This window comes from Streptomyces sp. NPDC056452, assembly GCF_042796085.1.
In the GTDB taxonomy this organism is placed as follows: Bacteria; Actinomycetota; Actinomycetes; order Streptomycetales; family Streptomycetaceae; genus Streptomyces.
Genome location: NZ_JBHTRI010000012.1, coordinates 1 through 54,837, shown reverse-complemented (window position 1 = coordinate 54,837; position 54,837 = coordinate 1). Strand labels below are relative to the sequence as shown.

General features: G+C 69.7%; 53 protein-coding genes, 1 tRNA gene and 2 pseudogenes (1 of these 56 only partly in view). 25 read left to right on the top strand and 31 right to left on the bottom strand.

Annotated elements, in window-relative coordinates:
• The 4 genes from ACFQ6X_RS14320 to ACFQ6X_RS14305 form a co-directional block, all read right to left on the bottom strand.
• Positions 1-158, bottom strand: partial view of a carbonic anhydrase gene (locus ACFQ6X_RS14320; protein WP_383180993.1) — the 5' portion only. It extends 238 nt beyond the left edge of the window; the window shows 158 of its 396 coding nt (coding positions 1-158); it begins with the start codon at positions 156-158; the stop codon falls past the left edge of the window.
• 486 nt (positions 159-644) lie between these two features.
• The gene (locus ACFQ6X_RS14315; protein ID WP_383180990.1) at positions 645-1,142 is read right to left on the bottom strand and encodes a hypothetical protein; all 498 of its coding nucleotides are present in this window, start codon (positions 1,140-1,142) and stop codon (positions 645-647) included.
• 6 nt (positions 1,143-1,148) lie between these two features.
• A complete protein-coding gene (locus ACFQ6X_RS14310; RefSeq protein WP_383180988.1) occupies positions 1,149-1,865 on the bottom strand; it encodes a GNAT family N-acetyltransferase in 717 nt (238 codons plus the stop codon).
• A 326-nt stretch (positions 1,866-2,191) separates the two neighbouring features.
• On the bottom strand, positions 2,192-3,319 hold the full coding sequence (locus ACFQ6X_RS14305) for an NADH:flavin oxidoreductase (protein ID WP_383180985.1): 1,128 nt from the start codon (positions 3,317-3,319) through the stop codon (positions 2,192-2,194).
• A 115-nt stretch (positions 3,320-3,434) separates the two neighbouring features.
• Here ACFQ6X_RS14305 and ACFQ6X_RS14300 point away from each other — a divergent pair, with 115 nt between their 5' ends.
• Both ACFQ6X_RS14300 and ACFQ6X_RS14295 read left to right on the top strand, forming a co-directional pair.
• Complete coding sequence (locus ACFQ6X_RS14300; RefSeq protein WP_383180982.1) at positions 3,435-3,869, top strand: MarR family winged helix-turn-helix transcriptional regulator; 435 nt, start codon at positions 3,435-3,437, stop codon at positions 3,867-3,869.
• A 383-nt stretch (positions 3,870-4,252) separates the two neighbouring features.
• On the top strand, positions 4,253-5,389 hold the full coding sequence (locus ACFQ6X_RS14295) for a PQQ-dependent sugar dehydrogenase (protein ID WP_383180979.1): 1,137 nt from the start codon (positions 4,253-4,255) through the stop codon (positions 5,387-5,389).
• 85 nt (positions 5,390-5,474) lie between these two features.
• Here the strand turns inward: ACFQ6X_RS14295 and ACFQ6X_RS14290 are convergent, their stop codons facing one another.
• The 4 genes from ACFQ6X_RS14290 to ACFQ6X_RS14275 all read right to left on the bottom strand — a co-directional run bounded on the left by ACFQ6X_RS14290 (position 5,475) and on the right by ACFQ6X_RS14275 (position 9,098).
• Entirely contained in the window at positions 5,475-5,831 is a 357-nt protein-coding gene (locus ACFQ6X_RS14290; protein WP_383180976.1) for a DoxX family protein, read from the bottom strand.
• Between the two features lie 234 nt (positions 5,832-6,065).
• Entirely contained in the window at positions 6,066-7,739 is a 1,674-nt protein-coding gene (locus tag ACFQ6X_RS14285; protein ID WP_383180973.1) for an acyl-CoA dehydrogenase family protein, read from the bottom strand.
• Between the two features lie 37 nt (positions 7,740-7,776).
• The gene (locus tag ACFQ6X_RS14280; protein ID WP_383180970.1) at positions 7,777-8,442 is read right to left on the bottom strand and encodes a TetR/AcrR family transcriptional regulator; all 666 of its coding nucleotides are present in this window, start codon (positions 8,440-8,442) and stop codon (positions 7,777-7,779) included.
• 89 nt (positions 8,443-8,531) lie between these two features.
• Positions 8,532-9,098, bottom strand: coding sequence for a GNAT family N-acetyltransferase (locus tag ACFQ6X_RS14275; protein WP_383180967.1), 567 nt, complete (start codon positions 9,096-9,098; stop codon positions 8,532-8,534).
• Between the two features lie 93 nt (positions 9,099-9,191).
• Here ACFQ6X_RS14275 and ACFQ6X_RS14270 point away from each other — a divergent pair, with 93 nt between their 5' ends.
• The 4 genes from ACFQ6X_RS14270 to ACFQ6X_RS14255 all read left to right on the top strand — a co-directional run bounded on the left by ACFQ6X_RS14270 (position 9,192) and on the right by ACFQ6X_RS14255 (position 14,082).
• Entirely contained in the window at positions 9,192-9,464 is a 273-nt protein-coding gene (locus ACFQ6X_RS14270; protein ID WP_383181391.1) for a DUF6228 family protein, read from the top strand.
• An 80-nt stretch (positions 9,465-9,544) separates the two neighbouring features.
• The gene (gene thpR, locus ACFQ6X_RS14265) at positions 9,545-10,141 is read left to right on the top strand and encodes an RNA 2',3'-cyclic phosphodiesterase (RefSeq protein WP_383180964.1); all 597 of its coding nucleotides are present in this window, start codon (positions 9,545-9,547) and stop codon (positions 10,139-10,141) included.
• 282 nt (positions 10,142-10,423) lie between these two features.
• Positions 10,424-12,511, top strand: coding sequence for a DUF4139 domain-containing protein (locus ACFQ6X_RS14260; protein ID WP_383180961.1), 2,088 nt, complete (start codon positions 10,424-10,426; stop codon positions 12,509-12,511).
• 8 nt (positions 12,512-12,519) lie between these two features.
• Complete coding sequence (locus ACFQ6X_RS14255; protein WP_383180958.1) at positions 12,520-14,082, top strand: mucoidy inhibitor MuiA family protein; 1,563 nt, start codon at positions 12,520-12,522, stop codon at positions 14,080-14,082.
• A gap of 85 nt (positions 14,083-14,167) precedes the next feature.
• Here the strand turns inward: ACFQ6X_RS14255 and ACFQ6X_RS14250 are convergent, their stop codons facing one another.
• Positions 14,168-15,343 carry an epoxide hydrolase family protein gene (locus ACFQ6X_RS14250; RefSeq protein ID WP_383180955.1) on the bottom strand — a complete coding sequence of 392 codons (1,176 nt, stop codon included), beginning with the start codon at positions 15,341-15,343 and terminating at the stop codon, positions 14,168-14,170.
• A gap of 233 nt (positions 15,344-15,576) precedes the next feature.
• Between ACFQ6X_RS14250 and ACFQ6X_RS14245 the strand changes: the two genes are divergently transcribed.
• Positions 15,577-16,860, top strand: a complete 1,284-nt coding sequence (locus ACFQ6X_RS14245; RefSeq protein ID WP_383180952.1) for a low temperature requirement protein A — start codon at positions 15,577-15,579, stop codon at positions 16,858-16,860.
• A gap of 32 nt (positions 16,861-16,892) precedes the next feature.
• Here ACFQ6X_RS14245 and ACFQ6X_RS14240 read toward each other — a convergent pair whose 3' ends face one another.
• A complete protein-coding gene (locus ACFQ6X_RS14240; protein WP_383180948.1) occupies positions 16,893-17,639 on the bottom strand; it encodes a TetR/AcrR family transcriptional regulator in 747 nt (248 codons plus the stop codon).
• 90 nt (positions 17,640-17,729) lie between these two features.
• On the opposite strand from ACFQ6X_RS14240, the gene ACFQ6X_RS14235 reads away from it, so the two are divergent.
• From ACFQ6X_RS14235 to ACFQ6X_RS14220, 4 genes and pseudogenes are all read left to right on the top strand, one after another.
• Positions 17,730-18,602: an SDR family oxidoreductase gene (locus tag ACFQ6X_RS14235; RefSeq protein ID WP_383180945.1), complete on the top strand. Its 873-nt coding sequence runs from the start codon at positions 17,730-17,732 to the stop codon at positions 18,600-18,602.
• A gap of 160 nt (positions 18,603-18,762) precedes the next feature.
• Entirely contained in the window at positions 18,763-19,137 is a 375-nt protein-coding gene (locus ACFQ6X_RS14230; RefSeq protein WP_383180942.1) for a hypothetical protein, read from the top strand.
• An 87-nt stretch (positions 19,138-19,224) separates the two neighbouring features.
• Positions 19,225-19,368: pseudogene (locus ACFQ6X_RS14225) on the top strand (IS630 family transposase); the annotation flags it as partial.
• Between the two features lie 241 nt (positions 19,369-19,609).
• Positions 19,610-21,037, top strand: coding sequence for a serine hydrolase domain-containing protein (locus ACFQ6X_RS14220; protein ID WP_383180939.1), 1,428 nt, complete (start codon positions 19,610-19,612; stop codon positions 21,035-21,037).
• Between the two features lie 9 nt (positions 21,038-21,046).
• On the opposite strand, the pseudogene ACFQ6X_RS14215 reads toward ACFQ6X_RS14220, so the two are convergent.
• Together ACFQ6X_RS14215 and ACFQ6X_RS14210 are read right to left on the bottom strand one after the other, a co-directional pair.
• Positions 21,047-21,229: pseudogene (locus tag ACFQ6X_RS14215) on the bottom strand (IS630 family transposase); the annotation flags it as partial.
• Between the two features lie 292 nt (positions 21,230-21,521).
• Positions 21,522-22,460: a GlxA family transcriptional regulator gene (locus ACFQ6X_RS14210; RefSeq protein WP_383180936.1), complete on the bottom strand. Its 939-nt coding sequence runs from the start codon at positions 22,458-22,460 to the stop codon at positions 21,522-21,524.
• Positions 22,461-22,693: 233 nt separating this feature from the next.
• Between ACFQ6X_RS14210 and ACFQ6X_RS14205 the strand changes: the two genes are divergently transcribed.
• Together ACFQ6X_RS14205 and ACFQ6X_RS14200 are read left to right on the top strand one after the other, a co-directional pair.
• Entirely contained in the window at positions 22,694-23,383 is a 690-nt protein-coding gene (locus tag ACFQ6X_RS14205) for a DJ-1/PfpI family protein (protein ID WP_383180933.1), read from the top strand.
• 50 nt (positions 23,384-23,433) lie between these two features.
• Positions 23,434-23,745: a hypothetical protein gene (locus ACFQ6X_RS14200; RefSeq protein ID WP_383180930.1), complete on the top strand. Its 312-nt coding sequence runs from the start codon at positions 23,434-23,436 to the stop codon at positions 23,743-23,745.
• A 52-nt stretch (positions 23,746-23,797) separates the two neighbouring features.
• Here ACFQ6X_RS14200 and ACFQ6X_RS14195 read toward each other — a convergent pair whose 3' ends face one another.
• Positions 23,798-26,821 (bottom strand): family 16 glycoside hydrolase, encoded by a 3,024-nt coding sequence (locus tag ACFQ6X_RS14195; protein ID WP_383180927.1) that lies wholly within the window; start codon positions 26,819-26,821, stop codon positions 23,798-23,800.
• 283 nt (positions 26,822-27,104) lie between these two features.
• Here ACFQ6X_RS14195 and ACFQ6X_RS14190 point away from each other — a divergent pair, with 283 nt between their 5' ends.
• A complete protein-coding gene (locus tag ACFQ6X_RS14190) occupies positions 27,105-27,899 on the top strand; it encodes an integrase (RefSeq protein WP_383180924.1) in 795 nt (264 codons plus the stop codon).
• A gap of 116 nt (positions 27,900-28,015) precedes the next feature.
• Here ACFQ6X_RS14190 and ACFQ6X_RS14185 read toward each other — a convergent pair whose 3' ends face one another.
• The 3 genes from ACFQ6X_RS14185 to ACFQ6X_RS14175 form a co-directional block, all read right to left on the bottom strand.
• Positions 28,016-30,742: a M4 family metallopeptidase gene (locus ACFQ6X_RS14185; protein ID WP_383180921.1), complete on the bottom strand. Its 2,727-nt coding sequence runs from the start codon at positions 30,740-30,742 to the stop codon at positions 28,016-28,018.
• 162 nt (positions 30,743-30,904) lie between these two features.
• Positions 30,905-31,966: a helix-turn-helix transcriptional regulator gene (locus ACFQ6X_RS14180; protein WP_383180918.1), complete on the bottom strand. Its 1,062-nt coding sequence runs from the start codon at positions 31,964-31,966 to the stop codon at positions 30,905-30,907.
• A gap of 176 nt (positions 31,967-32,142) precedes the next feature.
• Positions 32,143-32,781 carry a TetR/AcrR family transcriptional regulator gene (locus tag ACFQ6X_RS14175; RefSeq protein WP_383180915.1) on the bottom strand — a complete coding sequence of 213 codons (639 nt, stop codon included), beginning with the start codon at positions 32,779-32,781 and terminating at the stop codon, positions 32,143-32,145.
• 138 nt (positions 32,782-32,919) lie between these two features.
• Between ACFQ6X_RS14175 and ACFQ6X_RS14170 the strand changes: the two genes are divergently transcribed.
• Positions 32,920-33,831 carry an alpha/beta fold hydrolase gene (locus ACFQ6X_RS14170; protein ID WP_383180912.1) on the top strand — a complete coding sequence of 304 codons (912 nt, stop codon included), beginning with the start codon at positions 32,920-32,922 and terminating at the stop codon, positions 33,829-33,831.
• Between the two features lie 66 nt (positions 33,832-33,897).
• On the opposite strand, the gene ACFQ6X_RS14165 is transcribed toward ACFQ6X_RS14170, so the two are convergent.
• The gene (locus ACFQ6X_RS14165) at positions 33,898-34,719 is read right to left on the bottom strand and encodes a MerR family transcriptional regulator (RefSeq protein ID WP_383180909.1); all 822 of its coding nucleotides are present in this window, start codon (positions 34,717-34,719) and stop codon (positions 33,898-33,900) included.
• Between the two features lie 126 nt (positions 34,720-34,845).
• Entirely contained in the window at positions 34,846-35,811 is a 966-nt protein-coding gene (locus ACFQ6X_RS14160; protein ID WP_383180906.1) for an SMP-30/gluconolactonase/LRE family protein, read from the bottom strand.
• A gap of 102 nt (positions 35,812-35,913) precedes the next feature.
• Here ACFQ6X_RS14160 and ACFQ6X_RS14155 point away from each other — a divergent pair, with 102 nt between their 5' ends.
• On the top strand, positions 35,914-36,357 hold the full coding sequence (locus ACFQ6X_RS14155) for an Lrp/AsnC family transcriptional regulator (RefSeq protein WP_383180903.1): 444 nt from the start codon (positions 35,914-35,916) through the stop codon (positions 36,355-36,357).
• A 414-nt stretch (positions 36,358-36,771) separates the two neighbouring features.
• Here ACFQ6X_RS14155 and ACFQ6X_RS14150 read toward each other — a convergent pair whose 3' ends face one another.
• Together ACFQ6X_RS14150 and ACFQ6X_RS14145 are read right to left on the bottom strand one after the other, a co-directional pair.
• On the bottom strand, positions 36,772-37,356 hold the full coding sequence (locus tag ACFQ6X_RS14150; RefSeq protein ID WP_329204289.1) for a TerD family protein: 585 nt from the start codon (positions 37,354-37,356) through the stop codon (positions 36,772-36,774).
• Positions 37,357-37,560: 204 nt separating this feature from the next.
• A complete protein-coding gene (locus tag ACFQ6X_RS14145; protein ID WP_383180899.1) occupies positions 37,561-37,944 on the bottom strand; it encodes a winged helix-turn-helix transcriptional regulator in 384 nt (127 codons plus the stop codon).
• 146 nt (positions 37,945-38,090) lie between these two features.
• Between ACFQ6X_RS14145 and ACFQ6X_RS14140 the strand changes: the two genes are divergently transcribed.
• Complete coding sequence (locus tag ACFQ6X_RS14140) at positions 38,091-38,498, top strand: RidA family protein (RefSeq protein ID WP_383180896.1); 408 nt, start codon at positions 38,091-38,093, stop codon at positions 38,496-38,498.
• Between the two features lie 67 nt (positions 38,499-38,565).
• Here the strand turns inward: ACFQ6X_RS14140 and ACFQ6X_RS14135 are convergent, their stop codons facing one another.
• Positions 38,566-39,078, bottom strand: a complete 513-nt coding sequence (locus ACFQ6X_RS14135; RefSeq protein WP_383181388.1) for a DUF4396 domain-containing protein — start codon at positions 39,076-39,078, stop codon at positions 38,566-38,568.
• Positions 39,079-39,234: 156 nt separating this feature from the next.
• On the bottom strand, positions 39,235-39,663 hold the full coding sequence (locus tag ACFQ6X_RS14130) for a pyridoxamine 5'-phosphate oxidase family protein (RefSeq protein WP_383180893.1): 429 nt from the start codon (positions 39,661-39,663) through the stop codon (positions 39,235-39,237).
• Between the two features lie 376 nt (positions 39,664-40,039).
• Between ACFQ6X_RS14130 and ACFQ6X_RS14125 the strand changes: the two genes are divergently transcribed.
• A complete protein-coding gene (locus ACFQ6X_RS14125) occupies positions 40,040-41,587 on the top strand; it encodes a PH domain-containing protein (protein ID WP_383180890.1) in 1,548 nt (515 codons plus the stop codon).
• A gap of 51 nt (positions 41,588-41,638) precedes the next feature.
• Here the strand turns inward: ACFQ6X_RS14125 and ACFQ6X_RS14120 are convergent, their stop codons facing one another.
• Both ACFQ6X_RS14120 and ACFQ6X_RS14115 read right to left on the bottom strand, forming a co-directional pair.
• Positions 41,639-42,457 carry a maleylpyruvate isomerase family mycothiol-dependent enzyme gene (locus ACFQ6X_RS14120; protein ID WP_383180887.1) on the bottom strand — a complete coding sequence of 273 codons (819 nt, stop codon included), beginning with the start codon at positions 42,455-42,457 and terminating at the stop codon, positions 41,639-41,641.
• A 194-nt stretch (positions 42,458-42,651) separates the two neighbouring features.
• Positions 42,652-42,999 carry a DoxX family protein gene (locus tag ACFQ6X_RS14115; RefSeq protein WP_383180884.1) on the bottom strand — a complete coding sequence of 116 codons (348 nt, stop codon included), beginning with the start codon at positions 42,997-42,999 and terminating at the stop codon, positions 42,652-42,654.
• A 99-nt stretch (positions 43,000-43,098) separates the two neighbouring features.
• Here ACFQ6X_RS14115 and ACFQ6X_RS14110 point away from each other — a divergent pair, with 99 nt between their 5' ends.
• The 4 genes from ACFQ6X_RS14110 (at position 43,099) to ACFQ6X_RS14095 (ending at position 46,742) form a co-directional block, all read left to right on the top strand.
• Positions 43,099-43,590, top strand: coding sequence for a MarR family winged helix-turn-helix transcriptional regulator (locus ACFQ6X_RS14110; protein ID WP_383180882.1), 492 nt, complete (start codon positions 43,099-43,101; stop codon positions 43,588-43,590).
• 161 nt (positions 43,591-43,751) lie between these two features.
• Positions 43,752-44,831, top strand: a complete 1,080-nt coding sequence (locus ACFQ6X_RS14105) for a tyrosine-protein phosphatase (RefSeq protein ID WP_383180879.1) — start codon at positions 43,752-43,754, stop codon at positions 44,829-44,831.
• Between the two features lie 207 nt (positions 44,832-45,038).
• Complete coding sequence (locus ACFQ6X_RS14100; protein WP_383180876.1) at positions 45,039-45,470, top strand: VOC family protein; 432 nt, start codon at positions 45,039-45,041, stop codon at positions 45,468-45,470.
• 69 nt (positions 45,471-45,539) lie between these two features.
• On the top strand, positions 45,540-46,742 hold the full coding sequence (locus ACFQ6X_RS14095) for a right-handed parallel beta-helix repeat-containing protein (RefSeq protein WP_383180873.1): 1,203 nt from the start codon (positions 45,540-45,542) through the stop codon (positions 46,740-46,742).
• Between the two features lie 31 nt (positions 46,743-46,773).
• Here ACFQ6X_RS14095 and ACFQ6X_RS14090 read toward each other — a convergent pair whose 3' ends face one another.
• The 3 genes from ACFQ6X_RS14090 to hemC all read right to left on the bottom strand — a co-directional run bounded on the left by ACFQ6X_RS14090 (position 46,774) and on the right by hemC (position 50,233).
• A complete protein-coding gene (locus ACFQ6X_RS14090; RefSeq protein ID WP_383180870.1) occupies positions 46,774-47,217 on the bottom strand; it encodes an SRPBCC family protein in 444 nt (147 codons plus the stop codon).
• A 431-nt stretch (positions 47,218-47,648) separates the two neighbouring features.
• Positions 47,649-49,139: an FG-GAP repeat protein gene (locus ACFQ6X_RS14085; protein ID WP_383180867.1), complete on the bottom strand. Its 1,491-nt coding sequence runs from the start codon at positions 49,137-49,139 to the stop codon at positions 47,649-47,651.
• 158 nt (positions 49,140-49,297) lie between these two features.
• Entirely contained in the window at positions 49,298-50,233 is a 936-nt protein-coding gene (gene hemC / locus ACFQ6X_RS14080; protein ID WP_383180864.1) for a hydroxymethylbilane synthase, read from the bottom strand.
• Between the two features lie 426 nt (positions 50,234-50,659).
• Between hemC and ACFQ6X_RS14075 the strand changes: the two genes are divergently transcribed.
• A complete protein-coding gene (locus ACFQ6X_RS14075) occupies positions 50,660-51,472 on the top strand; it encodes an SAM-dependent methyltransferase (RefSeq protein WP_383180861.1) in 813 nt (270 codons plus the stop codon).
• Positions 51,473-51,511: 39 nt separating this feature from the next.
• Here ACFQ6X_RS14075 and ACFQ6X_RS14070 read toward each other — a convergent pair whose 3' ends face one another.
• Together ACFQ6X_RS14070 and ACFQ6X_RS14065 are read right to left on the bottom strand one after the other, a co-directional pair.
• Positions 51,512-52,423 carry a helix-turn-helix domain-containing protein gene (locus ACFQ6X_RS14070; RefSeq protein ID WP_383180858.1) on the bottom strand — a complete coding sequence of 304 codons (912 nt, stop codon included), beginning with the start codon at positions 52,421-52,423 and terminating at the stop codon, positions 51,512-51,514.
• An 88-nt stretch (positions 52,424-52,511) separates the two neighbouring features.
• The gene (locus tag ACFQ6X_RS14065; RefSeq protein ID WP_329204306.1) at positions 52,512-52,748 is read right to left on the bottom strand and encodes a DUF397 domain-containing protein; all 237 of its coding nucleotides are present in this window, start codon (positions 52,746-52,748) and stop codon (positions 52,512-52,514) included.
• 205 nt (positions 52,749-52,953) lie between these two features.
• Here ACFQ6X_RS14065 and ACFQ6X_RS14060 point away from each other — a divergent pair, with 205 nt between their 5' ends.
• Positions 52,954-53,511: an ATP-binding protein gene (locus ACFQ6X_RS14060; protein WP_383180855.1), complete on the top strand. Its 558-nt coding sequence runs from the start codon at positions 52,954-52,956 to the stop codon at positions 53,509-53,511.
• 62 nt (positions 53,512-53,573) lie between these two features.
• Here the strand turns inward: ACFQ6X_RS14060 and ACFQ6X_RS14055 are convergent, their stop codons facing one another.
• Together ACFQ6X_RS14055 and ACFQ6X_RS14050 are read right to left on the bottom strand one after the other, a co-directional pair.
• Positions 53,574-54,206, bottom strand: a complete 633-nt coding sequence (locus ACFQ6X_RS14055; RefSeq protein ID WP_383180852.1) for an SGNH/GDSL hydrolase family protein — start codon at positions 54,204-54,206, stop codon at positions 53,574-53,576.
• Between the two features lie 140 nt (positions 54,207-54,346).
• Positions 54,347-54,508 carry a hypothetical protein gene (locus ACFQ6X_RS14050; RefSeq protein ID WP_351174722.1) on the bottom strand — a complete coding sequence of 54 codons (162 nt, stop codon included), beginning with the start codon at positions 54,506-54,508 and terminating at the stop codon, positions 54,347-54,349.
• Between the two features lie 163 nt (positions 54,509-54,671).
• Between ACFQ6X_RS14050 and ACFQ6X_RS14045 the strand changes: the two genes are divergently transcribed.
• A tRNA-Trp gene (locus ACFQ6X_RS14045) sits at positions 54,672-54,744 on the top strand.
• The last annotated feature ends 93 nt before the right edge of the window (positions 54,745-54,837 follow it).

Genomic DNA, 54,837 nt, shown 5'->3' with positions numbered 1-54,837 from the left:
GGCAGCGGCTTGCTGTCACGGATGGATTCGTACGCTGCCTTGATGGCGCCGCAGCGCTGGTGGCCGAGGACCACGATGAGCGTGGTGCCACTGGTCATGGGTCCGTACTCGACGGAACCGGTGACCACAGGGCCGACCGCCTCTCCACCCGTGCGCATCACGTAGAGGTCACCCAGCCCGTGTCGAAGAGGAGCTCAGGCGGCACTCGGGAGTCGATGCACGAGAGGATCGCCCCGAAGGGTTCCTGCTCCTGGGCCAGGAGCTGACGCCGGTCCGGATCCCTGTCGGGGTGTCGGAGGTCCCCGCTCACCCAGCGCTCGTTGCCTTCCATCAGCCTCGCGAAGGCCGCGGTGGGTGTGGTCGGACGAGGACTTGGTGAAGCTCCGGCCGCCGCCGGGGCCGCCCTCGTGGAGGAGCACCCCGCGCGCGCCACGGTGGCGCCCGCAAGGTCGCCGCCCAGCAGCGCCCTACGATCCGGACGTCCTGCCCTCTTCATCGATTTCCCCTCGATGCCGCTCGGACATGGCCGGGTTCCTGGTGCCGCGCCCGGGATCCACCGGCCCATGATGTGAACTCTCTCCCGCACCTGCTGTCAGGTCGCCCGCGCCACGCTGAACATGTGCCGTGGTCGGCACGCAGGGAGGTCAGTCCTGTCCGGCGGCCCTTCTGCCGATGTGTTCCAGGAACTCTTGGATGCTTGCCGAGTCGGCCTCGAAGTCGTGGAACCAGGAAGCCGTGGTCGACCTCCACACCCGCCCACTCCCAGTCACCGCAAACGACCGGCCGCCGCCATCGCTGGCGAACACGAGAGAGGATGGCTCGTCGTCGATCCGGACGGATCCGTACTGCTGGAAGTGTGTTGCGACCATCGAGGCCGAGTGGATGAAGTATCCGTTGCCGACGTCCGGCAGGGAGACCTCACGGATCACCCAGTAGAGGGTGGTCAGGTCGGAGGGGATCGGTGTCATGTCCACCAGCGCATCCGTCGCCCTGTGGCTCTGCTCCGTTGCCGGAGCGACGACGTTCTCACCTGGCGGAAACCCGTGTGTCCGAAGAAACGACGACGTCAGAGTCCTGACCGCTGAATCAGTCCGCTGGCACCAGCCACGCACCCACTCCGCGTCGAGCCGCTCGCCGGACACCGGCACTCAGCCCTCGGTCCTGGTCTTGACGAGCGGCACGTCCCGCGTGAACTCCCGGAAACCGACGCCGTAGTACAGCCCCCGTGCCTGGGGATGCCCCGGGGCACCCAGACAGGCGGCCTTCACGCGCCTGGCCCCCGCCGCACGTGCCCAGGTGCACCCGTGCAGAAGCATGGCCCTTCCCAGCCCCAGACGCCTGTACTCCGGATGGGTCCCGACCGGTTCGAACTCAACTGTCTTGTTCGCTTCGTCGAGCCACATGATCGTCGAGGATGCCATCGTTCCGTCCGGCGCCTCCACCAGGAGGTGCAGGTCGCCGCGGTACGCCTCCGTCTGCCGGACGCCCTGGTAGCCCTCGGCCGTGTACGTCGAGGGAGCCCAGGCGTCGAGATGGGCCTGTACGGCGGCTTTCGGGCTGGCCTCGTCGGCGGTGGCGGCTTTCGGGCCGGCCTCGTCGGCGGTGGCGTCCTTCACCGACCCGTCGCTCCGCCTCACCCGGTGCGGAAGCCGGGCCCAGCTCCACGCGACCAGATCCCCACCGGAGAACCACAGCCGACGCGGCCGGTTCACGCCGTCGGCGGCGTGCCCCTTGCCCCAGTTCCATGCCAGCTCGCCGAACGTCGCGTCGCTGTTGACGAGGTCCGGGCGGGTGGCAGTGACACGCCGCGCCAGACCCTGCATGCGCTGCACGTCCGCGGCGGTCACACGCTCGACATTCGGCATGGTGCGCCACTGTGTCAGGACTCCCCCAGGGCGTCGAACCGTTTTCCGGGCCGCCGATCACGGCGGTCAACAGCACAATGCGCCAGTGATCCTTCGCGCTCCGGGGCTGCGCGAAGGATCACCTCAGGCCGCCTCTGCTGCCGACGGATCCGCGTCGCGGGACACTAGGGTCTTTCGTTTGGATCAGGCCGGATCAGTGACCGGGTTCTGGTGCCGTGGATCGCAAGGCGGAGGAGGGAAGCATGGCGGAGCCATGCCGACCGACGACAACGCGGCGAGGTGCGGCACCAGGGCACGCGAGCCCGGCCTGACCCAAACGGGAGGCCCTAGCTCAGCGTCTTCAGCGCCGCCGCGTCGTACGGCTTCATACCGTCGACCTGGCCGGCCAGGACCTTCGCCGCCCACTCAGGGTCCTGGAGCAGGGCGCGGCCGACGGCGACCAGGTCGAACTCGTCGCGCTCCAGGCGGTCGAGGAGGTTGTCGATGCTGCCGACCGCTGCCCCCTCGCCCGCGAACGCGCGGATGAAGTCGCCGTCGAGGCCGACCGAGCCGACGGTGATGGTGGGCCTGCCGGTGAGCTTCTTGGTCCAGCCCGCCAGGTTCAGGTCCGAGTCCTCGAACTCAGGGAGCCAGTAGCGGCGGGTGGAGGCGTGGAAGGCGTCGACGCCGGCCGCGGCAAGCGGGGCCAGGATCGCCTCCAGCTCCTCCGGGGTCTCGGCGAGCCTCGCGTCGTAGGCCTCCTGCTTCCACTGCGAGTAGCGGAAGATCACCGGGAAGGCGGGCGAGACGGCTTCGCGGACCGCGGCCACGATCTCGGCCGCGAACTTCGTACGGGCCACGGGGCCGCCGCCGTAGGCGTCGGTACGGCGGTTCGTCCCCGCCCACAGGAACTGGTCGAGGAGGTAGCCGTGGGCACCGTGCAGCTCGACGCCGTCGAAGCCGATGCGCTCGGCAGCTGCGGCAGCCTCGACGAAAGCGCCGATGACGTCGTCCAGGTCCTGCCGGGTCATCGCCTTGCCGGTGCCCTCGGTGCCGTCGACGCGGATGCCGGAGGGGCCGACGGCGGGGGCGTCGGCGTAGGGGGCCTCGCCCTGCTTGCGCACCATGCCGATGTGCCACAGCTGCGGGACGATCGTGCCGCCCGCGGCGTGAACGGCGTCGGCGACCTTCGCCCATCCCGCCAGCTGCTCCTCACCGTGGAATCGCGGCACACGGTCGCTCTGCCCGGCCGAGTCATGGCCGACGTAAGTTCCCTCGGTCACGATCAGCCCCACACCCGCGGCGGCGCGGCGGGCGTAGTACGAGCGCACGTCCTCACCCGGAACGCCGCCCGGGGAGAACATGCGCGTCATCGGCGCCATCACGATGCGGTTCGGGACGGTCAGGCCGTTCAGCGTGACGGGCCGGGACAGGATCTCGGCCGCACGGTGGGCCGAGGACGCGGTGACGGACACGGAGGTGCTCCTCGCAGGTACTTGATAACGTTGATGGTTGATAACCTCAAGCAATGAGAAGACGGTAGATCTAAATATTTGAGATTGTCAAGTTTCCTGGGGTAAAGTGACTGCCATGACAGGACCTGCCCGCGTCGATACAGCTCGGCTCATGGAGCTGCTCTCGGTGTCCCTCGGCGCCTACTACGGCGACTTCACCATCGCGGCAGCGAGCGAGAACCTCACCGCGAGCCAGGGCAAGGCACTGACCGTGCTGCGCCGGGGGCCCGCCGCGATGCGCGCCCTGGCTCACACCCTCACCTGCGACGCCTCCAACATGACCGGGATCGTCGACCGGCTGGAGAAGCGCGGCCTGGTGCGCCGCGAGCCCAGCCCCTGCGACCGGCGCATCAAGAATGTCCTCCTCACCGCGGAGGGCGAGCGCGTCGCCGACACGATTCGCGCGAAGATGCGCACCACGCAGGAGGGCCTGGACAGGCTCACCGACGAGGAGCGGGACTCCCTGCACACCCTGCTGGAACGAGTCTTCATCTCCCGGCCGTGCACCTGAGCCGGGGCAGGTAGCGACGACGGTCCGCTCACGCTTCGACGGCCGTCGCTCCCCCGGTCATACAGCGGCTCCAGCACCGGCGGCCCAGCCGTCCGCCGCCGATGCCGGGCCGCTTCGCGTCCGCCGCCAGGGCGATGCCCAACAGGAGCCCACGACCGCGATGTTGACCGGGAGACAGGGGCACCCCGGACCCGTCGGCGCGACGCGGAAGCAGATGGGCGAGGCCTTGGTCTATACCAACCAGCGCCGTCCCAGTATTCTCATCCGTGGCCAGTAGCACACTCTTCCCCCACCCAGGTTGCGTGCTGGCGCGGGCGACGCCCACCTCTCTCTGCCCCGAGCAGCCGGGTGAACCTCCCCATTCGCCGCCTCTAGGAGTCACGGTGAAATTTCGCACCAGAAGCTCGGCGATCATCGGCGCCATCTGCCTCGTCGCTTCCCTCGCCCTGACCACGGCGTCCGCCGACGAGCCCGCCGCCCCAGGTCAGGCAGCGAAGGTGACGCTGAAGAAGGTCGCCACGGCCCAGAATCCGTCCGCCGGTGCCGCCGGACCCGGTGGCACGGTCTGGATAGCCGAACGCGCAGGCACCGTAAGGGTCTTGAGCCCCAAGGGGCTCGGTGAGCCCGTCCTCGACATATCCGGAGAGACCACCACCGACGGCGAACGCGGCCTGCTGGGCATCGCGTTCGACAAGAGGTTCGCGCACTTCTACATCTCGTTCACGAACCTTGAAGGAACCAGCACCGTGGACGAGTTCGCCGTACGGGGCGGCAAGATCCAGCCGAACACCCGACGCACCGTCCTCACCCAGACGCAGCCCTACTCGAACCACAACGGCGGCGACATCAAGTTCGGCCCCGACGGCTACCTCTACATCGCGTTCGGCGACGGCGGCGCGGGCGGCGATCCGCACGGCAACGGGCAGAACCTCGACACGCTGCTCGGCAAGATGCTGCGGATCGACCCGAGCGGCGGCAAGCCGTATGCGATCCCGCCGGACAACCCGTTCGTCAACGACCCGAACGCCAGGGACGAGATCTGGGCGTACGGGCTGCGCAACCCGTGGCGGTTCTCCTTCGACGCGGGTACGGGTGACCTGCTGATCGGTGACGTCGGCCAGAGCGACTGGGAGGAGATCGACTGGGCCCCGGCGAGCAGCAAGGGCGGTGAGAACTACGGCTGGTCCCAGATGGAGGGCACCCACCCCTTCCGGGGAGGCACGGAGCCCGCGAACCACGTACCGCCGATCCACGAGTACGACCGCACCGGACTGGGCTGCTCGGTGATCGGCGGATTCGTCTATCGAGGCAAGGCGATCCCGGACCTCAAGGGCCAGTACGTGTTCAGCGACTACTGCGACGGCACCGTCCGCGCCCTGCAGCTGGAGAACGGCAAGGTCACCGGCGTGAGCGACCTCGGAGTCAACGGCGGCGAGACCGTCTCGTTGGTGCAGGGCTGCAAGGGCGAGCTGTACGTACTCGGTATTGCCGGCAGCATCTCCCGCATCGACCCGGCGTAACGACTACGGGATACAGAAGCCGCACGGCAGCGAGTAGCCCCGCGCGGGCTCGGAGTTCGGCCACGTGCCGAACTCCGGGCCCGGGTCACCAGGCGCCGTGGTGGGCCAGGCCCAGTGCCAGGGCGGCCACCGCGGTGAGGAGGAACACGATCCCGCCCACGATGTTGCGGGAGCCCACCCGCAGGTGGGCATAGATGGCGCCGACGAAGTACAGGACGAGGCCCGAGGCGGCGAGAGTTCCCAGGAGTGGGACGGCCATCCCGGCCAGCAGCCCCACGGTGCCCGCCGCCAGCAGCATGCCAAGCACCGGTACCCACTTCCGGGGTATCCCCTTCATGTCCGCCTGGGTCTTGGGGTACTCGTGGCCGATCAGGTAGGTGACGGCCGCGGCGCCGTTGAAGACCGCGCCGAGGATGGTGACCGTGACATAGGCGGCGAACACGATTTCTCCGTTTCTGTGGTGCGTAGCGTTTCTGAGCAGTCCGTCATGGGAGGCCGCTCTCCTGCATGACGAACCATGGGCTCGCTTTTGTGACACCGGTGACCGGCCGGGGCATGGCAGTGGTCTCGACGCAGCATGTCTTCGGCTGAGGACCACCGCGTGACGTGCTGTCGGGGCCGGGGCCGACGCTTCCCGTTTGCGCTGATGACCGTTTCCCGGGCTACGGAACGGAGCTCAGCCGGCAGCCCCCGGGAGCCGGGCGATGACGCCGGACAGGTCCGTGCCGGCAGGGAGCGTACCGAAGGCCAGGCCCTGGTCACCGGCCAGCCGCGAGGCGCAGAACGCGTCCGCGACGGCGGCCGGGGCGTGCCGGACGAGCAGGGAGCCCTGCAACACCAGCGCCATGCGCTCGACCAGCCTGCGGGCGCGCACGGCCGCGTCCTCGGTGAGCACCAGTTCGCCGCGCAACTGCCGCCAGGCCGCGTCGAGTCGTGCATCCGCTCCCGCGGCGATCTCGATCTCCGCACCGAAAGCGTCGAGGGACTCGGGTTCACGGGTCATGGCGCGCAGCACATCGAGTGCGTTGACGTTGCCCGAGCCCTCCCACAGGCCGTTGAGCGGGGCCTCCCGGTACAGCCGGGGCATCCCCGACGCCTCGTCGTAGCCGTTGCCGCCGAGACACTCCAAGGCTTCGGCGACCGCCGCCGGCTGGCGCTTGCACACCCAGTACTTGCCGACCGCAGTGGCCAGCCGCAGGAACACCCGCTCCCCCGCGTCACCGCGCTGTGCACGGTCGGTCGCTCCCGCGATCCGCAGCGCCAGGGTGGTCGCCGCCTCCGACTCGATGCCGAGGTCGGCGATGACGTTGCGCATCAGGGGCTGGTCGATCAGCTTGGTGCCGAACACGGAGCGGTACCTGATGTGGTGGGCGGCCTGCGCGAGTGCGGCACGGGTCCCGGACGCGGAGCCCAGGATGCAGTCGAGCCGGGTCATGGTGACCATGTCGATGATGGTCCGCACACCCTGCCCCTGACGGCCGACCGGCCAGGCAACGGTGTCGTCGAACTCCGGCTCGCTGCTGGCGTTGCTGCGGTTGCCCAGCTTGTCCTTCAGCCGCTGGATACGGAAGGTATTGCGACTGCCGTCCGGGAGCACGCGCGGGACCAGGAAGCAGGACAGCCCTCCCGGAGCCTGTGCCAGCACCAGGAAAACATCGTTCATCGGAGCGCTGGTGAACCATTTGTGGCCGCGCAGTCGCCAGGTGCCGTCGGGCTGTTCGGTGGCGACGGTGGTGTTGGCCCGTACATCGGTGCCGCCCTGCTTCTCCGTCATGCCCATGCCCGCGAGCAGACCGCTCTTGCCGGCGGGGGCGCGCAGACCCGGGTCGTACGTCCGGCTCGTCAGCAGCGGCTCGTAGAGAGCGGCCAGCTCCGGCGCCGAGCGCAGGGCGGGGACGACCGCGTAGGTCATCGAGACCGGGCATCCGTGCCCCTGCTCCGCCGAACTCCACACCATGAAGCCCGCCGCGCGGGCCACATGGGCGCCGGGCCGGGCGTCGGCCCACGGCGCGCCGCCGAGGCCCTCCCTGATCGCCACGTCCATGAGCGCGTGGTACGAGGGGTGGAAGTCCACCTCGTCGATCCGGTTGCCGTAGCGGTCATGGGTGCGCAGCACCGGCTCGTTACGGTTGGCCTCCTCGGCCCAGCGCTGGACCTGCTCCGAGCCGGCCAGCCGGCCCAGGCGGTGCAGGTCCTCCACGTACCACTCGGCGCCCTCGCGGCGGACTCCCTCCAGCAGTACGGCGTCGTCGGCTACATCGTGGCCGACCAGCGGCGGCGGTTGGTTGGTCACCTCATGGGTGCGTGCGGTGGGGTCGCTGCTCAGTGCGGCGTCTGCTGTCGTGGTCATCTCGGTCCTCCGGACTCGGGGTCGTACCAGGGCGCGGTCACAGGTGGTCGGCGTCCACGTCGTCGGCGTCGTGGTCGGCCCTGGCGCCGAGCGGTGCGGCAGCGCCCGCGCAGCGCAGGGCCATCGCCACCAGTTCGGTGACCAGGTGGTCCGCGTCGGCGCCTTCGGCGGGAGCGGACAGTGGGTCGACGAGCACTTCGCCGATCGCCCCGGTCAGCGCGGCTGCGGTGACCTCCGGGTCCTGGTCGGGCAGCAGACCTGTGTGGATGCCCTCGCGGATCACCTCGGCGAAGACCTCGCGGTAGCGGCGCCGGAACCCCAGCCGCTCCTCGCCGAGCGCCGGTTCGGCGGGGGCGGCAAGCAGGGCGTGGGCCAGACCGCGGGACTCCATGGCGCGGCGGGCGAAGACGCCGACGCCCAGCGCGAGCCGCTCGACCGGGTCCCGGCCGCCTTCCGTGAGGACCTTGCCGAGCACCTCGACCTCACGTCCCGACGCGCGGCGGAAGACCTCTACGGCCAGCGCGCCTTTGGAAGGAAAGTGCTGGTAGACCGAGCCGACCGACATCCCCGCCGCTGCGGCGACCACGGTGACGGATGCGTTGGCCCAGCCCACATCGGCCACGACGGCGGTCGCCTGCTCCACCAGATGCTCCCTGGCGGCGGCGAGGCGGTCCTGCACAGCGGGTGTCTTGCGGTAGGCCATGCAACAAGTGAACCACTGTTCAGATCTTCACGCCAGCATCTGTCGTCGCAGGGCCTCCCCATCGATCGAGAGGGACTCGGAGCACGCGGTCAGCGCAGAGCCGGGTACGGGTGTGCGGCCCAGTGTTCGGCGGCGGTGATACCGAACAGCACGACGTCGTGGTAGCTGCCGGCGAAGAATTCATGCTGCCGAAGCCGCCCCTCCTCCACGAATCCCAACCTGCGGTAGAGGCCGAGGGAAGCGTCGTTGAATGCGTAGACCTCTACCTCACACTTGTTGTGGCGCTGCTCGGCGAACATGTAGGTGAGGACCAGTTCGGTGGCCTCGGCCGCGTACCCCTTCCCACGGTGATTCCGGCTGATCTCGATCCCCGTCTTGAACCGTCCCGCACGGGCATCGGTCTCTCCGACGGTCACCGCCCCTGCGAACGCACCGTCGTCCAGCACCTCGACGACCAGCCGGAATGCTTCACCCCCTGGCGGACGTCCCGCGCGCTCGGCAGTCCACGATCGAAAGCTCTCGTCCGAGCGTGGGGGCTCGACCATGTCGGCATTGCGGACGTCGACGGTGTTCTGGGCCAGGTCACGGAAACACTCCCAGTCCTTCGCCTCGACACCTCGCAGACGCACCTTCTCGCCGGTCCACATCTCACTCATGGCACTTCCCATTCCAGTCGGTCGCAGCCACGGACGGCCATGCGCTGAAATGCCACAGGGTAGCGGTGGGGCGCGGCCGCGCCCGAGTGGGAAATCTGGTCCCCCGCGCCCATCACGCGGGCGCGTCCACGGGACCGCCGAGGCAGTACGGACTTCCGAGGACGGGAGGGCGACCAGAGTTGGCAGACGCATGACGGCGATCTGACGGTGTCGACCGCCTTCCGGTCAGGCGGTCCCGTCGGGCCGACCTGGACAGTGTGCCCTTGGCCCTACGCCGTCGGCGGATGGTGCGCCCCGGTGACCACCTGGCTCGGGGCCGGAGAGCAAATGGCCTCGCTCGCATCCGATGTGGGCCGTCCTCGCTGATGAGCGGTGACGGCAAACAGGCCCACCCCGTCCCACCCCGGCCGTCGCATCGGCCGTCCGGATACGGTACGAAGTCCGGTGTGAACGAACAGACCCAGCCCGCGACCGTTCGCGTGTTCATCGCCCTCGCCCCGCCCGACCCTGCGAAGGAAGAACTCGCCCGGGAGCTGCGCCCCGCCTATGACACGCACCCTCAGATGCGATGGAATCGCATCGAGGACTGGCACATCACCCTGGCGTTCCTCGGGGAGCTCCCGGCCGAGGCCGTTCCGCTGCTGCGCTCGCCTCTCGCCGAACTCGCAGCGCACCACCGACCACCTCGCCTGGCACTGCGCGGCAGCGGAAGCTTCGACGACCGGGTGCTGTGGAGCGGGATCGAGGGAGACCTCGATGAGCTGCACATGCTCGCGGCCGATGTGCGTACGGCGGTCAAGAGCTGTGGTGTCGCCTTCGAGGACCGGCCCCTGCGCCCGCACCTCACCTTGGCCCGTGCACGCCGCGGTGACAGGTCCTCTGCGGTGGAAATCGCCGCCGGGCTCGCCGGGTTCACCGGCCACCGGTGGCCTGCCGAACGCCTGCACCTGGTCGGCAGCAACGTCGGCCGCAGCAGCGGACCGATCCACTACCGCGACATCGAGGCTTGGGCCCTCGGCAGCGGGTCCCCCGGTGGAACTTGAGCGGGCGGCCGGCCCGATCTGGGCACGACTCCCGACAAGAGGTAGAACCTTGCCGTGCCAAGCTTCGGGTCACACCGATAGGCACCGTGAGCGCTTCGGCGAGGCGTGCTTCCAGGGTCTGGCGGCTTCGTCGCGGCCCCCGCAGACCGAACCGCATCGGGGTGACGTTCCGCGCCAGCGAATCCGTCCTTGGCCGCGAACTGACGGGCCGGGACTCGACGCGGAGGCGCGGGGCATCCGGGCGTAGGCTTCGCCCAGCACTGACCGGGGGGAGCGGAAGACATGACGGCCGAAGCAGCGCAGAGGTGGGGGTCGACCCTCGATTCTGTGGTGGTGTACGAGCAGGGTGCGGTCTGCCGCCGCCTGGCCCGGGGCAGCGTGCCGTCTGACGGCAGGGTGCGGGTGACGGGACTCCCCCGCTCGCTGGACCCGGGGTCGCTGCGGGCCCGTGTTCTGGGCGCCCCAGGGGTGCGCGTCAGTGAGGCTCGGGTAGAGGTCGAGGCCGAGCCGCTCGGCACGTCCGCGCCCGACGAGTTGCAGCACACGGTCGAGCAGTTGCGCGACGAGTACGCGGCGGCGCAGCGTCGCCGGGAGCATCTGCTGAGCCTGATCGAGGAGGTCAGGGCTCTGCACCCGGTCCCGCCGGCCCGCAAGCGCGAGGACCCGCACCGCCGCACCCCGGTCGACGCGTGGCTGGAGCTCGCCGACTTCATGGACGAGCGGCTGGCTGGACTGCACACCCGCCTCGTCGAGTCGGAGGAGGCGCTGCGCCGTATCCAGCACGAGCTCGACGTCGCCGCGGACAGGCTGGCCCGCGCCTCCACCGACGCGCCGTCGGCACACGTGGAGACCACGGTCTCGGCCTTCGTGATCATCGACGCCTCCGGCACCGGTGACGCGAACGCGGACACATACGCGGAGGTCGAACTGGAACTGGAGTACGGGGTGCCGGGCGCCGTCTGGGTGCCGGCCTACCGTCTCACCCACCGTCAGGGTGACCGCAGCGGCCGTCTGGTGCTGCGCGCTTCGGTCGCCCAGCGCACCGGCGAGGACTGGACCGACGTGTCCGTCGCCCTGGCCACGGCCGATCTGCGGCGCGGTACCGAGTTGCCGAAGCTCCGCTCCATGCGGATCGGACGCCGTCAGCCCGCATCCTCGCCTTCTGGCTGGCGCGAGCCCCCGGCCGGCCTCACGGACCTGTTCGACGGGTACGACGCGGCGGGCCCTCGACCGGCCACGACCACCACCGCAGTGCCCGTCGCCGCCCCGTCCTGGCCCGTTCCGCCGCCACCGCCACCGCCGTCGCCCGCACCGCAGGCCTACGGCGCGCCCACCGGTGCGTTCCCCGTGCCGGGCGGCGCCTTCCCGGAGGCCTTCACCGGTGCCATGCCCGCAGCCGCGCAGCCGGTCCAGGCCCCGAGTGCCAGGCGGAGTTCCGGTGGCCGGGCCTTCGCCGCCCCCGCCCCCGCCCCCATGACACCCGCGGCCCCTGGTGGAGCCGCACCGCCGCCACCGCCTGCACCGGCCGCCGGTCCGCCGCAGCCGAGCGGCGCCGAGCTCGACTACGCCGGCCTCGTCCTGTGCGGCCCCGACGAGTCAGCCGGTCGCAGGGGCCGGTTGTTCCCCGGCTCCCGGTTCGACCCGGTGGCTGCCGAGTACCGCCGCCGGGCCGAGTCGGTGGCCGCGCTGCGGCTGCCCGGGCACTCCGTGCGGCCCCGCGAGTCGGCGGGTTCCTTCGACCACCGCTTCGACCCCGCGGCCCGCGCCGACATTCCGTCGGACGGCATCTGGCACACCATCACCGTCGGCGAGATCCCGGTCGGCCTGCACACCGAGTACCTGTGCCTGCCGTCCGTGGAACCGACCGTGTACGCGACGTTGGTACTGTCCAACGCCACCGACCAGGCTCTGCTCGCCGGCCCGGTGGAGGTAACCGTCGACGACGACTTCCTTCTGACTGCCGCATTGCCCACGGTCGCCCCCGGTGGCGTCTGTCGGGTCGGGCTCGGACCGGCCGAGGGTGTTCAGGTCACCCGCCGTACGAACCTCCACGAGTCCACCTCGGGCCTGCGCAACAACACCACCGTGCTCGACCACCGCGTCCATGTGGAGCTGGCCAACCGCCTCTCGACGCCCATCACCCTCGAGGTCCGGGAGCGGGTGCCCGTCACCTCCGAACCGGATGTCCGGATCGTGGAACGCGCCGACTGGACGACACCCGAGGACGGCCCGGGGTCCGATCGCCATGCCCCGGGCACCCGCGTCTGGCGGGTGGACCTGCCCGTCGGCGGCACCGCCGTGCTCGACGGCGGTTACGAGATCCGAATCCCGGCCGGCAAGGCCCTCATCGGCGGCAACCGCAGGAGCTGACACACCCCATGACCACAGCCCCCAAGCCGATCGCCCTGCCCGTCACCGCCGTCACCTGCCTGGAGGACCGCGCCCACGTCGAACGTGCCGTCGTCCTCGACCTGGAGGCGGGAGTCCAGCGGTTGCGTCTCGGGCCGGTCAGCGCGATGGCCGTCGACCGGACCCTCCATGCCGAGCTGACCACCGATCACCCGGCCGCCGTACTCGACGTGCGGATATCGCGCAGCTGGACACCGCGCGGGCCGCAGCCGGACACCGATGGCGACTCCGCCCTGCGTCGGCGGGTGCACGCGCTCGAAGAGGAACAGTTCGCCCTGGCACAACGGCGCGACCGGCTGCAGGCCCGCCGGGACCTCCTCGGCCGAATCGCCGCCGATCTGCTGCGGGACATCGGCGAGGGTGCGGGCTCCGGAGAGACCGACGGACCCCGCTGGGCACGCGAGCTGGACCGGGTGGACGACGAACGCGGCTCGTGCGCCGAGCAACTCCGCACCGCCGAGGCCCGGATGGCCGCCCTCGCCGACGAAATCGCGGAGGCGGAGCGGGCCCTCTACGTATCGGAGGACGAGCCCGCCGAGCTCGTCGGCCATATCGAGCTGACCGTGGAAACGGCGGTTGCCGGGCCCGTCGGGCTGCGCCTGAGCCACCTCACCCCGTGTGCACTGTGGCGTCCCGCCTACCGGGCCGTGCTCGACGGGGATTCCCTGACGCTGGAGACCGATGCGATGGTCTGGCAGCGCACCGGCGAGGACTGGTCGGACGTACGGCTGACGCTGTCCACGGCGCGCTCTGCTCTGGCCACCGATCCGCCGCGCCTGAAAGAGGACCGGCTGACGCTCACGGACCGCTCCGTCGCGGAGCGCCGGACGGTCGACATCGAGCTGCGCGAGGAGGAGATCGGGACTCTCGGCCCGTCCCCGGTGCTCGGCCTGCCGGGAGTCGACGACGGCGGCGAGGCACGGGTGTTGCGGTCCCCGGCGCCGGTCTCCCTGCCCAGCGACGGCCACGCGCACCGCGTGCCGCTGTCCACTTTCACCACGGCCGCGCACAGTGAGTACGCGTGTTCGCCCGAGCTGTCCCCCTTGGTCACCCGGGTGGTGCGATTCGACAACCTGGCCGGCCATGCGCTGCTCGCCGGACCCGTGGACCTGGTCCGCGACAGTGGATTCAGCGGCCGGGGGACGCTGGACTTCACCGCCCCGGGTGCCCCCGTCGAGCTCGCCTTCGGCAGCTGCGACGACCATCGGGTGGTCCGGCATGCCGAGGAGTCACGCGACTCCACCGGGATCACCCAGCGGACCGTCATCACCCGCACGATCCAACTGCACCTGTCCCGGTTCTCGGCCCCCGGGGAACAGGGCGACCAGGTGGTTGCCCTGCGGGAGCGGCTCCCGATCTCCGAAGTCTCCGCAGTGGAGGTCCGCATGCGCGAGGAAGCCTGCTCCCCTGCGCCCGATGTGGTCGACGCCGAGGGCATCGCCCGCTGGGACGTCACCCTCCCGCCCAACGGCCACCGGACGGTCACCCTGGTCTACGAGCTGTCGGCGAGCGCCAAGGTCACCGGGCTCTGAGCTCCGCTCTCGGCTGCGTGGATCGCCGAGTTCCACACGGGTCGTGCGGGACGAGGGGGGGCGGGCACCACGCGCGGTGCCCCTCTCAGGCCGTCGCCGCCGCCCGGTAGGGGCGGAAGAGCGCGCGGAGTTCCTGCGCGTAGAGCTCGGGCTCTTCGAACGGTGCGAAGTGCCCGCCGCGCGGGGGCTCGGTCACGCGCACGGCGTTCGTCGTGCGCTCGAGCCATGCTCGCGGCGGGCGGACGACGTCGCCCTTGAAGAGCGAGAAGCCGGAGGGTACTTCGACCCGGCGGGCGTGCTGGCTGGGTGGGATCGCGGCGTTCGCACGGTACATGCGCATCGACGAGCCGATCGTCCCCGTCAGCCAGTAGAGGGTGATGTTCGTGAGGATCTCGTCCTTCGTGAAGCTCCGCTCGATGTCACCGTCGCAGTCGCTCCATCCCCGGAGCTTCTCGACGATCCACGCGGCGAGCCCGGCCGGTGAGTCGTTGAGGCCGAAAGCCGCGGTCTGGGGCTTTGTTCGGTGCATGGACGCGTAGGCGCCCTCGGTGGCGCCCCAGGCCGCGGCGCTTTCGATCCAGGCACTCTCCTCGGGCGCGAGGTCCGCTGGGTCGCCGGTGAAGACGGGCAGGCCCCCGTCGGTACGGTGGACGGCCACGACCCGGTCGGGGTGGTCGAGCGCGAGGTAGCGGCTCACGTGGCTCCCCATGTCCCCGCCCGCCGCGCCGAACCGCTCGTAGCCGAGGACGTCCATGAGCTCGGCCCACAGACCGGCGACGGCGATGGAGTCCAGGGGCGTGCCGGTGGGGCGGTCGGAGTACCCGTAGCCCGGCATGTCGGGCACCACCACGTCGAACGCGTCGGCGGGGTCGGCGCCGTGCGCACCGGGATCGGTGAGGAGGGGGATGACCTTGGCGTAGCGCCAGAACGAGTCCGGCCAGCCGTGACTGAGGACCAGGGGCAGGGCGGACTGGGCGGGCGCGGCGGCCCGGACGTGCACGAAGTGGATCCCGAGGCCGCCGAGGGGGACGCGGAAATGGGGCAGCCGGGCCAGCGCCGCCTCCTGCGCCGGCCAGTCGAACTCGTCCGCCCAGTAGGCGACGAGCTCGCGGAGGTAGGTGAGGTCGGTTCCGAACGACCACCCGGCGTCCTCGGGCGCGTCCGGCCAGCGCGTCGCGCGCAGCCGCGCCCGGAGGTCCTCGAGCGCCGCGGGGGCGGTCTGCGGGGTGAACGGCTCGGGGCGGGGCAGGGCGTCCGGCATGGGACGCATGCTAACGCCCCTGGTTCGGATCATCCGGGGCTCGCGGGGCCCGACACGCGCGGGTACGGCAGATGCGTCGACGAGCGCACGGCACAGGAAGGAGGCGGCGTGTCGGCTTCACCGTCACGCGAGCCGCTTGCCTCACCCCGATCCGCGAGGTGCATCTCGTCCGGTGGTCCGACCCGGGCCGCGGATCATCGAATAGCCACCGGCCGGCAAACATAATGCCGTCCATGAACTCCGCGCACCCCGCCGGTTCCGGCAAAGGCAAGCTGGCGCACCGTCTGGTGCCCATGACGGGTCGTGACCCGAAAGAGCTCGCCCGGTCCTCCTCCCCACTGGAGCTGCTGTTCGACCTGACTTTTGTGGTCGCGGTCGGCACGGCGGCCTCCCACTTCGCCGAGATGGCGGCCGAGGGTCATCCGGGGCAGGCGGTCACCGCGTTCGTACTGGCGATGTTCGCGATCAGCGTCGCGTGGATCAGCTTCAGCTGGTTCGCCTCCGCCTTCGGTACCGACGACTGGCTCGACCGGGCACTGACGATGGTGCAGATGATCGGCGTCGTCGTCTTCTCGCTCGGTCTGCCGGCCATGTTCCACTCCGTCGAAGAGGGGGGACACCTCGAGCTGCGCGTGATGGTGCTCGGATACGTCGTGATGCGCGTCGCGATCGTGCTGCAGTGGTGGCGCGCCGCCCGGGAATCCCCCTCGTACCGGGCCGTCTGCACGGCGAACATCCGTTGGATCGTGACCGCTCAGCTCGGTTGGGTCGTGGTCGGATTCACACAGCCGCAGCTCGCCGTCGCGTTCGCCGCCTTCGCCGTGCTCGGGGCACTGGAACTGGCAGTTCCTCTGCTCACGCAAGGCAGCGCGGGCGGAACCCCCTGGCACCCCCACCATGTGGCCGAGCGCTACGGCCTGTTCGCGATCATCGTTCTCGGCGAGAGTGTCGTCGGCACCGTCGCCTCCTCGGGCGACCTCCTCGGGGGCGTGGACGGACTGCACTGGAGCGGTAACGCCATCGCCGTCGTCGTCGCCGGCGTCGGACTGACCTTCGGCATGTGGTGGGTGTACTTCTCCACCCCCTTCGGTGACGTCCTCGTGCACCGCCGCAACCGCGGATACCTCTTCGGTTACGGACACATCCCGCTCTTCATGGGGATCGCCGGGGCGGGCGCCGGACTCCACATGGCCGGCCTGCAACTGGAACACCACTCAGAGCTCGGTGACGTCGCCGTCGTCCTGTCCCTGGCCATCCCGGTCGGCCTCTACCTGCTGATGGTCTATCTGCTGCACACGCTGCTGCTGTCCGCCGCAGACCGCTTCCACCTGCTCCTGATCTCCGTCACCCTCGCCGTGCTTCTCGCGGCCGTCCTGCTGTCCGCCGCCGGAGTGGCGATCGCGGTGTGTCTGCTCGTCATCATGCTCGCCCCCTTCGTCACCGTGGTCGGATACGAGACGGTCGGCCACCGCCATCAGCGACGCATGCTGCAGGAACTCGCCGAAGGCGGCCACTGACGCACCGCGGGAGCGCACTGCCCCCGGCGGGCTCACCCGTCGGAGGCGAGGCGGTTCAGCCACTCCCCCAGCAAGTGCTGTTCCCCGCTGCTGAGGGTCGTCTGGTCGGGCAGCGCAGCGCGCAGGGCGCGGGCGGCTCCGGCCGGACCCTCGTCCTGTACGGCCGGTTCCTCGTTGGTGACGGCACAGACCATGGACTCGCGCATGGTGGTCAGCAGGGCGGGGTTGCGCCGGTCCTCGGGCAGGGACAGCCAGGTGAGCACCGCACCGCGCGCCGTGGCGTGAATGATCATGGCCGCGAGTTCTTCGTCCACCCGGAGCCGGCCGCCCACGGCAAGGCGCCGGACACGGCCCATCAGGATGTCCATGCCTGCTTGGAAGGCCGGCGACTCGGCCCTTGTGGGCTCGCTGTACATCAGCGTGTACAGGGCGGGATTGGCCAGACCGAATTCGACCGCCAGGTCCCAGCCCGCCCTCAGGTCCTCGATGAGGTCCTGAGGATCGGGGTCGACGTCCTTGCTCGCCAGGAACGTCGCGAAGCCGTACTCGGCCACCGCGTCGAGCAGCCCGTCCTTGTCGCCGAACAGCCGGTAGATGGCCGGTGGCTGCACCCCCGCCGCGACCGCGACCGCGCGGGTGGTGACGGCGTCCCGGCCCTCGCGCTCCAGCAGGTCGGCGGCGGCCTCGACGACTCGCTGCCGGGGCTGTTCGACGCCCTTGGCCGTGGTGTCGGAGGTGAGGGCGGTGTCGCCGTTCGTGGCACGTGGACGTGGTGGCATGTATCAACGATACAGGTCGAACAGTTCCGTCGTTAATATCAATGATACGTTGGTATTGATTCCAATGGAACTAGACCGCAGGAGTACACCGTGATCATCGTGACCGGAGCCACAGGACAGCTCGGACGTCAGATTGTCGAGAGGCTGTTGACGCGTGTACCGGCGGACCGGGTCGGCGTCAGCGTCCGGGACCCGCAGAAGGCCCAGCCATTCGCCGACCGGGGAGTACGGGTGCGGCACGGCAGCTTCGACGACCCCGCCGGCCTCACCCACGCCTTCGAAGGTGCCTCCCAGGTGCTGATCGTGTCCGTCGACAAGATGGGCGAGGAGGCCGTGCGACAGCACCGGGCCGCGATCGACGGGGCAGTCGCGGCCGGGGCCCGCCGCATCCTCTACACCAGCCACATGGGCGCCAGCGCCTCATCGCTCTTCCAGCCCTGCCGCGACCACGCCACCACGGAGGAAGCGCTGCGCGCATCCGGCGTGCCGTTCACTTCGCTGCGCAACGGCTTCTACGCAGGCAGTGCGCTGCAGTTCGCCGGCCACGGCCTGGAGTCCGGCCTGATGGCGCTCCCCGCAGACGGGCCGGTGAGCTGGACCGCGCACGCCGATCTCGCCGACGCGGCCGCCGCCGTCCTGGCCGACGAGGGCAGCTTCGACGGCCCCACGCCGCCACTCACCGCTGCTCAGGCGCTCACGTTCGACGACATCGCCTCCATAGCCACCGAGGCCACGGGCCGCACCATCACCAGGACCACCGCACCCGATGACCAGTTCCACAAGCAGCTGGTGAGCAACGGCGTCCCCGCCGAAGCGGCGGACCAGTTGCTCGGCGTCTTCGCCGCCGCTCGCGTCGGCGAATTCGCAGCCGTCGACCCGACACTGGCCGCCCTGCTCGGCCGCGAGCCCCTCACCCTGAGCGCAGTCCTGCGCGGGCAGCTGTCCAGCAACGACGGGCACTGACCGGCTCGCACGTCACGGCGACCGCGCCGATCGGACGGAATCGGCGCGTAGGGGAGGTCTGCGACCGCCGACGATGGCCAAGGTGTCCCCTGCAGGTATTCTGCTGCGGGATTTACGGGCGACAGCGACGAGCTGACGCGGTTTCAGCCAGGGGGTCAATGTGGTGCGCGTGATGAAGGCGGTGGTCCCGGTCATCGCCCTGGTGGCGGTGGCGGCGGGATGTTCCTCGTCCGAGGGCAAGGACGAGCAGCGGCTGACGGAGCTGCGGGAGAACTACTGCACGCAGCTGGGGACATGGCAGAAGGCGCGGAACGCGGCTGACACGGAAACGCCCGATCCGTCGGGGTTCGACGAGGTCGGGGCCGTCGCTCAGGACGCCTTCCTCGCCATGCGACCGCTCCAGGACGAGACCGTCGGAGGAGGCCGCACCTTGGCGGAAGCGACGGTGGCAGCGATGAAGAACAACGACTCCGAGGCGGAGGGACGCGTCGTGCAGTATTGCGGTGACTCCGGCTTCGAGACGCTGACCCGCTAGTGCGTCGACCGGGTGACTTCGCCGGGTCGGTGCGCTGGGGAACGGTGGGGCGTTGAGCCCTGTCCGTTTCGGTTTCGCGGAGGCGTGGTGGCAGAGCCGGTCAGGGTTCGTCGGTCGTCCGACCAGGAAGGGCAGAAGCTGCGGCAGATCGTGCGGTGCGGAGCCATGAGCACGGTGCGCTACCGCAGCACGATGCTGCTGCTTGCCTCGGCCGGCGGGAACCGGATCCCGACCCCATCCGCTGCTGCTTGCAGGCCGTATCTACGGCGGCGCCCACAGGCCCGCACCTACCGGTCGCCCCCCTGCGTGCACAGCTGTCGGACACCGCCATCGCTCCATGAAGAAAACCTCATGGAACCGTGACTCGACCTGGCCGTAACATACCCAGGCTGGCAGCCCCTGCTCCATGCACATCGCTGTCATCGATCCACCTCGTCGAACCAGATCCGCGTGCATCTGTCAGGGAGTCAGAGTGTCTGCTGAACGCGCCCTGCTTCCACGTTCGGCACCGGCTGCCTCGGGAATCTCGTCCCGTTCGATCGCCGCGCTGCTGGACCGGCTCGAAGCACGATCGATCGAGTGTCACTCCATCATGGTCGTGCACCACGGACACGTCGTCGCCGAAGGCTGGTGGGCGCCGTATTCGGCCGAACGTCCGCATCTTCTCTACTCGCTGACCAAATCGTTCACGTCGATCGCCGTGGGGCTCGCGGTCGCCGACGGACTCCTCTCGCTGGACGATCGGGTGGTGCAGGTGTTGCCCGACCACGTCCCGGCCGACATCTCGGAGCAGGGAAGCCGCATCACCGTTCACCACCTGCTGTCCATGACGGCCGGGCACCCCACGGACAGCCTCGCCGAAGCCTGGCAGCTGGAACCCGACGACTTGGTGAAGGGCTTCCTGGGCCTGCCGTTTGCCACGGCCGAGGGAACGCGGCACACCTACGACAACTCAACCACCTTCATCCTGGCCCGGATGGTGGAGCGGGTCACGGGTCGCGGTCTCCCGGAGTTCCTCGACGAACGCCTCTTCAAGCCGATGGGCATCGACCACGCCGAATGGGACCGGGTGAAGAGCGGTGCCGCCTTCGGATTCCACGGACTGCACCTCACGACCGAGGCCATTGCCGCCTTCGGTGAACTACTGCTGCGCGGCGGCCGCTTCGGCGACCAGCAACTCGTCCCGCGCGAATGGGTGGAGCTCACGACCAGTCGGCACATCGACAGCGAGTGGATCCTGGACGGATCGGACCAGGCGGACTTCTCTTACGGCTACGGCTATCAGTTCTGGATGTCGCGTCACGGCTACCACGGTCATGGCTCCTACGGACAGCAGTGTGTGGTGGTCCCCTCGCACGATCTCGTGGTCGCGGTGACCGCCCAAGGGACGTCCCAGGAGGTGCTCGACGCCATATGGGAGTGCTTGCTACCCGGCGTGGACCATGCGGGAAGCGCCCAGGACGACGAGATCCTCGCCGATCGACTGCAGCAACTGTCATTGTCTCCGGTGCCGGGTTCCGCCGACCCGGAGCGTTCGGCCAGCGCGACGCTCGACTCCTCAGCTGAGGGCTCGGCCCTCCCCGACGGAACGACGGTGATCATCGATCCCGTCGACGGCGGATGGCTCGTACGGTTCGAGTCCCTCCTCGAAGTTGAGGTCGGCCACGGCGACTGGCGGGAAAGCTCCCCGCTCGGCCGGCCTGTCGTCGCGGCCGGTGCCTGGCAGGGCAGCACATTCGTGGCCGATCTCTACGTCGTCACCACCCCGCACCGCGTTCAACTGGTCGTCGACGCCGAGGCGAGGACCGCGGCGGCGACCTGGAGCACGGTGCCCCTGACCGGTCCCAGCCTGGAATTGCACGTGCGTTCGCCACTGATGACACGACCTGACGTGGAGTAAGAGATAGCGGCCTTTCTCGCTGCGGATGCGGGCGCGTTCGCGGCGTTGGGCGGCCAGGACGTCGGGGTGGCAGGCGTGGGTGTTTCGCCGGCGCAGGTATGCCTGGAGGGCACGGGTCTGGACGGTGTGGTTCAGGTGGTGGGAGTTGGCCAGGGTGAACTGCCGCAGGGGCCCGAAGTGGGTCTCGCCAGGGAGTTCACGGCGCCTTTGCGGCGGCGAGCTTGCGCAGGATGACCGGGACCCGGCTGCCTCCGGCTGAGGCCGGCAGCATCATCGCGTGGCGGTAGCGCACCGTGTTCATGGTGCCGCGCCGCACGATCTGCTGCAGCTGCCGGCCCTCCTGGTTCGGACAACCGACGGACCCTGACCGGCTCTGCCACCACGCCTCCACAAAGCTGGAACGAAGCTGCCCCCCCGTTCCGCATCCCACCGACCGGCGAAGCCACCTGGTCACCGCACCAGTGACGTATGTCCGTATCCCCCGTCAGCTGAAGGCTCTGCGGTAGCTGTGAGGGCTGACACCGGTGGACTTCTTGAAGCGGTCGCGGAAAGCGGTCGGCGACCCGAAGCCGACCTGGGCACCGATGCGTTCAACGGTGTGATGGGTGGATTCCAGCAGGTGCTGGGCCTGGCGGATGCGGGCTCGGTGGAGCCACTGGAGTGGAGTGGTGCCCGTCTGTTCGCGGAAGCGGCGGATCAGGGTTCGGGTGCTGACCCCGGCGTGGGCGGCGATGTCGGCCAGGGTGAGCTCGGTGCCGAGGTTGTCCTGGAGCCAGGCGAGAAGGGGTTCGAGCGTGCTGCCCCGAGGGGTGGGCGCGTAGTCGTGGACGATGAACTGCGCCTGCCCGCCCTCGCGCTCCAACGGCATGACGGACAGCCGGGCCGCGTCGGCGGCGACGGCCGAGCCGTAGTCGTTGCGGATCATGTGCAGGCACAGATCCAGTCCTGCGGCGGCGCCTGCCGAGGTGAGGATCTGGCCGTTGTCGACGTAGAGGACGTCCGGGTCGACCTCGATGTCCGGGTAGGAAGTGGCGAGGAGTTCGGCTGCGATCCAGTGGGTCGTGGCGCGCAGGCCGTCCAGGAGCCCGGTGGCGGCCAGGGGGAACGTGCCCGAGCAGATGGAAGCGATGCGCGTGCCGTCCTGGGCGGCCGTCCGTAGTGCGTCACGGACAGCAGGAGTCGGCGGGACGGTGGGTTGGGCGGTGCCGGGCACGATGATCGTGTCCGCACCCTTGAGGCCCTCCAGCCCCCAAGGTGCGCGCAGGGTGAACGCGCCCGCGTCGGTCTCCGGCTGCTCCGCGCACACCCGGATCTGATATCCGGGGCGGCCGTCCGGGAGACGGGTGCGCGTGAAGACCTCGATGGGGGTGGAGAGGTCGAACGGGATCACCCGGTCCAGGGCGAGGACGGCGACAGTGTGCATGCCGAGAAGGTACCTCTCCCGCATGACCGGAAAGTACCGCTCCACCGGTGGGCGGTCTCGTGATCCAGCGCCGGAGAATCTCTGATTCCCCAGGCCGGAAGCCCTCTCCCCGGGTGTGGCGCTATTCCGTTGGAGGGTGTCATTAATGCCTCTGGGAGGCAGGGTGGCAGCTGGCTAGCGTCAAGGGTGAACCCGGCGCGGACCGGGCCGGCCGGACCCGGAGGACCCCATCCATGCGCGCTCAGATCGTCCTGTTCGATGGTTTCGACCCCCTCGACGTCATCGCGCCCTACGAAGTGCTGTACGCGGGAGGCACCGCATCCGGCGGCCTGGTGAGCGTGGAACTCGTCTCCGCCGAAGGGCCGCGGGAGGTGGTCAGCGGCACCGGGGCCCTGGCGCTGCGCGCCACAGCTGCCCTCGACCCCGCGCGAGCGGACCTGATCCTGGTTCCCGGCGCCTCGGGCCGCGTCGGAGTGCCCGGCGAGGTCCCCGACCACGACGCCGGTGGGGGTGAGTGGGAACAGGACGCGTTCATCCCGGTACTGCTGGGCCGCACGCTCACCACCGAGCTGCCCGCGCTCCTCAGGACGGCGATGGACGACCCCGGGGTGGTCGTCGGCGCGGTGTGCGGCGGCTCGCTCGTCCTGGCGATGGCCGGGCTGCTGGAAGGCCGCCACGCCACCACCCACCACATGGGCCTGGACATGCTCGACGCCACGGGTGTCCACGCGGTGAGGGCGCGCGTCGTCGACGACGGAGACCTCGTCACCGGTGCGGGCGTCACCTCCGGGCTCGACCTCGGCCTGTACCTGCTGGAGCGCGAAGTGGGCCCCCGGATCGCCCACACCGTCGAGGAGTTGTTCGCCCATGAGCGCCGCGGGACCGTCTGGCGCAATGTGGGCCCGACACCCACCGGCCTCTGATTACCAACCCTTTCTGCCCTGCACCACATCCGTTGGAAAGAGAAGAAGACATGGCCGTCGAAGGCACCTGGGATCTGTCCATATCCACGCCCATCGGAAGGATCGAGGCCGTGGTCGAACTCATCAGCAGGGACGGCGTCCTGACCGGAGTCGCCCACGGGGCGGGAGAGGAGGTCCCGCTCAGCGACGTCGCCCTCGACGGCGACCGGCTCACCTGGAAGCAGGCCGTCACCAAGCCGATGCGCCTGAACCTGGCCTTCGCCCTGGAGGTCGACGGCGACACCCTGGCCGGCACCTCCAAGGCCGGACGCCTGCCCGCCTCCAAGGTCACCGGCCTGCGCCGCACCGTCCCGGCGGCCTGATACCGGGGCGGTCCAGTGACCCGGTTGCGCCACTGGACCGCTCCGGTCCATGTCAGCCGAGCGGTTCGATCCAGAGGTTCCTGAAGCGGACCTTGTTGCCGTGGTCCTGGAGCCGGATCGCGCCCGCAGCTGCCGATTCGGCGTCACCGGCCCCGGTCGGGCCGTCGATGGCCACGTTGTCGTGGACCTTCTTGCCGTTCCACACGACCGTGATCCTGGCGTCGTCGGTCTTCTTGCCCGCGGCGTCGAAACGGGCCGCGCGGAAGTCGATGTCGTACGTCTGCCAGGTCTCGGGAGCGGTCGCCGCGTTCAGGTCGGCGGCCTTCTTGTTGTAGAGGGACGCGGCCTCGTTCGCGGCGAGTTTCTCCACTCCGAACGAGTCCAGGATCTGGAGCTCGTACCGCTCCTGGAGATAGATGCCACTGTTGCCGCGATCCTGCCCGGTGACGTCGTCCGGCAGCTTCGGCACCCGGAATTCGGCGTGCATTCTGAAGTCGCCGAAGGCCTGCTTGGTGCGGATGTCGCCGCAGCACACCTCGATGGAGTTCTCGGCGGTACGCGGCCATTCGACGCCACGGCCGTCGGTGTGCTGCCAGCCGGTGGAGACGCTGCCGCCGGAGAACAGGTCGATGCGGCTGCCCGGCCTGCGCACCTCGATCATGTCGAGGTTGACGTGGCCGGTGTCCTCGGGCCGATAGGTGTAGGTGATGGTGTTGCGGCCCTTGCGCAGGTCGAGCCGCTCGGTTCCGGTGGACCAGCGGTTCCAGGCGCCGGTGGAGGGGAGGCTGGTCTGCCGCGCCTGGCCGCCGTTGACGCTCACACCGATCGTCTTGGTGCCGGTGAAGGGGTTGGGGCCGTTGGCGTAGCGGAGACCCACGTCGTACGTGCCCTTCACGGGTACGTCGACGTCGAAGGTGGCGGTGGCACCCTCGGTACCGAAGCCGTCGACGAAGCCACCCCCGGTGTAACCGGCGTGCTCGGTGTCGATGCCCGCTCCCCCGGAGAGTCGCGCGGATTCGGCGTCGTACCCCGTGACGGGCGCCTCGGGGCCCGGGCGGGCGTTCAGCGTGTACCAGGCCTCGGTGGACCACAGTTGCTCACCGTCCGCGGAGGCGAACGGGCGCGGCGAGCGTACGTGCACCACCCGGTCGGTCTTCAGGCCGGGCACCGTGATCCTGACCGTGCGACGGTCGTCGGAGATCTGGGCGGCCGCGACGGGGAGCTTCTCCTCGTCGACCTTCGGGCCCCCGTACGCCGGGGTGGGGACGTAGCGCCACTGCTCCACCGAGTAGGCGCCGCTCGTCAGCTTGGCGACGGTCTCCTCCGACAGGGGCTTGGTGTAGCTGAGTTCGAAGCCGTCGCGGGTTGCGCGCATGGTCTTGATGTCGAAGACGTTCTTGCCGTTCGGTGTGAGTTTCTGGAGACCGAAGCGGAGTTTGCCCTCCTGGCCCCAGTTGCCGTCGGCGCCGAGGCCGCCCGCGTAGATGGCGCCGTCCGGCCCGGTGCTGATCCGGGTGATGCCTGCTTCCAGGCCCTGCGTGTGCCGGAACACCGCGCCCTGGTACTCGCCGTCCACCTTCTCCAGGTCGGCGCGCTGGATTCCGCCGTAGGTGACGTCACCGAAGAGCAGTTGCCCGGCGAAGGGTCCCTTCTTCAACAGCATCGGTGTGCTGGGCGAGTTGGCTATCTCGTTCTGCGGCAGCCACAGCACCGGCTTGGTGACCGTACGGTCGTCGAACGGGCCGTCCGGGTTGGTGTAGTGGTTGAAGAACCGGTCCTGCTTGACGTGGACCAGTTTGGAGGCGGGCAGCCAGCCGCCCTGGTTGTCGGTGACGAACAGGTCCCCCTCGGGGCCGCGCCCGATCCCGTTCGGTGTGCGCAGGCCACCGGCCAGGTAACTGACCTTCCCTGTGGCCTTGTTGACCTTGATGGTGGTGCCACGGTTCGTGGCCGGCTGCGGATCGGTCGTCGCACCGCCGTAGTTGATGGCGACGGACAGGTTCAGATAGAAGTTCCCCTCCTCGTAGAGCAGGCCGAAGGCGAACTCGTGGAAGTTTCCTCCGTAGGGCCACTCGGCGACCTTGCGGATCTCGCCTGCCGTGTTGTCGCCCTCGATGTCCGACAACTCGGTCAGCTGGTGTTTCTCCGAGACGTACAGCTTTCCGTCGACGTACTTGATCCCCATCGGCTCCCTGAGGCCGCCGGCGATCTTCTTGTACGTGACCTTGTCCGGGCCGGTGTCTCCCGTGACGTGGTCGAGGACGTACACCTCTCCCTTGGTCTCGGTGCTGCCGCCCCAGGTGGTCACGGCGAGCCTGCCGTCCGGCAGCCAGTCCATCGCGGAGACCTGGGGCTCGAAGCCCGCGGGGCGCAGGTCGGTGAGGGTGTAGCCGGGGTTGACCGAGGTCAGCGGGAGGCCGTCGCCGGGGGTGTCGTAGGTGCCTTCGCACTCCTTGCGCCCGGGGGCCGTGACGCGGACGACACCCGCGTCGGTGCTGAGCACGGAGTTCGGGACGAGGGCGAAGTCGGCTGCCCCTGGCGGCTTCCACTGGAGGGTGACCTGCTGGCCGCCGCCGCGGTCGAAGTGGTCGATGTGCAGGGCGTGGTAGCCGGGAGCGAGGGCGATTTCACCGTCCTTGGGTTCGGCGCCGTGCAGTCCGTCGTGGTCGATGACCTGCTGGTCGCCGATGAGGAGGCGGGAGCCGTCGTCACTGATCAGACGGAAGGCGTAGGTGCCGTCGGCGGGGACGTTGATGTTGCCGATGATCTGCGAGACGAAGTTGTCGGTGAATCCGAAGCCGTCGGTGGAGGACCAGTCGGCGGTGGGGATCAGCTTGTCGACGTTGGGTGTCTGGGCGGGCTTGAGATCGCAGAGTGCGTCCAGCGGGGACTGGATGTCGAAGACGCGGAGCGTGACACCGGGTTCCTGGGGCGGCAGGTCCGCGAAGGGCCTCTCGTCCGCACCGGCGGTGCCGGCGGCGAGGCCGCTGGTGAGAAGCACCGAGAGGAGCAGCCCGGTGATTCTTTGTGCTCTGGGGCGATGGCTACGGAGGTTCGGGTACTTGCGTGGCGTCACTCTTCCTCCTGCTGGGCGCTGCGGTGCGGCGCGACCGGGGCGGCCCGCGTCCGCGGAGTGGAGTTCGTGCACGTACGAGTGGTGCGGTGGCGTTCCGCTCCGTTGCCTGCGGTCCGCCGCGCGAAATCGACGCCCAGCGTACGAACATCGCATCGAACCGTCCATACTTTGTCCTCAATGAGGAAAAACTCGTTGGGAGTTGATCGGCCTCGGCATGCAAAGCGCCTGATCGCGTGGGCGGTTGTTAGTGTCGGCGCCTTCATCGGCGGAAGGACGGCGGGCCGTGCGGGTATCGATGACGAGCGCCGCGGCGCGGGCCGGCCGCGTGAACGAGGACTTCACCGGCGCCGTGCCGACGGCCGCGGTGCTGATCGACGGCGCCGGCATCCCTGGATCGGAATCGACCTGTCGGCACGGCGTGGCCTGGTACGCCGACCGTCTCGGAGGCACGCTCCTCGGTCTCCTGTCACTCGCGCGGGACCGCAGCCTCCCGGCGTTGCTCGCGCAGGCCATCGAGCAGGTGACGGACGATCACCGGGACACCTGCGACGTCGCCGACCCCATCGCTCCGTCGGCGACCGTGGCCGTCCTGCGCGTGTCCGACGGCCTCGTCGAATACCTGGTGCTCGGTGACTCCTTCCTCGTACTCGACAGAGCGGACGGTGCGCCGCTCGTCGTGTCCGACCCCCGCGAGGTGATCATCAGCCGGTCGTTCCTGCCCGCGCTCGAGGCCGCCCAGGAGGGCAGCGAGAAATACCACCAGGTCCTGCGGGACCTTCGCGCCAACCGGAACGGACCGGGCGGCTTCTGGGTGGCCAAGAACGACCCGCGTGCGGCGGACGAGGCGATCACCGGAAGCTGTCCGGCCCACGGGCTGAGCGCTGCCGCCCTGCTCAGCAACGGAGCCAGTCGCGTCGTCGACCGGTTCGGGCTCACCGACTGGCCGGGGGCCATGGCTCTCCTGGCGTCGAGCGGACCCGCCGAAGTGGTGCGTCGCGTCCGTCAGGCGGAGGCCCGCCACGCGGTGGCAGCGGACGATGCGACGATCGCGTACTGCACCGGCCTCGGCGGGTCCTGACCGCCGTCGGCCGCGAACGTGGTCGGCGCCCCGCCCACGACGACGGGTGCTCCCACCGCGCACACACGGTGGGAGCACCCGTCGGCCGGGACAGCTGCCCTCCTGCCTCGGGGGTGCTACTCGCAGGTGCCCGCGAAGGTCCTGCGGGTCACCACGTCCGTGTCCGCGGCGGTGGTGTCCAGCCAGGCCACGCGCTGGCCGTCGCCCAGGGAAGGGGCTATCTGGGCTCCGGACGAGCAGGAGACGCGGTTGAAGGCGTCGACACCCGCGATCACGTCGGCGGTCTTCGCGACCTTGACCTTGATCGTCTCTGCGCCGGGCCACACGCCCAGACTCGACCAGGCTCCATAGGTCGAGTAGGCGAAGTAGTCGTCATTGACGGAGAACTGGGCGCCGTAGGTGCCTGTCGGATAGCGCAGCTTCGCGCCCTTGGTCAGGTCGTCCAGCGGCGCGGACATGAAGTTGGTGTTGCCGAACAGTCCGCCGTCCTCGCGCCAGAAGACCCGGTCGGACGTCAACTGGATGTCGCCGATGGAGTTGAAGACCCAGCCGCCGATCCGCTTGGTCTGGGTGGTCCCCGTCGCGACGTCGTGGACGTTCATGTAGATGGGGGTGGCGCCGCCGACCCAGGAGATCTTGCCGTTCTTCATGGCCAGCCGGGTGGCGGTGGTGCCTGCCTCGGGGGTGACGTTGACCGTGGTGCCGTCGGCCTCGCGCAGGATGACGTCCTGCTCGCCGTCGGCAGTGGTGCTGATGTACGCGAGGCGGCCGTTGTCGGTCACCGGCTCGGTCTCGTCGGCGTTCGGGGCATCGACCAGCTTCTTGATCTTGCCGTGGCCGTGGCCCTTGCCGTGGGTGCTGGTGCCGTAGATGCCGACGCTGTCGGCGGTGATCCGGGTGTAGACCACCCGGTCGTCGTCGATCGACGGGTCGATCAGGTAGGCGTCGTCCTCGGCGAGTTCGTAGCCCGCCTTGCCGTGCTGCTTGCTGAAGCGGCCGACTGCGATGCCGAAGGCAGCGGACCCGGCGTTCCAGGCGATCGCGTCGCCGTGGCCGATGGCGTAGACGTCCCCGTTGATCTGTGCGGCCTGCTCGTCGCCGCCGCTGTAGACCTCGTAGGCGGGCAGGACGCCTTCGCTGATGACCTGGCCGTCCTGCGTGCCGGCCTTCTGCTCCCAGCCGTCCACGATGCCGTGGCTGTCGAACGCCTTGCGGACGGCGGCGAGGTCGGCCTTGGAGACCTTCAGGGACTTGGCGGCCAGGGTGACCGCGTTGCGCATGTCACTGAATCCGGACAGCGGGGTGAGGTAGTTCTGCGCTGCCCGGTAGACGATCCGGTCCGCGAGGTTCGGGTCGATGGCCTTGCGCAGGTCCCACAGCGCCCCGCCGACGATGGTGGAGTTGTAGTGAACTCCGCCGTTGTCGAAGTCGAGGGTGATGGGGTCGTAGTCGGTCTGCGCGTTGCGGCCGTCGTTGAGGTCGCGCAGCGCGCACTCCTCCAGCGGCACCGTGCCGTTGCAGAGGTACTCGCCGATCAGCCCGGAGGTCGGGTCGCTCATCGCGATGCCCTTGTCGGCGGTCTCCATGGCGTTGCCGAAGTAGTCGGAGATCGCCTCGTTGAGGGCGCCCGACTGGTTGAGGTAGACGAGCCCGGCGGAGTGCTCGGTGACGCCGTGGGTCATCTCGTGGCCGACCACGTCGAGACCCACGGAGAGCGGGACGCCGTCCATGTGGCCGTAGACCATCTTGTTGCCGTCCCAGAAGGCGTTGGCGTAGTCGTTGCCGTTGCTCGACACGTTGACGACCGAGTGGATGGTGCCGCCCTTGCCGTCGACGCCGTCGCGGCCGAGCCGGTCCTTGAGGTACTCGTACACCTTGGCGGCGTTGACATGGGCGTCGACCGCGCCGGAGGTGGTGTTCGCGCCGTCGAAGCGGTCGGTCGCGGAGGCCGCGGGCAGCACGTCGTCGGTGACAGGACCGCCTGCCACCAGCAGGTAGCTCTTGCGCTGCGCGTCGTAGGTGCGTATCTGGCCGCCGGTGGTGGCGTGCATGGCCCGGGTGGAGTCGATCAGCGTGTAGGAGCCGTCCGCCTCCTGATTGGCGTTCAGCTTCACCTCGTCGCCGTCCACCTTGACGCCCGTCCCCTCCACGGGCGAGGCGTCGGCTGCGTCGACGTTGTTGTACGAGAGTGAGATGCCGCCGACCTGCGCGTCGACGTACACCTCCTGGCGGACCGGGCTGCCGTCCGCCTTGGCGCCGGTGACGGTGAAGTGCCACGCCAGGACGCCGCCCTTGGCGCTGGGCAGGACGACCAGTCCGTGCCGGGCGGTCTTCGCACCGTCGACCGCCCCCATGCTGCGGTCGAGGGCGAACAGGCGCCGTTCGGCGGTTGCCTCGGAGACCTTCGAGGCCGTGGACACGGTGAGGTCCGTGTACAGGGTGCCGGTCGCGGAGGTGACCTGCTGGCCGCCGTCGACCGCCTCGGTCTGCACCGCGTACTGGGCACCGAAGACGGGGACGCCGTCGTGCTGCTGCTGGAAGCGGACCGAGGACTGCTTGCCGTCCCTGGAGGTCCTGAGCGTCTTCAGACCGGTGACGGGGACCTTGTACGTGTCCTGATGGTCCTTGAAGTGCGCCCGCGCGGCCTCGGCCGGGCTGCCCGCGCGGGCTTCGGTGTCCAGGCCCTGAGTCATCGTGGGTGCCACAGGAACCGGGTCGGTGCCGACGGCGGCCACGGGTGTGGCCTCCCCCTCGGCCCAGGCCGGAGTCACCAGCAGCGCCGAGCCTGTGACGGCCAGGACCACACTCGTGCCCAGGGTCCGGCGAATCCATCGTGCTCTCACAGCATTCTCCCCATCGCATGCGTGAGGGCCGTGAGCCCCCCGCGACTTGTGGGGTTGATGGTTCGTCATGAGACTTTCGGCGACAAGAGACGCGGGCGGCGCAAAGCCGCCTGGGCGTAAAGCCGCCTCACCAGGCGCATTGGAGCCCTTAAATCGCAGAGCTCAGGTCAGGTCCTGGTCGTCCTCCAGCCAGCCCGAGACGGCCGCATGCCAGCCGAGCTGGAATCGGGTCGCCGCACCGACCGACTCCATGAGGGTCTGCAGCCGTCGCTGGACGGTGCGATGACCCATTCCGAGTTGACGGGCGATGGTCGCATCGGTGAGACCGACCTGGAGCAGAGCGAGGATCCGGCGATCCACCGGGTCCGGACTCCCGGGCCGACCACAGTTCTCCGCCGGCTCGGCGGCACCGGTGTCGCGCAGTCGCGAACCCTTGTCGAAGTACTGTTCGAAAAGCGAGACCAGGGCGGTGAGCAGGCCGCTGCCGTGCACGACCAGCGCCACGGGCTCGCCGGTCTCCTCCTGCCCGGGGTCGAGCGGCACCATGGCTATGTCGTCGTCGGCGATGACGAGTTTTATGGGCAACTCCTCGATGACGGAGATCTGCTGTCCCTGCGCAGCCTGCTCAGCGACGAGGCGTGCGGAATCGGGGCTTTCCAGCCAGGTGCGCGCCACGACGCATCGCATGGTCACCCCCCGCCGCATCGACTCCCGTTCGACTTCCTCGAAGTTGTCCTCGAAGGTGATGACGGAAGTCGCGCTCATGGCCGGGACAAGCACTCGGACCTGATGCGTGGCCCCCCGTTGCATGTCGACGAGCCGACGCCGGATCGCGGCACTCCCGGACAGCACCTCGACCGGGGCGCCGGAGGTACGGGACTGCGCGGTCCGGTGACGCTCGGCGAGCTCCGTGACAAGGTGTTCGACGCGGTGCAGGGCGGCACGCCGTGACTCCAGCAGTGGTCCCAGCGTGAGCACCGGGGAGGCTGCGCGGTACCGGACACCCTCCGCATGCCGCTCGACGCTGGCAAGCCCGCGGTCGACGAGCGCCTTGAGGATGCGGGTGACCGATTCCTCGTCCGTGTGAGTCAGGACCAGGTCCTTCGGCTCACTGTCCGGCCGGTCGACGAGGAGCCGGTAGACGCCGCCCTGCTCGGCATCGAGGCCCAGTTGGGCCAGCAGGAACGTATCCGCCGCAAGCGGTTGTGAGATCAGCCCGACCACCGGCCCCACCCTCTCTGTACGCCCCGTTGGGGCGATCAGAGTAACGGAGCGGACCCCGGCCCTCGACAGGCGGTGGGCGCCTCACCTCCACCACGACTACTCACGGAGCGCTCGAAGGAGTCGGTCAGCCACAGGTGGGACATGCCGAGGGTGACCGGGGTTCACGAAATACGGCGTCACTCGCCCGTCGGCCGGGCGAGGAGGCCGCGCCCACCGCCCCGGAAGATCCGGTCCAGGGTGTGGTCGAGAACCGCGACGGCCGACTCGGCGCTGCGCTGGCCGACGAGGATGCCCGTGCCGAGTCCTGCGGACATGGCGAGCAGACCGGCCGCCTCCAGCCGTGGGTCCACACCGGGCCGGAGCAGGTCCGCCTCCTGTGCCTGCAGGAGGAGTCCGGTCACGGCGTCCTCGGCCGCGTCGGGGTCCTTGATGAAGGGCTGGGCGGCCAGTGCGGGGTCGTTGACGGCCAGCATGGCGTACGAGGTGTACACGAAGTGGAAGGTGCGGCTCTCCTCGTCGGTGGGCAGGGCCGCGTTCAGCAGCGCCTCGATCGTGGCGCGCGGGCCGGGGCTGTCCACGGCGTCCTTGATCCGGGCCGCGACCCGCTCCCCGAACCTCTGGGTCAGGTGCTGCAGTCCGAAGAGCAGCAGCTTCTCCTTGGTCTCGAAGTAGTACTGCACCAGCCGCAGCGACACGTCCGCCTCGGCCGCCACATCGCGCATCCCCACGGCGTGGAGCCCGCGCCTCCCGGCGATCCGGACGAGCGCCTCGGCGATCTCGGTACGGCGTTCCGCATGATCCACCCGCTTGGGCATCGGCCTGTTCTCCGCTCGTCGTCTCGCTGATGTGCCCCGGCCGGGACCTGTCGTGACCCGTCACCGACCGTTGATGGTACAGCGGTACCATCATGATGATACGTTCGTACCGTAAAAGATCCGAACCCGGAGGTGCCCATGTCCGAGACCGTTGCCCGCCCTCAGGCAGACGTCGGCCGCTACGTGAGCGACGTCTGGCGGGACCGCTACTTCGCGGCCTGCGACGCGGCCTACGCCCTGGGGGCGCCGGTACACGCGGAACAGGACGTGGAGACCACCTTCGGAACCACACACGTCTACCGCTACGGCCCCGATGACCCCGCCGCCCGGTCCCGCACCCCCGTCGTCCTGGTGCATGGGGCGGGCTCCTGCTCCGCCACGTGGTACCCCAACACCCCCGCACTCAGCGCCGACCGCCCCGTCTACGCCATCGACACCCCGGGGGACCCGGGACGCAGCGTGCAGCGCGAACCCATCCACCAGCCGGAACGGGCCGCGCAGTGGCTGGACGAGACGCTCGCCGCGCTCGGGCTCGACCGTGTCCACCTCGTCGGCGCCTCGTACGGCGGCTGGCTCGCCCTGAACCAGGCACACCGCACACCCGACCGCCTCGCCTCGGTCACGCTGCTCGACCCGGGCGGCCTGGAGAAGGTGGGGCTGCGCTTCTTCGTCTGGATCTTCGCCGGCCTCTTCGCGACCTTCGCGCCCAGGGCCCTCCGTCCACGGCTGGCCGCCTGGCTGGAACAACCGGTCCTCGTCAGGCCGGAGCTGCGCGCCATGGTCAGAACATCCGTCCGGGCCTACCGCATCCGCCGCCCGGCCCCCCTCCCCCTGACCGACGACGAGTTGTCCACGGTCCGCACGCCGCTCTACCTCGCGCTCGGCAGGCGCAGCCTGCTCGTGCACCCGCAGCGGCAGATGGAGCGCGTACCGCGCCTCGTACCCGGGACCCGGGCAGAGATCATCTCCGGGACAGGTCACGGGCCTCAGATCGACCATGCGGACGAGATCAACCGCCGGATGCTGGACTTCATGAACAGTGTCGACTGACAACCGCTGGAACAGCCCGGGGCGGGCCCGCGGCCGAGCGGAGTGTGGGGGGCGGAGTGCGGCGAATCAGGCCGGGGTCACGGGTGCCTGGAGTTCCGTCACCCAGTCGTCCCGGTTCTCGGGGCACTCCAGGTTGATCTCGCGCGGATATCCGGCCGACCGGTAGCCGTTGGCGTCGATCCAGTGGGCCAACGTCTGCGCCGTGGGGACCACGGTGTCCATGGAGCCGCGATGGACGATGGTCGCCGCCCGGTCGAGGGGCAACAGGTCGAGGATCCGGACCGCGCCGTCCTGAAGGGGGGCGGATACCTGGACGGCGGCATGGACGCGGATCCGGCCATCACCTTCCGGAGCGTCCTCGTAGGAGGCGACCCCGGGGCCCGTCGGAGTGATGCCCGCCGCGCCCAGACGCCGGAACAGTTCGTCGTAGAGCGGCCCGATGACCGGGCCGATGGCCTCGGGCTCGAAACTCGCGGCAGTCGCGGTCAGCTCCGCCACCCGCATCGCAGGAACAGCCTTGATGACAACATCGTTCGTGGGCATACGCCCCTCACTCTCGATCGCCCGGAGCCTCGCCTCGACCTGCACCAACCGCACCCCTGCCGCGGCCACCGCGGTTTCCAGTTCGGCCCGCCGCAGCCGCAGCATGCCCCGCAGCTCCTCCGTGGTGACCTTCTCGTCCACGATGTCCTGCACCTGCTGGAGAGTGAAGCCGAGGTCCTTGAGCGCGATCACCCTGTTGAGGCGGGCCAACTGGGCAGCGGTGTAGTAGCGGTAGCCGGTGGCGGGGTCGACATGGGCCGGACGCAGCAGGCCGGTCGCGTCGTAGTGACGCAGCATCCGGACCGATACACGGCCGTGCCGGGCGAAGTCTCCGATGGTGAACATGACGTCTCCGAGCTGACCACCTGACACGGTGTGAGAGTCAAGACGGTATGCGGCAGCCGGCGAACAGCGGAGAGCGGGGCCTCGTCACCAGCTCGGCTGCGACAGGGCCCCCGCCCTTGCTCCCACTCAGGCGGCTGCGGGCCCGTCGAGCCAGGGGCGCCGCCCGGGACCGGTCGGATGCGTCCCCGCGACAGCCATGACCACCGAGTAGAGGCTGGTCTCGGCGGTGATGAAGAGACGGTTTCGCTTGGCCCCGCCCCAGGAGATGTTGGACACGGTCTCCGGTACGTTCAGCCGGCCGATCAGCGTGCCGTCCGGGTCGTAGCAGTGCACGCCGTCGCTCATCGCGGCAACCCACAGCCGGCCGCCGTCGTCGAAGCGCAGGTTGTCGAAGCGGCTTCCGGCTGCCGGGTCGGCCGTGGCGAAGACCTCGCCGTCCGAGAGTGTGCGGCCGTCCGCTCGGACGTCGAAGACCCGGATGAAGCCGGCCCGGGTGTCGGAGACGAACAGCTGGCGCTCGTCACGGGAGAAGACGAGCCCGTTGGGGGCGCCGAAGCAGTCGGCCACCAGGCTCATGTCACCCGTGGCCGGGTCGATCCGGTACACGTTGCAGGACCCGATCTCGCTCTCCGCGAGATACCCCTCGTAGTCACTGGTGATGCCGAAGTCCGGGTCGGAGAACCAGATCGAGCCGTCGGACTTCACCGCCGCGTCGTTGGGGCTGTTGAGGCGCCTGCCCTGCCAGCGGTCGGCCAGCACGGTGAGGGTGCCGTTGTGCTCGGTGCGGGTGACCCGGCGGTTCCCCTGCTCACAGGTGATGAGCCTGCCTTCGAGGTCCAGGGTGTTGCCGTTCGTGTGCCCGGCGGGCTCGCGGAAGACGCTGACGGTGTCGGTGGTCTCGTCCCAGCGCAGCATGCGGTCGTTGGGGATGTCGCTCCATATCAGCTGGCGCCAGGCCGGGAGGTAGATCGGACCCTCCGCCCAGCGGCAGCCCGTGTACAGGACCTCGAGGTCGTCGTCGCCGTTCATGCACCGACCGGTACGGAAGCGGTCGTCGAGGCACTCGTACAACCCGGGGTGTTCGGTGGCCATGTGCGTCTTCCTTCCCAGAGTGCGAGCTGAACTGTGTTCGGCTCACCGCAATTATCACAGCATCACGTATGGTCCTTTCAAGTATCTACCGAATGGAGTGTCGTGGATCACGTGGACCGTGCGTTGCTGACGCAGCTTCAGCAGGACGCCACCCAGCCCTATTCCGCCCTCGGCCAGTCCGTCGGCCTCTCCGCCGGCGCCGCCCATGAGCGCGTCCGCAAGCTGCGCGAGCGCGGCGTGATCCGGCGCACCGTGATCGAGGTGGACCCTGCGGCGGTGGGGCGCGGTGTACTCGCGTACGTGATGGTCGACTCGACGGCCTGGATGGGCGATGCGGCGGAGCACTTCGCCGCGCTGCCCGAGATCCAGGAGGCGCACGTCATCGCGGGCAGCGCCTCGTTGCTGGTGAAGGTCAGAACTGCGACCACGGAGCAGCTCCAGGACGTGTTGCGCCGGATCTACGCGATCGAGGGCGTCAGCGGGACGCAGGCCACCATCGTGCTGGAAACGTTCTTCGAGCGTCCGCTACCGCCTCAGGAGCTGTAGCCCGGCCGGGCTTGGGGAGCGGGCGAGGACCGCTGGTGCCGGCTGGGCGCGCCGGTGCCGGTCAGCGGCGCCTACGACTTCGGCGGGGCGCAACTGCCCGCCCTGCCAGACGGGAGCCCAAGTCCAGTGCGGCGTAAGCGACTTACACACTGATGGCGTTCAACCGGCCGCCGAGGGAGGCAGCCTTCGCGGCCACGCCGGCCGTGGTGCGCCGGTTCGGGGAGCTGAGCCGGCCGGGGACGACGTCGCCGTCGGCGGAGGTACGTCGGACTGATCGACGCGGACAACGCGCTGCGGCCGAGTCCGGGGGGAATCCCTCCCGGACCCTGGCCGAGCACGCGACTGGCTTCCGCGCGTGACGAGTTCGAACTGCTCGCCGTCGTCGTCCTGGACTCGCGGAAGCGTCGGAATGTTCTACTTGCTCACGGCGAAACGCATGAGGGCACGCTCGTCGCCCTGCTTGATCTTGCCGGTCTCGTTGATCACCTGGAGCTTCCAGCCCGCACCTTCGCGCATGGCCTTGGCCACGGCACAGCCGTTGTCGTCGGTGAGCAGGCTCGGCCAGATGTCGGCAACCTGCTGAGTGGTGCCGCCGGTCGCGTCGTAGACCTTGAAGCTGATGTTCCGCGCGTTCTGGAAGGCGCTCCGCTTCTTGTACGCGGCAGCGATGAACACGACGGACGTGATGTTGGACGGGACCCGGGCAAAATCCACGGTCACGGTCTCGTCGTCGCCGTCGCCGCGCCCGGTCTGGTTGTCCCCGCTGTGAACCAGCGAGCCGTTGCCCAGCGGGTCCAGGGAGTCGAGCCCGGCCAGCCGTACGGGCTCCGCGCCCTGCATCGCGATGGCGATCAGGTCAAGATCGGTTCCGGCCTTCTGCCGGAGCTTGCCCAGGATTCCTCCGCTGGCCCCGACGGTCGGGTCCCAGGAAACCCCGATGGACAGATGTGTCACCCCGTCGAGGTCGGCCGGGCCGTCTTCCTTCTTCAGCGTGATCATGGTGATCCTCTTGGTTGTCAGACTGTTTACCTATGAATTGTGCCTGGCGGCGTTGGCTCTCGGCCGACCCGGGGCGGATAATTCCGAACGCTACCCCCGGAGGGCTGCCGCCGAGGTGTCCGCTCGGTGTCCGCTCCTCCGGCGCGTCCGGATCAGCGGATGCACCGCCCCGGGGCCTGCGAGGGTCCGGAACGTCCGGACGGTCTACGTGTCGAAGCGCCGACGGGCGGCCTCGATATGACCGAGGTACTGGTGGGTCCAGTCGCACATTCTGTGGACGGTCTCCCGCAGGGCCCGGCCCGACTCGGTGAGGGTGTACTCGACCCGTGGCGGCACGGTCGGGTGCACGCATCGCTCGACGAGGCCGTTGCGCTCCAGCATGCGCAGGTTCTGGGTGAGCATCTTGTGACTGATGCCCTCGATTCCGTTGCGCACCTCACCGAAGCGCAGCGTGCGTTCGCCCAGGACGTCGATGATCAGGAGCGCCCACTTGTTGGCGACGTCCGAGAAGATCTCCCGCGCCAGGGAGTCCGCGCGCGTCAGGTCCGCCTGCTCCTCGGGCGATCCCCTGAACTGCTTGGTCACCATGAGGTTCCCCAGTCACCGAAAAGTGCGTTCTTCCATGTCAGTGGCCACTCTCCTACGGTTCCTGAGTAACCACAAGAGACCGGGTACGTGCAGCCCGGTCCGGTGGGGAGGAGCCTTCGGGCTCTCATGACAAGGAGGCGGGCAGCATGGCCATCACCCTGGTGAACCCCGGCGGACTGCCGGAAGTCGATGCGTACAGGCAGGTGTCGGTCGCGACCGGGGCGAAACTGGTCTTCGTCGCCGGGCAGGTTGCCTGGGACGCCGACGGGGTCACGGTCGGCCCGGGGGATCTCGCCGCTCAGGTCGAGCAGTGCTACCTGAACATCGGCACCGCGCTGGCCGAAGTCGGTGGCTCCTTCACCGACGTGGCGAAACTGACGGTCCATGTCATGGACTGGACCCCCGACAGGATGCCCCTGCTCCTGGACGGCATCTCCCGGGCGGCCGCGAAACTGGGGGTCACCCCGGTACCGCCGGCCACGCTGTTGGGTGTCGCGGCACTCGACGTACCCGACCATCTGGTCGAGGTCGAGGCCACCGCGGTCATCGACTGAACAAGGCACTTCGCGCCGGGCCGACATCCCCATCTTCTCGGCGCCGCCGCCTGCGGTGTGCGGGATGTCAGTGGTAGGCGTGGACGACGGCGTGGCCCTTTCCGCGCCCGATCATCCACTTGTTGACCGGCGTGGTGACCAGGAAGGCCACGGCGAACCCGCCCAGCAGCGCCGCCCAGAACAGGGTGTCGGACAGGCCGGCGTCCATCGCGCCGGGGACCAGGGCGATGATGCCGTTGTCGACAAGCTCCATCACCGCGATCGAGACCGTATCCGCGGCCAGCGCCACCTTGACGGCCGCCTTGAGGTCCAGGCCCGCCCTGCGGACTGCGAACAGGGTGAAGGAGTAGCCGAAGACGAACGCCAGGGTGATCGCCAGAACCATGGTCTGGACGTTGCCCCAGAGCAGGGCGGTGCCGATGACCATGCCCAGGATCTCGCCGATCGCACAGCCGGTCAGGCAGTGCAGCGTTGCCCGGACCGCGGTCCTCCAGGTGGCTCCGCCCGCCCCTTTCCCGGCCGCACTCCGATGTGCGTGGTGGTCGTGGGTGCTGCCCTCATGGTGCGCGGCGTGGTCCATGGCGTTCATCCCGTTCCCGTCCGGTGGTCCGTTCCTGCGGCGTCCACACCTCACAACCATATACCCCCCTGGGGTATTCCCCTGAAGGGAGTGGAAGCACTCCGGGCGGGGCCGGCCCCCGGAGGGCCCGCCTCGCTCCGGCCGGGTGACCCCCGCTCAGACTTCGCCGAGGTCCGAGCTGAGCCAGCGCTGCGGTCGCATGTGGATGACCACCTGCTCGCCGTGCTCCCTCCAGGCGAAGTCGACGTAGCCTTCGACCTTCTCGGCAGGAAGGTAGCGCGCCGAGATCTCCACCAGCTGTTCGCGGGTGGCGGGGGTTGTCGCGGTGACGGGGCCCTCGACGGAGACGTAGCGGATGGTCGGTGCGATTCGCTCGACCATCAGGCTGAACCGGCCCGCCTTGGCGATCAGAACCCCCTTGCGGGAGTCGCGCCCCGTCATGATCCAGATGTCGCCGCCAGGCTCGTACTGGTACCAGATCGGCACGGTGAGCGGTGCCCGTCCGGGCTCCCCCGTGTCCACGGCCAGGGCGGCGACATGAGGCTCGGCCAGAAACTGTTCACGCTCTTCGCGGTTCAAAGCCACGGGTTCGGCTCCTTCGTGAGCTCTTTGTCGGGGCGTCAGATGCCGCATTATGCAAGGTTCGCCCCGCTTCGTCGGTATCGACCGGTCCGCGCTGCGCAGAGCGAGCGTGGACGGCCTTCCGGGCACCGGGCGCGGGCACGGATACCGTCCCGCTGTCGTCGACGCCTCGCGAGGGCACCTGCCCGGGGAGCAGGACCGCCCAAACCCTCGCCTGGCGAACGCCCTTGGCACGCGACACCCACGGGCCACGCCGCTTCCGCACGCTATGCACGCAACGAACTGGGCTTCCCATGCATCCCATCGGCAGCGTTGCGGGCCGAAATTCTGCCGACCCATACCCCGGCACAGACAACGCGGATGATGAAGGATTCCGGGCATGGCCCATGCCCTCGAAGTGACGTGTCGTCCCCTCTGGAAGCGCACCCTCTGGTTCTTCGTCGGACTGGGAGCGGTCGGCGCGGGCCTGGCAGCCGTCCGCACGGCCTACTGGGGTCCGGGCCCCTGGCTGGGCGTCGGCCTGCTGCTCGCGGCGGTGGGCATCGTGTCGCTCCACAGGGTCACCGCCGAGGTGAGGGCCGACGCGCGCGGACTGCGCTACCGGACACTGCTGCACCGTCGGAGCGTGCCTTGGCACGACATCGCCGACGTGCGTGTCCACCTGAAGTACACCAACACCTCACGGGGCGAGGAAGCCCGTCGGGTCAGCGTGCTGCTGCGCGACGGACACAGGTCGCTCCTGCCCCTGCCGCGGAGCTGGTCCCTCCATGACCCGGCCTTCGACGCGAAGCTGGACGGGCTCCGCGCGCTGCACCGCCGCCACGGAGCACCGGAGTCGACCCACCTCCCCGTCATCTCCTCCCGCACGGCCGGGCGCGGCTGGGCCGGGCTGCTGGGCCTGTGCGCACTCCTGCTCGCCTGTGCGGGCGTGGCAGCATGGTTCGTGCCGGACGCCGCGTCGAACGAGCGGGAGTGGAAGTCGGCAACCCCGTGCACCGCGGCGACGCCCGCGACGGAGCGCCATGAGTGCCTGACCACACTGGCGGCCGTGATCGTGAGGACCGAGGCCAACCGGCCCAAGCAGAACAGCTGGCTGTACTTCGCCGAAAGCCGGCCCGTGCGGCGCGTCGCCGTCTCGCACCAGGACGCACAGGCGTTCCGGTCCGGCGACAGCGTGGAACTGACCATCTGGCGCGGCAAGGTGAGGGAGGTCGCCGGAAAGCGCCACGTGTGGCGGGAGCACATGCCCACGGCCGGGGACGCGGCCGTCGTCGCGGCCGTGTTCGCCCTCGCCGCGGGGTACCCCGGCGCGCAGTCGCTGCTGCGCCTGCGCGGGCGCCGGCTGGACGATGACGAGGTCCTCCCGTCCGCCCTCCCGTTCGGGGGCGCGCTCGTCGGAACCGCCCTGTGGCTGCTGCCGCTCTGCTATCTCCACCCCACGGCCCTGCCCGCGGATCCCGGCACGCTCGTGTGGGTGGCAGCGGGCGGGTCGGTCACTCTCGCCCTCGTCATCTGGGCCTGGCGCGCCACGCGTGTCCGCAAGCCCGGAAACGGGGTGTCGGGAGAGGCCGGAGAGCGGGGACGGGAGGTGCATCTGGCGGCCCGCTTCCTGGAGCACACCGACTACAACCCGCACGGCTTCGGCACCCACATCGTGCTCGGGGACGGCCCGCCCGCGGTGACACCCCATCCCGGACCTGGCAGGTTCGCGGCACGACGCATACCGGTGGAGCGACTCACCGTGAAGGACGTGCGGCGCATCCGGGGCAGCGACGGCGACAGCGTCCCCAGGAGCTGGCACATCGCGGAACTCGACGACGCGGGTGAACCTGTCCGCCTCGCCGCCGCCCCCGCCGACCTGACCCGCATCGTCCACGAGCTGCGCGCCGTCGGCACCCCGGTGGACGCGTCGAACCGCGAGGCGTGACCGTCCGCGGCAGCCGGGGGAGGCAGGTTCGGCCGGTCGGTCCGGTCCCCTTCAGGGCGCCTTGAACAGGTTCGGGAACCGCGGTGCGAGCCAGGGCTTGCGGCCCCAGGCGAGAATGCGACCGCGGGCCATGGCCCCCCACGGGTCGCAGCGGCCGAGCGCGATGAGCAGGAAGGTGACCGGCTCGATCTGGATGGTGCAGTCCGTGCGACTCTCCGGGCGCGGACTCACGGACGCCGCACCGTCGGTGAAGGTCACTGTGAAGCGCGTCCCGCCGCGCAGCCTGATCGCGAAGCGGGCAGTCAGGCCGGCGGCGGCCGCATCGACGACATGCGGCATGACCGCGAACATGAACGGCAGGGCCAGCTCGGCCCGGGCACGGTCGACCATGTGCGGCCGCCCGACGGCACGGGCGAGGTCGTAGCCGTGGCCGAGCATGTGCGTGAGCAGATAGGAGCCGAAGACAGCCATGTCCATGCGGCCGAGCGGCGTAGCAACCGTTTCGTCGGCCGCACGCCGCTGCGCCGCGTCGAGGAACACATCGGCCTGCGCCACGATCATGTCGGCCAGCGGGTCACCGGCGCGCTCGCCGAACCGGGCGAGCGCGCGTTCGTTGGCCTCCGCCAGACTCGGGGCCGTCCCGTCACCGTGACTGCGTTCGTGGCCCGAGGCGATGTCCGCCATCAGCTCGTTGGCCTGCGCCAGATGGGCTGCGGCCTCGCCGAGCGTCCACATCGAGCCCGGAACCGGGCCGCCGGTGTCGGTACGACCACGCAGCAGTGCCGCGATCTGCGCGGCAGTCTCGCGTATCGCGTCGGCGAGGCCGGGAGGCAGGGCGCCTCGCACGTCTCGGGCAGGCGTTGCTTCCACGTCCGGCTCCCCACTTTTCACCGGGGAGGCTCTTCACCGCTCCGGTCTTGGCGGTCGGCCTGGCTGACGCCAGGTCCGACGGATCCGTGAAGGATGACAGGACGCTCGGCGGGGGCCGCCACCGGGCGGGTCCGGAGCAGGTGCTTGGGGTTGCCACCCCGCTGTGGGGTTGCCACCCCGCTGTGCACCGGGGCTCAGGCCGACAGCACTCTCAGCACGAGCGCGGCGGCGGCCAGCAGAGCGAGAATCACGGGCGCCGCGACGTCGAAGTCCTTCGCGCGTACGTGGGTGATGACCGCCCCTATGAAGTAGAGGACCACACCGACTGCGGCGGCGGCACCGATGAAGGGCACCGCGAGACCGACCAGGAGTCCTACGGCGCCTGCGGCCTTGAGCGCGGCGAGCCTCGGGAACCAGGAATCGGGCACACCCACCTTGCCCATCGAGGCCGTGACGGCCTCGTTGCGCGTGAAGGTGAGTACGGCCGAGGCGCTGAGAGCCAGAGCGAGAAGGATGCCGACAGCCGCATAGGCGATGAACATGATGTGCCCCAATGTCTTCAATGATGGATGCCTGAATATGATTGAAGGGTATCAATGATTTATCAGGTTCCACAATGGAGACCCTGATACGGTATGGGTATGGCAGCTCAGGACGGGGTCACCCAGGAACCGGCGGGGTCGCCCGCGTCGCCCGGCGACCCGGACCACCGCCTCGGCTTCCTGCTCGCCTATCACGGCGGCATCACCGAGACCGTGATCCGCAAGGCCCTCGCGGCCACCGGGCTCACGCCCCGGAAGACGATGACGCTCCTGCAGCTCGCCGATGGGCCTGTCACACAGAAGGCCCTCATCGAGAGGCTCGACGTCGACCCGAGCGTCCTCGTCGCCCTGCTCAACGATCTCGAGGGCGACGACCTCGTACGCCGCAGGCGCGACCCCGCCGACCGCCGTCGGCACATCGTGGAGATCACCCCCGAGGGGAGCTCGCGGCTCCGGAAGTCGGACATCGCGCTCGACACCGTCGAACGGGAACTGTTCGCGGACCTGTCCGAGCGCGAGCTCACGACTCTGCGTCGACTGCTGGACAAGCTGCGGACCTCGCCGGAGGACTTCAGCTGCACGGAGGCATGAGGCGGCGCGGGGGCCGCGTTCACCGCCCCCGCGGGAGGACCGGGCCCACGGGGGCACAAGATGTCCCACGCGCCTGGCACGGCCACCGGGAAAGCAACACGTTCGGGCGGCGTTCACCGATCGTTCCCGCCGATCTCTTCAGCGCTCCCGACGATGCCCTCATGACGCACATGACTCGCGTCAGGGCCTCCTCCACCGCCCTGGCCGCTGCCCTTCTCGTCGGCCTGGCCGCCCCCGCCGCCACGGGCCACTCCCCCGCCGGCCACGAGCGCTCCTCCCACACGCGCATCCCGTTCAGCTCCGCCGAGGTGACGGCGAACAAGGACGGCTCATTCACCGTGGAGTGGACCGCCCCCGGTGTCCGTCATGTCGCCGTCCGCGCGGACGGCCGCACCGTCGCCACCGGCGGCTCGACGGGCAAAGTCACGGTGCGAGGGCTGCCCGCCAAGGACCGCCAGTGGTTCGATCTCACCCCCGCCCGCGGCGGTTCCCTGCGCCTCGCCGACCGACTCGTACAGCTCGAGGGCACCGTCAACTTCCGTGACGCGGGCGGCTATCGCACCACGGACGGGCACTGGGTGAAGATGGGCGAGATCTACCGGTCCGACGCCCTCGACAGGCTCACCGCCGCTGACCTCGCAAAACTCCGGCGCCTGTCCGTCCGTACGGTCTTCGACCTGCGCATGGAGTCGGAACGCGACGCAGCCCCCGATCGCGTCCCCGCGGGCGCCACCCACGTCGTCGCCGATGTGCTGGCCGGCTCTCCCGGCTTCACCACCATGCCGACGACCGCCGCAGAGGCGACCTCGATGATGGTCGAGGGCGAGAAGTTCATGGTCAGCGGCGACACCGCCACGTCGGCCTACCGCACGGTGTTCTCCGGAATCGCGGACGACGACGCGCGGGGCGTCCTGTTCCACTGCACCGCGGGCAAGGACCGCACCGGCTGGGCGAACGCCGCCCTCCTCACCGCGCTGGGCGTGCCCCGCAACACGGTGATGGCGGACTACCTCGCCTCCAACGACTACCGTGCCGAAGCCAATGCGGCGGCACTCGCGTCGATGCCGCCGCAACAGGCGGAGGTCTACAAGCCGCTGCTGGACGTCCGCGCCGCATACCTCAACTCGGGTTTCCAGGAGGTCACCCGGACGTTCGGATCCTTCCGGACGTACGAGCGGCGAGCGCTCGGTCTGAGCAGCAAGGACCTGCACGACCTGAAGCGGGACCTGCTGATCGGCTGATCCTCCGGGTGCCCGGGCGTCGATCCTGTCCGGCCGGTCCGTGGCCCGGGCGCCGGAGGGCGCCCGGTACCGCCCGACGGGATGCGCACCGCACAAAGTGCGGACCTGTCTGGCGTTTCGGCGTGCGCGGCAGCTCCTTCGTGGGCGACGGTGGATCCGCCCCGGTGTCTGCGGGCCACCGCACCCCGTACTTCTGAGGAGACTCCCATGAATCTGACCATCGAGGTCATCCCCGTCCCTGTCACCGACATGGACCGCGCGAAGGAGTTCTACACCGACAAGGCCGGCTTCAAGCTGGACCTCGACGACGAGGTCGCCCCGGGCATGCGCATCATCCAGCTGACCCCGCCCGGCTCACGGTGTTCGATCGCGATGCTCGAAGGGATGCCCGCCGCGCCCGGTATGAAGCAGATGGCTCCGGGCGCACTGCAGGGCATTCAGCTCTGCGTCACGGACATCGAGGCGACCCGCGAGGGACTGGTGAAGCGGGGCGTGGACGTCTCACCGATCCGCCACGTCGGCGCGACGGGCTGGGAGGACGGCAAGGGCGAAACCTGGAACTCGTTCATGTCGTTCGAGGACCCGGACGGCAACGGCTGGGTGGTTCAGGAGGCCCCCTCGGAGCTCTCGGAGCGCTGAGCGGCAACCTTTCGGACATCGGCGACCACTGTCTTCCTGTCAGCCGTCGGCCAGGAAGAAGGAATTCGTATGCGTGTCGTCAGCATGTCCACAGCAGTGGTGCTGAGTGCCGTGCTCTCGGCGGTGGCGGTACCCGCTGAGGCTGCCACCGCCTCGTCGGCCATCGTCGTGGCCGTGGACGGGGACGATTCAGCCGCCGGAACCCTCGACCAGCCCCTTCGGACCATCCAGAAGGCCGTGGACAAGGCACGCCCCGGTGACACCATCGCCATCCGGGGCGGCACGTACGCGCTGGTGGACAACATCACCATCACCACCTCGGGTGAGGCGTCCCTGCCGATCTCCCTCGGTGCGTACCAAGGTGAACGGGTCGTCATCGACGGGGAGCAGCTGCCCGCGTCCCACACACCGGTCGGCGGCAGCATCCCGCGCGCCGAGCGCGGTGCCGTCCACCAGGAGGCGTCCCACTGGCGGGTGTCGGGCCTTGAGATCGTCAACGGTCCGTACGGCTACTACTGCGACGGCTGTGACAACAACGTCTTCTCCCGGCTCACGACCCGCGACAACTACGAGACCGGCTTCCAGCTCCAGGGGGACTCCAGCGGCAACCAGATCCTCGACCTCGACAGCTACGGCAACCGCGACCCGCGGAAGAACGGCGAGAGTGCGGACGGTCTGGGCATCAAGGAGGGCAGCGGCACGGGCAACGTCGTACGCGGCGCACGACTGTGGAACAACGTCGACGACGGTTTCGACGCCTGGAAGTTCGCCTCCCCGATCCTGATCGAGAGCACGATCGCGTACGGCAACGGGTTCAACCGCTGGGACTTCCCCGACTTCGCCGGGGACGGCAACGGCTTCAAGCTCGGCGGGGGAACGCCCGCCCCGGCGATGGGGCACACACTGCGCAACTCGTTCGCCTTCCAGAACGCGAAGCACGGGGTCACAGACAACGGAAATCCGGGCGCCCTCGCCCTGACCGGCAACACCACGTTCCGCAACAGCGGCACCGGCTTCGACGTCGACACCGCCGGCGCGGTCGCCGTGCTCACCGGCAACCTGTCCGTCGGCGACGGACGGGCCGCCGCCGTCGGTGCGGGAACCGTCGCCGCCGGCAACTCATGGAACCTCGGCGGTACATGGAACGAGGCTTCGGTCCTGAGTACGGACACGGGCGCCGTCACCGGGGCACGCGCGGCCGACGGCTCCGTCCCCTCCGCGCCGGAGCTGTTCGTACCCCGCAACGGCGCCGCCGTCGGTGCCCGGATGTGACGAGCCGGGGCGGGAGCGCGTCAGGACGCTCTCAGGACGCCTCCACCGCGGCCTTGATCCGCTGTCCGAACGCGGGGGCGTCCTTTCGTGCCCCGGCAACGGCGAGGCCGACCAGGAGCTTGCCCACGCGGTGGCCCTCGAGCTCGTTGAAGATGCGCACCCTGGTCCGGCCGTCCGCGAGGGACTCGAGGTCGTAACCGCCCTCGCGGGCTGTCACGAGGTTGCTGGACAGCTCGTTCCACCGGATCCGGGTCGGTGCGACGAGCTCGCTGATCCGGAACTCCCTCCGGGTCGTCATGCCGGCGTCCTTCACCGTGCTGCGGAACACGGTGCCCACGGCGGTCGGACCGGCCGGGGTCTTGGAGATTTCCTGCACACGCGGGCTGAACTTCCTGTCGTTCTCGCCGTCTGCGAGAAACGCGAAAACCTCGTCGACAGGACGGTCGATCTCGACCGTCGCCTCGAACTGAGCCATGGGCTTCTCCTCGTGCCTGGCGGGCGCAGTGCCCTGGGGACATCGCTGGGGCGCACCCCGGTGCATGGTGCCCCTCAGCATCCTCGCTCCGCGAACGCTGGGCGGCCGGTCCGGCACGTCGGCCGGAACAGGAAGCCGGAAACGGCGGCCCGCAACGGGGGCGGGACCGGTCGGGCGCGGGTACGCCGAATGGGGTGGCCGCGACGGCATGCAGAGCACCGCAGCCGGCGGAGTGGGAGGCCCGCCCGCTCAGTTACCCGTCCCCAACGGTGACCCGTGCAGGAGCGTGCCCGAGTGGGTGTGCCCTGCCCCCACGCGCAAAGGGGCGGGCGCGAACCGGGCGACGACATGACGGCCGTCGATCCCGACGACCTCAAGGCGCGGCCCGGCGGACATGGGGTTCCGCCGGGCCGCCCGCTGCGGGCTGTGGACTACTCGTCGATCGCCGCCGCGTACGCGGCGTCCACGGCCGGTGCGCCGAGCGAGCCGGCGCCGTACGTCCACGATCCGGCGGCGGTGACCCCGCCGGATCCTGCCGGGAGCACCCACACCACACCGTCGCCCGTGTTCTCGCCGGGGGCGGAGGCCAGCAGACCGAAGCGGCCGTCCCCGTTCGGGTCGGTCAGCCTGACCTGGCCGCCCCAGCGGTCGCCCTTCTCCGCCGCGCCCGGTACCTGGGCGGAGTTCTGGTCCCACGAGGCGGCACCCGTGGCGGTCAGGCCGGCGGCGGCTCCCCGCAGCACCCACACCGCTCCCGCGTCCGCGACCGTGCCGATGTCCTCGCCGGCCGCACCCACAGCCACGTCCGCGTAGCCGTCGCCGTTGGTGTCGGCCACGGACAGATCGGTGCCCCAGCCGTCACCGCGCTCGGCCGTTCCGGGTACTCCGGCCGAGTCCTGTGTCCACCACTGCGGCGGGCTGCCCGCTCCGTCGATGCCGAGCGGGCCGTCCGCGCTGCCGTGGTAGACACCGACCAGGCCACCGCTCAGGGTCTCGCCGCCGTCGTCGGGGCTGTTCGGCTCGCCGGTGACCAGATCGTCGTAGCCGTCGTTGTCGATGTCTCCGGACGCCGCGACGGGGCCTCCACGCAGGTCGCGCTCGTACACCAGTCCCTCGTCCTGGCCGGAGAAGAAGGACGACCAGCCGTAGCCGGGCTCGGCGCCCCCGGTGACTCCGGAGACGATGAGGTCGGCGAGACCGTTGTTGTCGTAGTCGCCCGTGGTCAGGGACCTGGGCAGGATCTGCCGTTCCTGGGCCCGTGCGGCGGGGCGGCTCAACTCCGTGCGTTGCAGGGGGGCCGTCCCGGCCTTGGAAGCCGTGTCGTACGCGTACAGATGGAGCTGTTCGGAATCGAGTACGGCCAGGTGGTCGCCCGGGGTGTCGGGGCTGAAGCGGGCCGCGGCGAGGGCGCTGCCGAACTTCTTCCCGGCGGCGGGCTCGGCGGGATCCAGCCAGTCGCTCGCGGCACCGGTCAGCCCTTTCGGGGAACCCCACAGGACGGTGAGGCGGCCTGCGTCGGCGCCGGCTGCGAGGTCCTCTCCCGGGGTGCCCACGATCGCGTCGTCGTAGCCGTCCGCGTCGAGGTCACCGGTCGCCAGGGCGGCGCCGAAACGGTCACCCGTCTCTGCGGATCCGGCGACTCCGGACGTGGACTGGCTGATGAGCGCGGCGCGGCTCGTACCGATGCCGGCGGACGCGCCGTACTGCACGGTCACGTATCCCGCGCTCTTCTTCCCGCTGACGGTCCCGCCGGGAGCGCCGATGAGCACGTCCTCGTAGCCGTCGCCGTTGAAATCGCTGTTGCGGTCACTTGCGTGCGTTCCGCCGGGGGTGCCGGCGTAGGCAGTGGGTGCGGCGATGGCCGCTCCCGCCGAGAGGAGTACTGCGGCCGCGGCAACGGCGGCCGAACGGTGTGTGCGCACGAGCGGCTCCTTGGCTCAAGGACGACCGGGCAGGCGCCGGGGGGATGTCCGGAAAGGGCCCGTTCCTTCCTGGCGTCCTGTTCGACCGCGCGTGAGGCAGAAGGGTTGTACGGCGAGGCGCTCGCACGGTGCCGGACCGGCCTCGCCGCTTCGATGGGTCAGTGCGCGATGTTGTCGATCAGTTCGCGTGCGCCCTGACGCAGCAGGGCGACGGCCACGGAGGTGCCGAGGGTCGCCGCGTCGAGAGGTCCTGCCCACTCGTGCGCGTTGAGCACCGTCTTACCGTCGGGGGTGAACACACAGGCGCGAAGGGAGAGATCGCCGTTGCGATGGGCCGTGGCGTAGCCCGCGATCGGCGAGTTGCAGTGGCCCTGCAGGACATGGAGGAACATCCGCTCCGCCGTGGTCTCCCGGTAGGTGTCGGGATGGTTGAGTCCGCTGACCGCGTCGATGGTGGCGGTGTCGTCCTCCCGGCACTGCAGGGCGAGGACTCCGGCGCCGATCGGGGGGCACATGGCGTCGGCCGTGAGGATCTCGGTGATCACGTCGGCGCGGTCGATGCGCCGGAGTCCGGAGACGGCCAGGAGGAGGGCATCGGCCTCGCCTGCGGCGAGTTTGGCGAGACGCCGGTTGGCGTTGCCCCGGAAGGGCACGCAGTCCAGATGGGGGTGCGATGCGGCGAGTTGGGCGACACGGCGCACGGAGGAGGTGCCGATCCTCGTCCCGGGCGGGAGCTGCGCGAGGGTGAGTCCCCCCGGGTGGACGAGGGCGTCGCGGATGTCGTCCCGCTCGAGGAAGGCGGCGAACGTCGTGCCGGCCGGCAGGGGCCGGTCGGCGGGGACGTCCTTGACGCAGTGCACGGCGAGGTCCGCCTCGCCCGCGAGCAGAGCGGCGTCGACCTCCTTGGTGAAGGCGCCCTTGCCTTCGACCAGGGCGAGGTCGCCCATCCACTTGTCGCCCGTCGTTCTGACGGGGATCACCTCGGTGACGGTGGCGGGATGGAGCGCCGCCAGTTCGGTCCGGACGCGTTCGACCTGGGCCAGGGCCATGGGTGAGTCGCGGGAGACGATGCGGATCAGCTCAGGGGCGGACATGCCGTTCACGATAGTGCGCCGGACTGGAGCCGCGATGGTCCGCCACAGGAACACCGGCCGGGGGTACGGGCTTCTCGTGGAAACGGACGGAACGTCAGGCGATTTCCGGCCGCTTTGAAACAGCGCCCCCAGCACCGTCGTTGTGTGCGTGCACGCCCGAAAGGCCGCCGGTGACGCTCATGGTCGATCCCCGTCGGCCCTCCGACCAGGGAGACTTCATGTCCTGGGGCGACGCACCCCCTGACCGCGCATGCTTCGGCGTCGTGAAATCGGGTGGAGCCGGCGCACCGCAGCCGCTGTATCTGGCCGATTCACCTCCGTACGCCGCCACCTCACTCCCCCGAGGACTGTCAGCCCCACGACGAGGTCCCTAGCATGACCCCTCACGGCTAAGAAAATTCTCTCTTTGACCTGGCGAGGGGCTGGATGAGCAACGGGGACACCTCCATTCCGAAGAACATCGACGTGAACGTGCCGAGCGTGGCGCGGATGTACGACTACTACCTGGGCGGCAAGGACAACTACCCGGCCGACCGGGTCGCCTGCGAACAGCTGCTGGAGGTTGTTCCGAGCACCAAGGTCCTCGCCGTGAACAACCGGCGGTTCCTCCGGCGGGTGGTGCACCACCTGGCGTCCGAGTACGGGATCCGGCAGTTCATCGACCACGGATCCGGCCTGCCGACCCAGGACAACGTCCACCAGGTCGCCCAGCTCGTCGACCCCGAGGCCCGGGTCGTGTACATCGACAACGACCCCATCGTCCTGGCCCACGGCAAGGCGATACTCGAGGAGAACAGCCGGACTTCCGTCATCCAGGCGGACATGCGTGACACCGAAACGATCTTCGCGCACCCCGAGGTCACCCGCCTGATCGACTTCGACGAGCCCGTGGCCGCACTGTTCGTGTCCGTGATGCACTGCATCCCCGATTCGGACGAACCCGCCGCGCTGGTACGCCGGGTCGCGGACCGGCTGGCTCCGGGGAGTTTCCTCGTGGTGTGCCAGCTCGTGAGCGAGGACAAGGCGACCCGCGACTTCGTCACGGACTTCATGGCGAAGAGCACGGGCAACCGGTGGGGACGGGTGCGCCGGGAGGAGGACGTACGCGTCTTCCTGGAGGGTCTGGAGGTGCTGGAGCCCGGCCTGGTGGAGGTGTCGACCTGGCGGCCCGACTCGGATCTGGCGCCGAAGCAGGAGACCCAGGAGTGGATCGAGTTCGGCGGCGTCGCCCGCAAGTAGTGACGTGACGCGGCCCGACCGCCGTTCCGCCGGCTCCGCTCAGGTGTAGCGCCTGAGCGCCTGCCCCAGCAGGTGCCGGCTCTCGACGGGGCTCGGGGACTGGGCGCTGAGGGAGTCCAGGATCCACCGGTACTCGTCGGTGCTCTCCGGCTTGTTCACGGACGTGGCGTTGGTCAGGTGCTCGATGTAGGCGACGTCGGGGAGTCCGCTCATCGCGAACCGCAGGTACGTGATGCCGTTGCCGGGCGACGTGTGGGCGGTCACCTCGAAGGGGGCCACCTGCACGATCACATTGGGCAGCTCTGTCATCTCCAGCAGGTGGGCCAGCTGTTCACGCATGACACGGGCGCCACCTGTGGGCCGCATCAGGACCGCTTCGTCCAGGAGCACCCAGAGCTTGGGCGCATCGCGACGGTGCAGCAGTTCCTGTCGCTTGAGACGCAGTTCGACGCGCCGCCTCGTCGTCTCCTCCGGCTCGATGGCATGTCCCGAACGCACCACGGCGTACGCGTAGTCGGCCGTCTGCAGGAGCCCCGGAATGTAGTGCCCCTCGTAGGTCCTGATGGACGCGGCTGCCTCTTCCAGGCCCACCAGGGGCTCGAACCAGTCCGGCAGCACATCGGCGTAGCTGCGCCACCAGCCACGCTGCCCGGCCACGCGCACCAGTTCGACGAACTCGGTTGCCCGGTCCGGATCCGTGACGCCGTAGAGCGCCAGCAGGTCGACGGCGTCGCGTTCCTTGCACGGGGAGTGCCCCGTCTCCATCCGGCTGATCTTCGCCGTGGAGCAGCGGATCCGGGCGGCGGCGTCGTCGGGCGTGATGCCCGCCTCGCTCCGCATACGTCGGAGCTGGGCACCCAGAACCAGACGCAGGGCCGTGGGACTTGACGACCCTGCGGCCGGGGCGGGCGCCGGCTTCCGTGAAGGCTGCAGCGGTTTCATGCCGGGCATGCGGGCTCCTGAAGGCGGACGTCTCCACGCCAGTGTGCCATCAGGGAGTCCCGGAAGGACCGGGTCAGCACGAGAACATGGCGTGCTTTCAGCCGATCACGCTGTCGAAGTCACCGTCCCTGACGCCTGCGAGGAAGGCGCGCACTTCGGCCTCGGTGTAGACGAGGGCTGGCCCTTGGGGATGCCTGGAGTTGCGTACAGCAACATCGCCGCCGGGCAGTAGCGCCATCTCGACACAGTTTCCACTGGGGTTGCTGTGGTGGCTCTTCATCCAGGTCACATCGGTGAGGGAGTCGGCGGGAACGCCGTTGTCAATGTGCTGCATGCGGTGCACTCCTTGTGCGGCAGTTGCTCGGACCACTCCTGGCGCGCGGCCAGGGCCCGCACCGGGTGAACAGTTGCCCCCTGCTCACACCCGGGGGTGCAATTTCGGATGCAATTGCACGGAAGGGCGGACGGCGAGGATACTAGTGGGCGTCCGGCCCCCTTGGCACCACCAATCGGCTTTCACCGGAGGGTGATCAGCGCTCATGCACGCGGAGAACGCACTCGCTCACGGAGAGGACGCCGAGTCGTCGGATCTGGCCGAAAGCGATGGCGCACTTCGCCGGAACTGGGCGCGGGACCTCGGCATCGGGGCAGCCGGATTCACCACCCACAGCCTGGCGGCCGATGCCGAAAGTCTGCAGCGGGCACGGTTGTTCGTCCGCGACGCGCTGGAGCAGTGGGGGCTGCGGTCCTGCGCGGACGAGGTCGCGCTCGTTGCCGGCGAGCTGGTCAGCAACGCGGTGTGTCACGCGCTGCCCACGTCCGGGGAGTCCGCCGCCAGGTCCACGGCGTGGCTCGGCCTCGCACGTCAGGACAGCACGCTGGTCTGCGCGGTGAACGATCCGAGCCCCGATGTCCCCGTACTGCGTGACGCCGACGAATCGTTGGAGCGCGGACGGGGTCTGCGCATCATCAACGCGCTGAGCAGCTCCTGGGGTTGGTCTCTTCCGACGAGCGCGGGCAAGACCGTCTGGGCCCGGATTCCCGTTGCCCAGGGGTCCTCCTCGGGGCCCGGCACCGTCCGGCCCGGCTCGGCCTGATCCGACCGGCCCTGCGGGGACCGACGCAATCAGGCCGATCGGGTGGGGAGCGATGCGCGTGGCTACAGGCCGACGAGCGCCGTCCAGGCCTCTGCCAGTACCGCGTGCCCGAGCGGGGTCGGGTGGACGCCGTCCCCGGCGATGTGCTCGGCGCCGCCCGCGGTCCGCGCGGCCTGGTTGAGCAGACCGTCGGCGGCCAGCAGCATGGCGTCGAACTCCTCGGACAGCCGGCGGACCGCGTGGATCCGGGGGTCGAGGTCCTCGCGCCAGGCCCACTGCTCGGCCGTGACCGGAACCAGGAAGGGCTCGACGAGAATCAGCTGCGCGCCCGAACCTTCCCGGATCTGCGTGAGGATGGCCCGGTAGTCGTCCTCGTACGAACGCAACGAGGTGGCATCACCCGATTCGTAGCGGCGCCAGGTGTCGTTCACGCCGATCAGCACGGACACCACGTCGGGCTTGAGATCGACGGCGTCCTCGCGCCAGCGGGCACGGAGGTCCGAAGCCCGGTCGCCGCTGATTCCCCGGTTGATGAAGGTGATGTCGTTCTCCGGCCACGCGGACCGTACGAGATCGGCGGCCAGCCGCGCGTAGCCCCGGCCCAGGGGGTGGTCCGGGTCGGACGTCCGGCCCGCGTCGGTGATGCTGTCCCCCTGGAACAGGACGGTGGCTGAGCCGTGCAGGCTGATGGTCACGCAATGCTCCGAAGGACGAAGAACGCCGAGGCGCGGGTGCCCTGCCCACCCTGCGGTGGCGGCAGCTGCAACCTAGCAAGGGCTCCGCCTCCGGAGCAGCCCGCTTCCGTCCACCGAGACCGCCGGCACCGGGTCGAGGACTACCTGAAGGATGCCGGTGCGCGTACCGCACTGAAGTCGAGCGCCCGGTCCACCTCTCGCAGGGTCTGCTCGGCCACTCGTCGCACCTCGGCGGGAACGTCGCCCTGCTCCTCCACGAGGCCGGCGTAGATCGGCGCTTCGGATCTGTCTACGAAACTCACGGCGAATTGCCCATCGATAGGTAATGCCCGCCAATCAGCGGAAACGGGAGCAGAGTCTACGCGTCCCCCTCGGGCCACCGAGGGGCGCATCAGGGTTCGGACGCCACCCCGCGGAAATCCGCTTGTCGGCGGGCGGTGACCGCTGCCAGGATGATCACGCCGAAGGGGTGTAGCTCAGAGGCCAGAGCGCCGGTCTCCAAAACCGGATGCCGCAGGTTCGACTCCTGTCTCCCCTGCTCACGCGGAACCGCCGCCCCGACAAACTACCAGATGCCGACGAGCTTCGCGAGGGTGCCGTCCATGTCCTGGCGGTCGAGCTTGGTGAAAAC

Excerpts from the sequence above, each read along its gene's own strand:
- ACFQ6X_RS14310 (WP_383180988.1), bottom strand. The coding sequence starts at position 1,865 with ATGCCGAATGTCGAGCGTGTGACCGCCGCGGACGTGCAGCGCATGCAG.
- ACFQ6X_RS14300 (WP_383180982.1), top strand. The coding sequence starts at position 3,435 with ATGACAGGACCTGCCCGCGTCGATACAGCTCGGCTCATGGAGCTGCTC.
- ACFQ6X_RS14285 (WP_383180973.1), bottom strand. The coding sequence starts at position 7,739 with ATGACCACGACAGCAGACGCCGCACTGAGCAGCGACCCCACCGCACGC.
- ACFQ6X_RS14280 (WP_383180970.1), bottom strand. The coding sequence starts at position 8,442 with ATGGCCTACCGCAAGACACCCGCTGTGCAGGACCGCCTCGCCGCCGCC.
- ACFQ6X_RS14275 (WP_383180967.1), bottom strand. The coding sequence starts at position 9,098 with ATGAGTGAGATGTGGACCGGCGAGAAGGTGCGTCTGCGAGGTGTCGAG.
- ACFQ6X_RS14260 (WP_383180961.1), top strand. The coding sequence starts at position 10,424 with ATGACGGCCGAAGCAGCGCAGAGGTGGGGGTCGACCCTCGATTCTGTG.
- ACFQ6X_RS14255 (WP_383180958.1), top strand. The coding sequence starts at position 12,520 with ATGACCACAGCCCCCAAGCCGATCGCCCTGCCCGTCACCGCCGTCACC.
- ACFQ6X_RS14250 (WP_383180955.1), bottom strand. The coding sequence starts at position 15,343 with ATGCCGGACGCCCTGCCCCGCCCCGAGCCGTTCACCCCGCAGACCGCC.
- ACFQ6X_RS14245 (WP_383180952.1), top strand. The coding sequence starts at position 15,577 with ATGAACTCCGCGCACCCCGCCGGTTCCGGCAAAGGCAAGCTGGCGCAC.
- ACFQ6X_RS14240 (WP_383180948.1), bottom strand. The coding sequence starts at position 17,639 with ATGCCACCACGTCCACGTGCCACGAACGGCGACACCGCCCTCACCTCC.
- ACFQ6X_RS14210 (WP_383180936.1), bottom strand. The coding sequence starts at position 22,460 with ATGCACACTGTCGCCGTCCTCGCCCTGGACCGGGTGATCCCGTTCGAC.
- ACFQ6X_RS14205 (WP_383180933.1), top strand. The coding sequence starts at position 22,694 with ATGCGCGCTCAGATCGTCCTGTTCGATGGTTTCGACCCCCTCGACGTC.
- ACFQ6X_RS14200 (WP_383180930.1), top strand. The coding sequence starts at position 23,434 with ATGGCCGTCGAAGGCACCTGGGATCTGTCCATATCCACGCCCATCGGA.
- ACFQ6X_RS14175 (WP_383180915.1), bottom strand. The coding sequence starts at position 32,781 with ATGCCCAAGCGGGTGGATCATGCGGAACGCCGTACCGAGATCGCCGAG.
- ACFQ6X_RS14170 (WP_383180912.1), top strand. The coding sequence starts at position 32,920 with ATGTCCGAGACCGTTGCCCGCCCTCAGGCAGACGTCGGCCGCTACGTG.
- ACFQ6X_RS14165 (WP_383180909.1), bottom strand. The coding sequence starts at position 34,719 with ATGTTCACCATCGGAGACTTCGCCCGGCACGGCCGTGTATCGGTCCGG.
- ACFQ6X_RS14160 (WP_383180906.1), bottom strand. The coding sequence starts at position 35,811 with ATGGCCACCGAACACCCCGGGTTGTACGAGTGCCTCGACGACCGCTTC.
- ACFQ6X_RS14150 (WP_329204289.1), bottom strand. The coding sequence starts at position 37,356 with ATGATCACGCTGAAGAAGGAAGACGGCCCGGCCGACCTCGACGGGGTG.
- ACFQ6X_RS14145 (WP_383180899.1), bottom strand. The coding sequence starts at position 37,944 with ATGGTGACCAAGCAGTTCAGGGGATCGCCCGAGGAGCAGGCGGACCTG.
- ACFQ6X_RS14140 (WP_383180896.1), top strand. The coding sequence starts at position 38,091 with ATGGCCATCACCCTGGTGAACCCCGGCGGACTGCCGGAAGTCGATGCG.
- ACFQ6X_RS14135 (WP_383181388.1), bottom strand. The coding sequence starts at position 39,078 with ATGGACCACGCCGCGCACCATGAGGGCAGCACCCACGACCACCACGCA.
- ACFQ6X_RS14125 (WP_383180890.1), top strand. The coding sequence starts at position 40,040 with ATGGCCCATGCCCTCGAAGTGACGTGTCGTCCCCTCTGGAAGCGCACC.
- ACFQ6X_RS14115 (WP_383180884.1), bottom strand. The coding sequence starts at position 42,999 with ATGTTCATCGCCTATGCGGCTGTCGGCATCCTTCTCGCTCTGGCTCTC.
- ACFQ6X_RS14110 (WP_383180882.1), top strand. The coding sequence starts at position 43,099 with ATGGCAGCTCAGGACGGGGTCACCCAGGAACCGGCGGGGTCGCCCGCG.
- ACFQ6X_RS14105 (WP_383180879.1), top strand. The coding sequence starts at position 43,752 with ATGACGCACATGACTCGCGTCAGGGCCTCCTCCACCGCCCTGGCCGCT.
- ACFQ6X_RS14100 (WP_383180876.1), top strand. The coding sequence starts at position 45,039 with ATGAATCTGACCATCGAGGTCATCCCCGTCCCTGTCACCGACATGGAC.
- ACFQ6X_RS14095 (WP_383180873.1), top strand. The coding sequence starts at position 45,540 with ATGCGTGTCGTCAGCATGTCCACAGCAGTGGTGCTGAGTGCCGTGCTC.
- ACFQ6X_RS14090 (WP_383180870.1), bottom strand. The coding sequence starts at position 47,217 with ATGGCTCAGTTCGAGGCGACGGTCGAGATCGACCGTCCTGTCGACGAG.
- hemC (WP_383180864.1), bottom strand. The coding sequence starts at position 50,233 with ATGTCCGCCCCTGAGCTGATCCGCATCGTCTCCCGCGACTCACCCATG.
- ACFQ6X_RS14075 (WP_383180861.1), top strand. The coding sequence starts at position 50,660 with ATGAGCAACGGGGACACCTCCATTCCGAAGAACATCGACGTGAACGTG.
- ACFQ6X_RS14070 (WP_383180858.1), bottom strand. The coding sequence starts at position 52,423 with ATGCCCGGCATGAAACCGCTGCAGCCTTCACGGAAGCCGGCGCCCGCC.
- ACFQ6X_RS14065 (WP_329204306.1), bottom strand. The coding sequence starts at position 52,748 with ATGCAGCACATTGACAACGGCGTTCCCGCCGACTCCCTCACCGATGTG.
- ACFQ6X_RS14060 (WP_383180855.1), top strand. The coding sequence starts at position 52,954 with ATGCACGCGGAGAACGCACTCGCTCACGGAGAGGACGCCGAGTCGTCG.